At 40.7% G+C, this 57671-nt stretch carries 45 protein-coding genes and 4 tRNA genes (1 of these 49 running past the window's edge); 23 read left to right on the forward strand and 26 right to left on the reverse strand.

The window, feature by feature from the left end:
- The 8 genes from P20311_RS00675 to murB all read right to left on the reverse strand — a co-directional run.
- A partial coding sequence (locus P20311_RS00675) for a GTP-binding protein (RefSeq protein WP_036984549.1) occupies positions 1-354 on the reverse strand: 354 nt, incomplete at its 3' end.
- A 136-nt stretch (positions 355-490) separates the two neighbouring features.
- Positions 491-566 (reverse strand) — tRNA-Thr (locus P20311_RS00680).
- A 10-nt stretch (positions 567-576) separates the two neighbouring features.
- Positions 577-651: transfer RNA gene (locus P20311_RS00685), tRNA-Gly, on the reverse strand.
- Positions 652-697: 46 nt separating this feature from the next.
- Positions 698-782, reverse strand: a tRNA-Tyr gene (locus P20311_RS00690).
- A 41-nt stretch (positions 783-823) separates the two neighbouring features.
- Positions 824-899: transfer RNA gene (locus P20311_RS00695), tRNA-Thr, on the reverse strand.
- A gap of 126 nt (positions 900-1025) precedes the next feature.
- Positions 1026-1724 carry a type III pantothenate kinase gene (locus P20311_RS00700; protein ID WP_008108502.1) on the reverse strand — a complete coding sequence of 233 codons (699 nt, stop codon included), beginning with the start codon at positions 1722-1724 and terminating at the stop codon, positions 1026-1028.
- Positions 1721-2713 carry a bifunctional biotin--[acetyl-CoA-carboxylase] ligase/biotin operon repressor BirA gene (gene birA / locus P20311_RS00705; RefSeq protein ID WP_008108504.1) on the reverse strand — a complete coding sequence of 331 codons (993 nt, stop codon included), beginning with the start codon at positions 2711-2713 and terminating at the stop codon, positions 1721-1723. Before birA ends, P20311_RS00700 begins: the two co-directional genes overlap by 4 nt.
- A complete protein-coding gene (gene murB / locus P20311_RS00710; protein WP_036984569.1) occupies positions 2710-3720 on the reverse strand; it encodes a UDP-N-acetylmuramate dehydrogenase in 1011 nt (336 codons plus the stop codon). The genes birA and murB overlap by 4 nt, the downstream gene beginning before the upstream one ends.
- 143 nt (positions 3721-3863) lie before the next feature.
- Here murB and P20311_RS00715 point away from each other — a divergent pair, with 143 nt between their 5' ends.
- Positions 3864-5705, forward strand: coding sequence for a M1 family metallopeptidase (locus P20311_RS00715; protein WP_008108511.1), 1842 nt, complete (start codon positions 3864-3866; stop codon positions 5703-5705).
- 57 nt (positions 5706-5762) lie between these two features.
- Here the strand turns inward: P20311_RS00715 and P20311_RS00720 are convergent, their stop codons facing one another.
- Positions 5763-6365: a DUF2057 domain-containing protein gene (locus P20311_RS00720; RefSeq protein WP_008108512.1), complete on the reverse strand. Its 603-nt coding sequence runs from the start codon at positions 6363-6365 to the stop codon at positions 5763-5765.
- Positions 6366-6457: 92 nt separating this feature from the next.
- On the opposite strand from P20311_RS00720, the gene P20311_RS00725 reads away from it, so the two are divergent.
- The 3 genes from P20311_RS00725 to P20311_RS00735 all read left to right on the forward strand — a co-directional run bounded on the left by P20311_RS00725 (position 6458) and on the right by P20311_RS00735 (position 9934).
- Positions 6458-6829 carry a histidine triad nucleotide-binding protein gene (locus P20311_RS00725; RefSeq protein ID WP_008108514.1) on the forward strand — a complete coding sequence of 124 codons (372 nt, stop codon included), beginning with the start codon at positions 6458-6460 and terminating at the stop codon, positions 6827-6829.
- A gap of 211 nt (positions 6830-7040) precedes the next feature.
- On the forward strand, positions 7041-7697 hold the full coding sequence (locus P20311_RS00730) for a response regulator transcription factor (protein ID WP_008108518.1): 657 nt from the start codon (positions 7041-7043) through the stop codon (positions 7695-7697).
- A gap of 80 nt (positions 7698-7777) precedes the next feature.
- Positions 7778-9934: a response regulator gene (locus P20311_RS00735; protein WP_008108520.1), complete on the forward strand. Its 2157-nt coding sequence runs from the start codon at positions 7778-7780 to the stop codon at positions 9932-9934.
- A gap of 66 nt (positions 9935-10000) precedes the next feature.
- On the opposite strand, the gene P20311_RS00740 is transcribed toward P20311_RS00735, so the two are convergent.
- From P20311_RS00740 to P20311_RS00750, 3 genes are read right to left on the reverse strand one after another with little or no spacing between them, the layout of a single operon-like run.
- Positions 10001-11425, reverse strand: a complete 1425-nt coding sequence (locus P20311_RS00740) for a mannose-1-phosphate guanylyltransferase/mannose-6-phosphate isomerase (RefSeq protein ID WP_008108521.1) — start codon at positions 11423-11425, stop codon at positions 10001-10003.
- 58 nt (positions 11426-11483) lie between these two features.
- On the reverse strand, positions 11484-12257 hold the full coding sequence (locus tag P20311_RS00745; protein ID WP_008108524.1) for an amidohydrolase: 774 nt from the start codon (positions 12255-12257) through the stop codon (positions 11484-11486).
- Positions 12245-13387 carry a methionine aminotransferase gene (locus P20311_RS00750; RefSeq protein ID WP_008108525.1) on the reverse strand — a complete coding sequence of 381 codons (1143 nt, stop codon included), beginning with the start codon at positions 13385-13387 and terminating at the stop codon, positions 12245-12247. The genes P20311_RS00745 and P20311_RS00750 overlap by 13 nt, the downstream gene beginning before the upstream one ends.
- Positions 13388-13494: 107 nt before the next feature.
- Between P20311_RS00750 and P20311_RS00755 the strand changes: the two genes are divergently transcribed.
- From P20311_RS00755 to P20311_RS00765, 3 genes are read left to right on the forward strand one after another with little or no spacing between them, the layout of a single operon-like run.
- Positions 13495-14112, forward strand: coding sequence for a methylthioribulose 1-phosphate dehydratase (locus tag P20311_RS00755; protein ID WP_008108527.1), 618 nt, complete (start codon positions 13495-13497; stop codon positions 14110-14112).
- Complete coding sequence (gene mtnC, locus P20311_RS00760) at positions 14109-14795, forward strand: acireductone synthase (RefSeq protein ID WP_008108529.1); 687 nt, start codon at positions 14109-14111, stop codon at positions 14793-14795. The genes P20311_RS00755 and mtnC overlap by 4 nt, the downstream gene beginning before the upstream one ends.
- Positions 14792-15334 carry an acireductone dioxygenase gene (locus P20311_RS00765; RefSeq protein ID WP_008108531.1) on the forward strand — a complete coding sequence of 181 codons (543 nt, stop codon included), beginning with the start codon at positions 14792-14794 and terminating at the stop codon, positions 15332-15334. Before mtnC ends, P20311_RS00765 begins: the two co-directional genes overlap by 4 nt.
- Positions 15335-15397: 63 nt before the next feature.
- On the opposite strand, the gene mtnA is transcribed toward P20311_RS00765, so the two are convergent.
- Positions 15398-16423: an S-methyl-5-thioribose-1-phosphate isomerase gene (gene mtnA, locus P20311_RS00770; RefSeq protein WP_008108533.1), complete on the reverse strand. Its 1026-nt coding sequence runs from the start codon at positions 16421-16423 to the stop codon at positions 15398-15400.
- 130 nt (positions 16424-16553) lie between these two features.
- On the opposite strand from mtnA, the gene mtnK reads away from it, so the two are divergent.
- Complete coding sequence (gene mtnK, locus P20311_RS00775; protein ID WP_024602242.1) at positions 16554-17771, forward strand: S-methyl-5-thioribose kinase; 1218 nt, start codon at positions 16554-16556, stop codon at positions 17769-17771.
- Positions 17772-17840: 69 nt separating this feature from the next.
- On the opposite strand, the gene P20311_RS00780 is transcribed toward mtnK, so the two are convergent.
- Complete coding sequence (locus P20311_RS00780; RefSeq protein ID WP_008108536.1) at positions 17841-19322, reverse strand: FMN-binding glutamate synthase family protein; 1482 nt, start codon at positions 19320-19322, stop codon at positions 17841-17843.
- Positions 19323-19399: 77 nt separating this feature from the next.
- Positions 19400-21178 carry a DUF885 family protein gene (locus P20311_RS00785; protein ID WP_008108538.1) on the reverse strand — a complete coding sequence of 593 codons (1779 nt, stop codon included), beginning with the start codon at positions 21176-21178 and terminating at the stop codon, positions 19400-19402.
- Positions 21179-21785: 607 nt separating this feature from the next.
- Here P20311_RS00785 and P20311_RS00790 point away from each other — a divergent pair.
- The 12 genes from P20311_RS00790 to P20311_RS00845 all read left to right on the forward strand — a co-directional run bounded on the left by P20311_RS00790 (position 21786) and on the right by P20311_RS00845 (position 34332).
- Positions 21786-22742: a diguanylate cyclase domain-containing protein gene (locus P20311_RS00790; RefSeq protein WP_024602244.1), complete on the forward strand. Its 957-nt coding sequence runs from the start codon at positions 21786-21788 to the stop codon at positions 22740-22742.
- 108 nt (positions 22743-22850) lie between these two features.
- Positions 22851-23606 carry a bifunctional demethylmenaquinone methyltransferase/2-methoxy-6-polyprenyl-1,4-benzoquinol methylase UbiE gene (gene ubiE, locus P20311_RS00795; RefSeq protein ID WP_008108541.1) on the forward strand — a complete coding sequence of 252 codons (756 nt, stop codon included), beginning with the start codon at positions 22851-22853 and terminating at the stop codon, positions 23604-23606.
- Positions 23607-23618: 12 nt separating this feature from the next.
- Entirely contained in the window at positions 23619-24278 is a 660-nt protein-coding gene (locus P20311_RS00800) for an SCP2 domain-containing protein (protein ID WP_008108543.1), read from the forward strand.
- 17 nt (positions 24279-24295) lie between these two features.
- Complete coding sequence (ubiB, locus tag P20311_RS00805; RefSeq protein WP_008108545.1) at positions 24296-25897, forward strand: ubiquinone biosynthesis regulatory protein kinase UbiB; 1602 nt, start codon at positions 24296-24298, stop codon at positions 25895-25897.
- Positions 25898-25976: 79 nt separating this feature from the next.
- A complete protein-coding gene (gene tatA / locus P20311_RS00810; protein ID WP_008108546.1) occupies positions 25977-26237 on the forward strand; it encodes a Sec-independent protein translocase subunit TatA in 261 nt (86 codons plus the stop codon).
- 5 nt (positions 26238-26242) lie between these two features.
- Complete coding sequence (gene tatB / locus P20311_RS00815; RefSeq protein ID WP_008108547.1) at positions 26243-26575, forward strand: Sec-independent protein translocase protein TatB; 333 nt, start codon at positions 26243-26245, stop codon at positions 26573-26575.
- Between the two features lie 47 nt (positions 26576-26622).
- Complete coding sequence (gene tatC / locus P20311_RS00820) at positions 26623-27363, forward strand: twin-arginine translocase subunit TatC (protein ID WP_008108549.1); 741 nt, start codon at positions 26623-26625, stop codon at positions 27361-27363.
- Position 27364: 1 nt separating this feature from the next.
- Positions 27365-27874 carry a hypothetical protein gene (locus P20311_RS00825; protein ID WP_008108551.1) on the forward strand — a complete coding sequence of 170 codons (510 nt, stop codon included), beginning with the start codon at positions 27365-27367 and terminating at the stop codon, positions 27872-27874.
- The gene (locus P20311_RS00830) at positions 27874-28659 is read left to right on the forward strand and encodes a TatD family hydrolase (protein WP_008108554.1); all 786 of its coding nucleotides are present in this window, start codon (positions 27874-27876) and stop codon (positions 28657-28659) included. Before P20311_RS00825 ends, P20311_RS00830 begins: the two co-directional genes overlap by 1 nt.
- The gene (locus P20311_RS00835; protein WP_008108556.1) at positions 28659-30518 is read left to right on the forward strand and encodes a diguanylate cyclase; all 1860 of its coding nucleotides are present in this window, start codon (positions 28659-28661) and stop codon (positions 30516-30518) included. Before P20311_RS00830 ends, P20311_RS00835 begins: the two co-directional genes overlap by 1 nt.
- A 12-nt stretch (positions 30519-30530) precedes the next feature.
- The gene (gene hemB, locus P20311_RS00840) at positions 30531-31538 is read left to right on the forward strand and encodes a porphobilinogen synthase (protein WP_008108557.1); all 1008 of its coding nucleotides are present in this window, start codon (positions 30531-30533) and stop codon (positions 31536-31538) included.
- Between the two features lie 136 nt (positions 31539-31674).
- On the forward strand, positions 31675-34332 hold the full coding sequence (locus P20311_RS00845) for an ExeM/NucH family extracellular endonuclease (RefSeq protein ID WP_008108559.1): 2658 nt from the start codon (positions 31675-31677) through the stop codon (positions 34330-34332).
- 230 nt (positions 34333-34562) lie between these two features.
- Here P20311_RS00845 and fusA read toward each other — a convergent pair whose 3' ends face one another.
- The 6 genes from fusA to P20311_RS00875 all read right to left on the reverse strand — a co-directional run bounded on the left by fusA (position 34563) and on the right by P20311_RS00875 (position 41551).
- On the reverse strand, positions 34563-36647 hold the full coding sequence (gene fusA / locus P20311_RS00850; RefSeq protein WP_008108561.1) for an elongation factor G: 2085 nt from the start codon (positions 36645-36647) through the stop codon (positions 34563-34565).
- A 256-nt stretch (positions 36648-36903) separates the two neighbouring features.
- A complete protein-coding gene (locus tag P20311_RS00855; protein WP_008108563.1) occupies positions 36904-37563 on the reverse strand; it encodes a 3-oxoacid CoA-transferase subunit B in 660 nt (219 codons plus the stop codon).
- A gap of 13 nt (positions 37564-37576) precedes the next feature.
- Positions 37577-38284, reverse strand: coding sequence for a CoA transferase subunit A (locus P20311_RS00860; protein WP_008108565.1), 708 nt, complete (start codon positions 38282-38284; stop codon positions 37577-37579).
- A gap of 8 nt (positions 38285-38292) precedes the next feature.
- The gene (locus tag P20311_RS00865) at positions 38293-39054 is read right to left on the reverse strand and encodes a 3-hydroxybutyrate dehydrogenase (protein ID WP_008108567.1); all 762 of its coding nucleotides are present in this window, start codon (positions 39052-39054) and stop codon (positions 38293-38295) included.
- A gap of 4 nt (positions 39055-39058) precedes the next feature.
- Entirely contained in the window at positions 39059-40240 is a 1182-nt protein-coding gene (locus P20311_RS00870) for a homoserine O-acetyltransferase (protein ID WP_008108569.1), read from the reverse strand.
- A gap of 9 nt (positions 40241-40249) precedes the next feature.
- The gene (locus tag P20311_RS00875) at positions 40250-41551 is read right to left on the reverse strand and encodes a GntP family permease (RefSeq protein ID WP_008108572.1); all 1302 of its coding nucleotides are present in this window, start codon (positions 41549-41551) and stop codon (positions 40250-40252) included.
- Positions 41552-41808: 257 nt separating this feature from the next.
- Between P20311_RS00875 and P20311_RS00880 the strand changes: the two genes are divergently transcribed.
- Both P20311_RS00880 and P20311_RS00885 read left to right on the forward strand, forming a co-directional pair.
- Positions 41809-44097 (forward strand): TonB-dependent receptor, encoded by a 2289-nt coding sequence (locus P20311_RS00880; protein WP_008108574.1) that lies wholly within the window; start codon positions 41809-41811, stop codon positions 44095-44097.
- Between the two features lie 366 nt (positions 44098-44463).
- Entirely contained in the window at positions 44464-45126 is a 663-nt protein-coding gene (locus tag P20311_RS00885) for a response regulator transcription factor (RefSeq protein ID WP_008108576.1), read from the forward strand.
- 23 nt (positions 45127-45149) lie between these two features.
- On the opposite strand, the gene P20311_RS00890 is transcribed toward P20311_RS00885, so the two are convergent.
- Both P20311_RS00890 and ylqF read right to left on the reverse strand, forming a co-directional pair.
- Positions 45150-48602 (reverse strand): PAS domain-containing hybrid sensor histidine kinase/response regulator, encoded by a 3453-nt coding sequence (locus P20311_RS00890; protein WP_008108578.1) that lies wholly within the window; start codon positions 48600-48602, stop codon positions 45150-45152.
- A gap of 427 nt (positions 48603-49029) precedes the next feature.
- Positions 49030-49983 (reverse strand): ribosome biogenesis GTPase YlqF, encoded by a 954-nt coding sequence (gene ylqF / locus P20311_RS00895; protein ID WP_008108581.1) that lies wholly within the window; start codon positions 49981-49983, stop codon positions 49030-49032.
- A gap of 216 nt (positions 49984-50199) precedes the next feature.
- On the opposite strand from ylqF, the gene P20311_RS00900 reads away from it, so the two are divergent.
- The gene (locus P20311_RS00900) at positions 50200-51663 is read left to right on the forward strand and encodes a hypothetical protein (RefSeq protein ID WP_008108583.1); all 1464 of its coding nucleotides are present in this window, start codon (positions 50200-50202) and stop codon (positions 51661-51663) included.
- A 216-nt stretch (positions 51664-51879) separates the two neighbouring features.
- Here the strand turns inward: P20311_RS00900 and P20311_RS00905 are convergent, their stop codons facing one another.
- From P20311_RS00905 to P20311_RS00915, 3 genes are all read right to left on the reverse strand, one after another.
- Positions 51880-52635: a hypothetical protein gene (locus tag P20311_RS00905; protein ID WP_008108585.1), complete on the reverse strand. Its 756-nt coding sequence runs from the start codon at positions 52633-52635 to the stop codon at positions 51880-51882.
- Entirely contained in the window at positions 52635-55160 is a 2526-nt protein-coding gene (locus tag P20311_RS00910) for an N-6 DNA methylase (RefSeq protein WP_008108587.1), read from the reverse strand. Before P20311_RS00910 ends, P20311_RS00905 begins: the two co-directional genes overlap by 1 nt.
- 146 nt (positions 55161-55306) lie before the next feature.
- A protein-coding gene (locus tag P20311_RS00915) for an HsdR family type I site-specific deoxyribonuclease (RefSeq protein WP_008108591.1) crosses the window boundary here: on the reverse strand, positions 55307-57671 show its 3' portion. The gene runs 788 nt beyond the window's last position; the window shows 2365 of its 3153 coding nt (coding positions 789-3153); the start codon falls outside the window, past its right edge; the stop codon is at positions 55307-55309.

Raw genomic sequence — 57671 nt, forward strand, 5'->3', positions numbered from 1 at the left:
CTCACGAGTTTGTGGCATAGGACCGTCAGTCGCAGCTACGACTAAGATAGCGCCATCCATTTGAGCAGCACCAGTGATCATGTTTTTAACATAATCGGCGTGTCCAGGACAATCTACGTGTGCGTAGTGACGAGTTGGTGTATCGTACTCAACGTGTGAAGTTGAGATTGTGATACCACGCTCGCGCTCTTCTGGAGCGTTATCGATTGATGCGAAATCTTTAGCAACACCGCCGTATACTTTTGCAAGTACGTTAGTGATTGCTGCTGTTAATGTCGTTTTACCGTGGTCAACGTGGCCGATTGTACCTACGTTTACGTGCGGTTTTACGCGTTCAAACTTTGCTTTTGCCATGACGGAACCTATCAGTTTTGTGTATCTAGATTACATATGAAAATAATCCACCATAGGTAGATTAAGTTAATTTTTTCAAATTTCAAATAGTTTTTTTCTGACAGATAAAGGAAGTGTTTAAGGAGATTCGATTGACTGGTGCTGATAGGCAGATTTGAACTGCCGACCTCACCCTTACCAAGGGTGCGCTCTACCAACTGAGCTATATCAGCATCATCAAATTGGAGCGGGCAGCGGGAATCGAACCCGCATCATCAGCTTGGAAGGCTGAGGTAATAGCCATTATACGATGCCCGCTTTAAGGAACCTGTTCTTAAACTACCTCTAACCGTCTAGAATAAAGTGGTGGAGGGAGCTGGATTCGAACCAGCGAAGGCTGAGCCGTCAGATTTACAGTCTGATCCCTTTGGCCGCTCGGGAACCCCTCCACGATAATTCTTTATACTAAGCACTTCCGGTAAAAGGAAAGTGGTGCCGACTAACCGAGTCGAACGGTTGACCTACTGATTACAAGTCAGTTGCTCTACCAGCTGAGCTAAGTCGGCACTGCTTTAGTACGGGGCGAGATTCTAGAGTAAGGTTTATTGGGATGCAACCAAAAAATTAAAAAAAATGTGATTTTATTCTTCAAACGCTCACTATTCGCGCAAAAAGCGGTTTTTTTGTTGCTTTTAACTCTTTTTAGCCAACTCATACCAGTAATTTAAGCCTTTCATTACTAGCATTGGGTCGAAAATACTCTGTGGAAAATGCCCTTGTAATAGCTGACCATAACCACCAGCAAAAATTAAAAGGCAATTTTTTGTATTTAAATGCCGCTTTGCTTGCTCAATTGCGCCAATAGTTGCCACTAATGCACCATTTTTTAATCCATTAGGGGTGTTTTTGCCAAGCTCATTAGCAAATGGCGTATTTGCATCATCAAATACGCGCTGGGTATTTTGAGTAAGTGATCGGGTCATTAAATCAAGCCCTGGTAATATCCAACCACCTAAGTGCTGCCCATCATTATTAAGGACGTCTATAGTCGTTGCCGTGCCGGCATCAACAACAATTGCAGCCGTATTAGGGTAAAGCGTATAACCACTAATAAGTGCTAACCACCTATCTATGCCCAAATTACCGACTTGCTGATACGCACAATGCAACGTACTGAGTTCACGACTAACCGATGCTTCAAAGCAATCAATGTTATGTGTTTGAGCTTGCTCTAATAGCTGTTTGAGTAATTCACTACGACCCACACAAGCGTAAACAACAACCGTGATTTGCTGCCATGGGATATTATTAATATCGCACGGCTGTATTTGCTCGTTTTGCCACAATACGGCTTTGAGTGAGGTATTACCTACATCAATGAGTAATCTCATGCTTGCGCCTTTCTTAATGAAATCTCACCGCCATAATAACTTTTCACTTCACCGTCTTGGCGAATACGTACACCACCGTGCGCATCTATACCTTCACAAATGCCACACCAACTTCGATGTCCGGTATTAAGCTCTACCTGCTGACCAGCAAATGCATTTAATGCATTCCATTGTTGATACATAGTTTGTAAGCCATTCTCACGATATTGCGCTAAGCGTTGCTCTAAACAATAAGTTAATGAAGCTACTAGTTGATTTTTATCTAGCTGCTGGGTGTGCTGACTTAAATCAGTCCATGCTTGGTCAATGTGCTGACTGGCACTTTCTGGCATATTTAAATTAATACCAATTCCTATCACCAACTGACACGGTCCTTGTGGCTGCCCGTCTAACTCGACCAAGACACCTGCGAGTTTTTGTTTGTTTATATAAATGTCGTTTGGCCATTTAAGCTCTACTTCAATATCATAAAGTGCTTTTATCGCATCATACACAGCTAAACCAACAGCAATCGATACGCCCATAGCGGCTTGTAAGCCATCGTCTAAGCGCCAAAAATAACTGTAGTATAAGTTAGCACCAAAGGGTGATTGCCATACTCGGCCTCGACGCCCCCGCCCTGCTTGCTGCATTTCGGCTACAATCACGGTGCCCGATTCGAGCGCTGCTTTAGCTTGAATACGGCGCATTAACTCGCTGTTGGTTGAGTCAATCAGTGGTTGCACTTCAATATTCGCGGTATTTTGCCCTAACTCAGCATAAAGCTGTTGTATGATTTGCTGATTAAGTAACCCTACATGGTTATTTAAGCTATAGCCTTTACCTGTTACTTTAAATACATCTAAGCCCATAGCTTGTAAGCTTTGAATATGCTTACTTACCGCCGCGCGACTTATTCCTAATTCATTACCCAGTGCTTGCCCAGAGACAAACCCGCCTTTATTGAGCGCATTTAAAATGGCCAACTTATTACCGTCAGGTGCCTTCATGCTGATTGCTCCAAAGAGATATGGCATTCATTGTACTGATCAATCAATCGCACTTCGTGCTCTAAGCTTATGTTGTAACGTGTTAAAACAATATCCTGAATGTGGGCAATCATATTAATTAAATCATCCCCTGTACTATTACCATGATTAACCAGCACCAGCGCTTGCTGTTGATGCACTTCAATCCCCGCAATTTTATATCCCTTTAATCCCGCTTGCTCTATTAACCACCCTGCAGCCACTTTATGGTGACCGGCACTATGTGGGTAGTGAGGCACCTCAGGGTATTTAGCAATTAACTGCGCTAAGTCACTATTGGTGATAATAGGGTTCTTAAAAAAGCTGCCCGCATTAGCCAGTTTATAAGGGTTTGGGAGTTTGCTATTACGCGTTTGTATCACTTGCGCGCACACTTGCTGTGGAGTTGGATTTTTTAATTGCTGCAGCGGTCCATAGCTGAGCACTGGTTGCCATTTTTTGGGCAACTTAAAATGCACTTGGGTGATCACTGCTTTATTTTTTAGCGCGTGTTTAAATACCGATTCACGATAAGCAAAATGACATTGTTGATTAGTTAAAGATTTAAAGCTGCCGCTATCAATAGCAAAATAATCAACAGCTTCTATAAACTGTGCTATTTCTACGCCATAGGCACCAATATTTTGCACTGGTGCAGCGCCGACAGTACCGGGTATGAGCGCTAGGTTTTCAAACCCTGCAATACCTTGCTCCAGCAAGTAGGTCACTAATTGATGCCAATTTTCACCGCCCGCCACACTAACTAAAAAGTCATCCGAGCGCTCAGTGATAGTAATGCCTTGGGTTGCCATTTTAATGACCGTGCCTGCATAGTCATTTAAAAAAATAGTATTACTGCCCTCACCCAACAAGCAAAAAGGGACTTTAAAGCACTGGCTTTTAAGCTGCGCTGAGTCGGTAATTTCAACGAAATTTTGGCATTGGCTACTTAATGCAAATGTATGTAGGGGTTGTAATGAGTGCGGCACAAAGCCCTCTGAAGGTAGCAATAATTAATTGCTCTAGTTTAACTCATCGTCGCAAATTGCGCATCTGCTTGTAAAAATTGTTCAACCCACTGCAGCAATCATGATATAAAACCTGCACTTTTTTATTTGTACTCAAGGTAATTATGAAAATCACACCTCTTTTTTTAAGCCTCGCTATGGCAGGTATGTGCTCGCAAGCAATGGCCAGCGCTATTGATCAAAATTCCTATGCCAACCTTGATGATGTTATCACCACACATTTAAACCTTGATTTAGACATCGACTTTGCCGACAAGCAATTAGAAGGTTTTGTTGAGCATACGCTGCAGTGGCAAAACGCCAGTAGCAAAAAGCTAGTACTTGATACCCGTGACCTTGATATTGATAAAGTCATGTATCAAACAGCAAATGGCAATTGGCACAAAGCTAGCTTTAACCTTGCTAACCGCGACGATGTTAAAGGCTCAAAACTAACGATTACTTTTAAAAACCAAGCTGAAAAAGTCCGTATTTACTACAACAGTCGCCCAGAAGCGTCGGGCTTACAGTGGTTAACGCCAGAGCAAACAGCCAGCAAAACGCACCCGTTTATGTATAGCCAATCGCAAGCGATTCATGCACGTAGTTGGATACCAGTGCAAGACACCCCAGCAATGCGCGTGACTTATTCTGCACGTATTCATACCCCTGAAGATATTCGTGCGGTAATGAGCGCCGATAATAAAGATGCCCTTTATAAAGATGGTGATTATCAGTTCACTATGCCGCAAGCAATTTCACCTTACTTAATTGCCATTGGTGCGGGTAACCTAGAATTTAAAGCGATGTCTAAGCAAACCGGTATTTTTGCAGAGCCGACTATTTTAGATGCCTCAGTTGCTGAGTTTGATGACACCCAAGCGATGATCGACAAAACCAATGCCATGTACGGCGACTATGCATGGGGTCGTTATGACTTACTTATGCTACCACCTAGCTTTCCGTTTGGCGGCATGGAAAACCCACGTTTATCATTTATCACCCCAACCGTTGTTGCCGGCGATAAAAGCTTAGTTAACCTGATTGCGCATGAGCTTGCACACTCTTGGTCTGGTAACTTAGTGACTAACGCCACATGGGAAGATTTATGGTTAAACGAAGGATTTACCTCTTACGTTGAAAACCGCATTATGGAAGAAGTATTTGGTCGTGACCGTGCTGTTATGGAGCAAGCACTTGATGCAGCAGGGCTACGTGCGCAACTTAAAACCATTGATGCACCAGATACGCGCCTTAACTTAAAGCTTAATGGTCGCGATCCAGATGATGCGTTTAGCTCAGTGCCTTACACAAAAGGTCAGCTATTTTTAATCTACCTAGAAGAAAAATACGGCCGTGATAAGTTTGATGACTTTGTTAAAACCTACTTTAATGAGTTTGCATTTAAATCGCTAACCACCGCGCAATTTGTTACGTACATCAAAGCTAACTTAATTGAAAAGTACCCTGGCGTAGTGAGCATGGATAAAGTGAACGAGTGGATTTTTCAGCCTGGTTTACCAAGTGATGCACCTAATCCAACCTCAGACGCATTCGATAAAGTAGATACAGCTTCTACAGCATGGTTAAAAGGGGATACAACTGCCGCACAATTACCAACTGCAAATTGGACTGTGCATGAGTGGCTACACTTTTTAAATAACCTACCACGCGATTTAAGCATTGAAAAAATGACTGAATTAGACGGCGAGTTTAACTTAACCCAATCAACCAACGCAGAACGTGCGTTTGCATGGTACATGCTAGCAGTAGGTAATGGTTACCAACCGATTTACCCTGCGCTTGATAAGCATTTATCGGGTATTGGTCGTCGTAAGCTTATCGTGCCGCTTTATAAAGCGCTTATTACCAATGGTAAAAAAGACTGGGCACAAAGCGTATACTTAAAAGCGCGTCCGGGTTATCACCCACTGGCACAAGGTACTATTGACGCATTATTTAAATAACAAATAGCGTTACCAATAAACTAAAAAGGGCCAATTTGGCCCTTTTTTAATGCTTAGTTATTTTGTTACTTTATCTAAAAAAGCCTGTCGTTCAGCGAGCGTTGCTTGTTGCCACCAAAAGTCGAGCATATGTGCAGCGCTTGGCATGCCTTTGCCATTAATTGGCGCAATCGGCTTAATGGGACGACTTGGTTTTTGTGGGCCAGCAGGTGTTTCTGAGGTTTGCTGATTAAACTGTGCGCTTTGTAGTTGTCGTTCAGCTATCACATTTAATGGCTCAGCTAAGGTACTACCTTTTGCTTTTAAGCTCACTTGTGGTGCCTCAGCAAATACCTTAGCTGCCACCGCATTTTCAGCACGATTAAATACTAAGGTGTAATCTTTACCTGCTTCAACGGTTACATTCACCCAAAAAGGCTCCGACTCAATCACTTCGTGATCGTCATAGCCTAAATCATATAAATCTGTGTATTTAAGCTTTAACTGATAAGTGCCCGGTGCTAATTCAACATCATCAACACGACTAAAAATCGAACTTTCAATGATTCGTTCACCCACTTGTAAAGGAACAAACTCCTCAGGAAAGTGAATGTTTTCTGCCAAACTCGATGCACTCACCAAGAGCGCCGCTACACTGCTTAATAATATTGATTTACGCATAATTACTCCTTTAGTTGATTTCAGTTTGACACTGCTGGCAAAATTTGTCATTAGTGACATACATATTAATCGAACAAATTAGAGTCATCATTATGAGTCAAGAGACTATTTTTACTAAAATTATTAATCGTGAAATTCCTGCTGACATTATTTACGAAGACGACCACACGCTTGCATTTAAAGATATTAATCCTCAAGCACCTTTTCATGCGTTGATCATTCCTAAACAAGCCATTGCCACGATTAATGATGTCACTGAGGAAAACTCACATCTTGTTGGTCATCTATATGTGGTAGCGGCTAAGCTTGCCAAACAACTTAATTTTAGCGATGACGGCTACCGCGTGGTGATGAACTGCAATGAACACGGTGGACAAACCGTTTACCATATTCATTTGCATATGCTGGCGGGAAAAGAAATGGGCTGGCCTCCGTATCAAAACACTAAAAAAGTTGCCCTTTAGTCACCCATTAAATCCTGTATCTTAAAAAATACATTAAAAATACGGCGTTTTTCTTATATACCAAAAAAACAATTACTTATTTGCAACATTTTATGTTTAAATAATTGGAAATCGCACCTTTTCTCCAGTGAAATTGTTATTCCCTAATACAAAAGGTGTGCAGGGATCGTGGTAAGATTAATTAGCCAGCTTTATAAAAGAGTAAAAAAACATGAGCAGTTCAGCCTTTTTGTTGTTAGACGAAGAACCAATTAACACTATTGGTATTAACGTTTTAGAGCCTTTGTTAAAAACACAGGGCCTTGACGTAACTACGGGTACAAATATTTTAGATGTTCCGGTAGGTACTCGCTTATTGTTCATTGAAACATCAAGTAAAGACGCGTGGACTAAGCTAAAAGAACAACTCGTTAATTTGCGTATCAAATGCGATATTGTGTTGTTTAATTTAGATGAAAACCCAGAGCTTGCTAATCGTGCATTACTCAGTGGTATTCGCGGTGTATTTTACACCACCGATAATGCTGATGTACTCATGAAAGGGATTCGTTTACTACTTGAAGATCAGCTTTGGTATCGTCGTGATATTATGTGTAATGCGCTTAACCGCATGCTGCAATTTAATAAAGACGCACTACACAAGCTAACCGATGGTGATATTGAGCCAATCAAACTCACTAAACGTGAAAAAGCAATTATCTCGTTAATGAGTAATGGTTCTAAAAATAAAGAAATTGCTGAAGAGTTAAGCATTAGCCCACACACGGTTAAGACTCATTTATACAGTGCATTTAGAAAAACTAAATGTCGTAACCGTATTGAACTACTCTCTTGGGCACAACAAAATATTCCTGACGAGATTCGTTAAGGCTTATTTTAATAAATTCAATACAGGCACTTTAGGTGCCTGTTTTTATATCTTCTTTAAAAATCGCTGTTGGGGTCTTAATGCTCGACTCATTTACGCTTTATTTTGCCAGTATCGCTGTCATGACAGTGATGACGTTACTAAATTTTTTAACTTGGCGTACCAACAAGCATGTCCCCGGCACGTTACTTTATATCTCCTACCCTTTACTACTATTAGCCGCCATTGTGGGCTTTGCGCTCATAGGTAAAATCCCTGAAAAGCTTGCCATTACCTTTGCTAATAGCATGATGTTTTTAGCGTCCATTGTGCATTGCTTATCGCTGAGTCAGTTTTTAAATTATCGTGGTCGTGGTTTTAAATTTGTTTGCCTATTTACCGCTGCCAGCGCTTTATTGCTTGTTTACTTCACTTTTTTTCAGCCATCTATGCGCTCACGGGTTTATATTTCTGACTTTCAACATATTGTAGAAGCCGCTTTTTTACTATTTGTTTTTTTTAAATATGCGCGAAAACCTTATCCTAATGCCAGTATTGTTTACATTATTATTTTAACCTTGGTTGCAGCCAGTTTTATCACTCGAACTATTTTTATGGATCGCGTTGCACAACAAGATGCCATATTAAACCCATGGTTTAACTCATTATTATTTTTAAACAGTGTGATTGCCCCTATGTTTTATGCTGCTGGCATGGCGCTATTGTGCAATGAGCGCAGGGAATTACGACTTAATAAACTCACCGAAAAAGCACACAAGGACTTAGAGATTCGCGGGCTCTTTTTATCCACTATAAGCCATGAAATACGCACCCCATTAAACGGCATTTTAGGCAGCGCACAACTGGTGTTAAACCAAACTAGCGACAGCCGTAATAAAGCTTATTGCGAAGCCATTATTAACTCAGCAGAGTCACTCAACTTACTAGTAGATAAAGTGCTGGAATACGCAAGCTTAGATCAGCATGACGAAGCCTTGTACGAAGAGGATATAGAGTTCAAAACTTGGCTACAAAACTTATGCCTGCTGTTAAGCCCTTTGGCCGAACAAAAACAGCTTAAATTTGAGCTTGCCTGTAACATCCCCGATAAAGCCTGTTATTACTGCGACCAACAAAAGCTCAGACAAATCATTATTAATCTTGTGGGTAATGCAATTAAATTTACCGACACTGGCACAGTAAAAGTGCAAATAGATTTAATTAATGAAACTCAGCTCGATCATACCCTTAAAGTAAGCGTACTCGATTCAGGCCCAGGTATTGAAAAAGATGAAATTGACTATTTAACTGAGCCCTACATCCAAAGCAGTGCCGGTAAGGAAAAAGGCGGAACAGGGCTTGGGCTAGCTATAACCAGTCGTTTACTCGATAAAATTAATAGCCAGCTAGAAATTACCAGTGAGCTGGGAGTGGGTAGCGTATTTAGCTTTAACATGACGCTAGCCATAGGTGAACTTAGCCTTGTAGAGCAGCGCCATCAAAGTAAGGATTATTTAACCGGACTTGATGTGTTACTTGTTGAAGATTTAGATTTAAACCAAAAAATAGCTGTTGAATTTATGGCTGACGACGAGCATAAAATTAAGCTCGCTAAAGATGGCAAAAGTGCGATTGAGTTGATGAAAAAATATCACTTTGATGTGGTGTTACTTGATATGAACTTACCCGACTTAACAGGGCAGCAAGTGCTAAAAACACTCAAACGAGTGGAGCATAAAAATCAGCGAACTCCAGTGCTGGCCTTTACCGCCAGTTTGAGCCCTGATGAAATAAAAGAATACTTAGCACTGGGTATTAAAGACATTGTTGGCAAGCCATTAAAGCAAGAAAAACTACGCCAAGCATTGAGTGATTCACAGTCAACACAAACCGCTAGCATTGCCGTCGAGCTGGTTGATACGTTATACGATGAAACTGCCACAGAAACCCTAACAAGCTCTTTTAGTATTGATGAAGTATCTTCTATTTATAATGAGTTTATCCTATCTGCGCGTAACAAACTGAGCCGTTGCCAAGCTTTATTAGAGCAAGACCCCGAGCAATGCATTAAGTTATTACATCGCCAAGCCAGCACCGCAATGCAACTTGGCTTTAATAGCTATGGACTGGCTCTTAAAAAAATTGAGCGACGCCTGCTAGATAAAAAACCATTAAATAACTCGTTAAATGAAGCCAGCACACGGTGGCAACACAGTTTAGAGGCGTATTTAAAGTATGTACGCCAAGGGCTAGGGTAATACGGCTACGGACTATCAAGCTTCACGACAGTAACAAATGATCAAGCATATTTACTATTTATACTGTTATTTTCTACCGTATACATCGTCAAATCGCTCAATATCGCTTTCATCCAATATGGCACCCGTTTGTACTTCAATAACAATTAACGGCTCGGGCTGATTATTAGCTAAGCTGTGCAGTTGTTTTGCACCAATATAACAAGATTGGTCGTGAGTCAGCGTCAAGCTTTGCTGGTCAATACATATATCTGCAGTACCTGAGACAACCACCCAATGCTCGGCACGGTGCTGATGACGCTGGGTTGAGAGCCTAGCCCCACTTTTTACGGTAATTTTTTTAACCTTAAAGCCGATACTTTCTACTAGCGTACGATAATTTCCCCAAGGGCGGTAAACCACCTGATGATGCGCCAGTTTGTTGTTATGTGTTGATGCCAGTTGCTTGAGCAATAACGGGAGGGCATCAAGCGCATTTTGATCAGCAATTAAAGTGGCGTCGTGGGTATGAATAATTGCTAAATCGCTTACTCCTAACGTCGCTATTGTGTGTCTATCTTCGCTAATAACTAAGTTGTTACCACTGTTTTGGGCGATATGTTCTTGGTGTGGGCTATTACCTTGTGGCTCTTTTTTACTTAGCGTTGCCAGTGCAGAAAAACTGCCCACATCGCTCCACTTTAACGCAACGGGCATTACCACCACATTATTACTGCGCTCTAAAATAGCGTAGTCAATCGAGTCACTTGGGCAAGATTCAAGTGCATGAGTATTTGCTCTTGTAAACGCTAAGTCTTGTTTAAAATCAGTGGCACTAGCAACACTTTTAGCTATTTTTGGCGCAAAGCGTTCCAGCTCTTTTAGATATGCAGCGGGAGTAAATAAAAACATGCCACTGTTCCAACTATAACCGCCCTCAGTTAAATAGGTTGATGCAGTTGCTAAATCAGGTTTTTCTTTAAACTGGTCTACCTCAAAGCAAGCAGTACCTATAATTGCTGTGCCCTGTTTGATATAGCCATAACCGGTATGCGGCTCTGTTGGCGTAATTGAAAATGTAACTAATTTACCTTGCTCAGCCAGTGTCACCGCATCAGATAACTGAGCAGTTAATGGCGTAAAATCTTCAATATAATGATCGGCAGGCATCACCAACAAAGGACCTGTAATATTATTTTTTAATGCATAGTGCGCGGCAAGGGCAATGGCTGGTGCGGTATTTTTGCCTTCTGGCTCAAGTACTATGGCATGGGGCTTTGCAAATGCTGCCTGCTGCGCGGCAATAAATCGATGCTGCTCATTACAGACCAAAATAGCGGGATTAAAGCCCTCAGTTGCAACACGCACTAACGTGCTTTGCAATAACGACTGCTGGTTTTTATTATCAAGCAAAGATAAAAACTGCTTTGGCATTGCTTGGCGCGACAGCGGCCAAAGCCGTGTGCCAATACCGCCAGCTAAAATTACCGGTGTAATAAGGGTTGTATTCATAAAGCCGCCAATAAAAATATCAGCGGCTATTTTAGCACTTTATCGGCTGGGCGCTAATTTATACCAATGTAAAAGCATCGGCATCTAAATGTGCTGGAAATTTAGCTCTAAACTCATCAAGCGGCGCTTTATTTAACGTGATTGTTAGTAGTGCTTGCTGGTCGTCATTCGCTTTAATCAGTGGCTCACCTTTAAAGTCATACACTGCAGTTCCACCACTGTGGGCAATACCATTGCCATCTTCACCAACCCGGTTTACGCCAACCACGTAGCATAGGTTTTCCATTGCTCGTGCCATTAATAAAGTGTCCCATACATTGCGCCTTGCTGCTGGCCAATTGGCAATATTTATCATCACGTCGTAGTCATTGTTATTGCGCTGAAACACCGGAAACCGTAAGTCGTAGCATACTTGTGGCAATATTTTAAACCCATTGAGTTCAAACACTTCACGCGCTTGTCCTGCCACTACAAACTCGCCTTCGTTACCTAAACAAAATAAGTGCCGTTTATCGTAGTAGCTCACTTCTCCATTTGGTTGTACCCAGTAAAACCGATTCGCTTTTTTACTTCCTTGGGTTACCAATACTGAGCCTGCAATTACCGCATTATAGTGCTTCGCCTGTGCCTTGAGCCAACTCAGTACTGAGCCATTTTCAGCGTCGCCACAGTCAAGGTTAACCGCAAATCCAGTGGCAAAGGTTTCAGGAAGTACAATTAAATCAGGTTGATTGGTGACGTTAGCAAGCTGTTTTTCAAACATAGCTAAATTGGCTTTTTTATCGAGCCAATGCAGCGAGCTTTGTAATAATGCTAAGGTTAAAGTTGACATAAAATATGTGCTGCCTCTATTAAGGTTTGATCATTTTTAGCAAAACATAAACGAATAACTTTATCATTGCTTGGTTGCTGATAAAACACGCTCAGTGGAATGGCTACAACGCCTGCTTGTTCTGCTAACCATTGGCAAAATTCTACGTCATTTAAGTCAGATACATCACTGTAATCAAGCAGTAAAAAGTAGGTGCCTTCACTTGGTAAAATGCTAAAGCGGCTATCTTGTAGAGCATTACTGAGCACATCGTGTTTTTGTTGATAAAACTCACTTAGCGCATCCACATGCTCACCTTGCTGTTCTAACATATCGGCTAATGCATGTTGTGCAGGCGTAAAGCTTGAAAAAGTAACATACTGATGAATCTTTCGAAATTCTTCGCATAAATCAGTAGGCGCAATACAGTAGCCCATTTTCCAACCGGTGCTATGAAAGGTTTTACCAAAGCTTGAGATCACAAAGCTGCGAGCAAACAATTCCTCATCTCGTAACACACTTAAATGTGGTTGCTTATCAAAAGTAATATGCTCGTATACTTCATCACTTATCAGGTATAAATCATGCTCGATGACTAAGGCTTTTAGAGCATTAATATCGTGCTGTTTTAACGTTTTACCACTTGGGTTATGTGGAGTGTTGATAATAATAGCCCGCGTTTTGCTATTAATAGCCGCAGCCACCGTTTGCCAGTCAATTACATAACTCGGAGCATGCAGAGCAATATTAACTGACTTACCACCGGCCAATTCAATCGCTGGCTGGTATGAGTCATAAGCGGGGTCAAATACAATGACTTCATCACCTTCGCGCACTAGCGCTTGAATTGCAACAAACAGCGCCTCGGTTGCCCCTGAGGTTACAGTTACTTGCTGCGCGGCATCTATTTCAACCGCATATTTTCGTTTTGCTAACTGGGCAATTTGTTGCTGCAGGCGCGGTACACCAGATGAAGGTGAATATTGATTAACTCCTTCAAGCACATAATGATTAAGCTGTTTTTTAAGTAGCTCAGGCGCATCAAACTCAGGAAAACCCTGCGATAAATTAATCGCTTCGAATTGATTTGCTAAAGCAGTCATTTGACTAAAAATACTGGTGCCTAAATTTGGCAATTTACTTTCAAACACTGGTTACCCTTAATGATGGTTTTACGCCCAAAGCGATGCTATCATTGCTTAAAACAGAAGTATAGCCGTCTAAAACAAATAGCTTTATGCTCATTAGTGAGGAATGTATGCAAAACAATACCGCTATTTCAGAACTTATTGAAGCCGGAAAATGGGTCAGTCAAAAAGGTTGGGTACCCGCAACAGGTGGAAACTTTTCAGCTCGCACCAGTACGGGCTTTGTAGTCACAGCCAGTGGCCAGGACAAAGGCGCGTTAATGCCTGAGCATTTTCTACAATTAAATCATTTAGGTGAGCGTGTTGCAGGGGCAATAAAACCCTCAGCCGAAACACAACTGCATTTGAGCTTGTATCAACTTATTCCTGACGCGCAATATGTTTTGCATACTCACTCGGTAGCGGCAACTGTACTTTCAAATATTATTCAACGCCATCAGCTTGAACTAATCGGCTACGAGATGCAAAAAGCGCTCAGCGGTATTACATCGCACTTAGAATCACTGGCCATCCCTATTTTCGATAACGATCAAGATATAGACCGTTTAAGCCTACTTGTGAGCGACCATCACTTACACTCACCAATTAAGCATGCCGTATTGATCAGAGGTCATGGTTTATATGCTGTTGGCCGTAACATTGATGAAGTTCGCCGCCATTTAGAGGCATTAGAGTTTTTATTTAGTTGCGAGCTAGAACGCTTAAAAATAACAGGAACCGCACTATGATCAAAGCATTGCTAACTGATATTGAAGGCACTATTACGCGTATTTCGTTTGTAAAAGATGTGCTATTTCCTTATGCCGCACAACAACTGCCTGCATTTGTGCGCGGTCACACAGAACAGCCTGAAGTAGCAGAACAAATTAGCGCTGTAAAAGCTGAAATTAACGAGCCTAATGCCGATATCGACACCGTTATTAGCACTTTACTTACTTGGATTGAAGAAGATAAAAAAATAACGCCACTTAAGCAATTACAAGGTTTAATTTGGCAAACAGGCTATGAAAACGGTGATTTTACTGGTCACTTATACCCAGATGCTTATCAATTTTTACAACAACAAAAGCAAGCTGGCCAACAGTTATACGTTTATTCGTCGGGCTCTGTGAAAGCACAGCATTTAATTTTTCAGTATTCTGACTTTGGCGATATTCGCTCACTATTTAGTGATTACTTTGATACCAAAGTAGGCGCTAAACAAGCGCCAAGCGCCTATGAAAACATAATAACGCAATTGCCTTTTAACCCAGACGAAGTATTGTTTTTAAGTGATGTAGTTGCAGAGCTTGATGCTGCAAAAACCACTGGGCTTAAAACTTTACATTTAATTCGCGATGGGCAAGAAAGCTCATCAAAGCACAACTACATTAACGATTTTAGCCAATTTAAAGCGGAGCATTTAGCATGAGCCAACTCACTATTTTTGCAGATTCTGACGCCAATAATGCACTGCTGACCAGTAGCGACGTTCAACGTATTACCGCTGAACTTGCTAAGGTTAATGTGCGTTTTGAGCAATGGCAGGCAAATACCGAGATTACTGAAAGCACCAGCAATGATGATATTTTAACTGCCTACAACGGCGATATTGAACGCTTAAAACAGCAAGGCGGCTATCAAACTGTTGACGTTATATCGCTGGTTAAAGGCAACCCTGATGCTGCAGAATTGCGCAAAAAATTTTTATTTGAACACACTCACAGCGAAGACGAAGTACGCTTTTTTGTCAAAGGCCAAGGGTTATTTTGCTTACACATTGGCAGTAAAGTGTACCAAGTACTTTGTCAACAAGGCGATTTGATCTCAGTACCTAAGCTTACCCCTCATTGGTTTGATATGGGTAGCGACCCAGAATTTACCGCTATTCGTCTATTTAACAATACAGAAGGTTGGGTAGCACAAAGCACGGAATCACCGATTGCAGAGCAATTTCCATTATTACCGTAATTTAATCATTCAAAACCCTGGTCCACACTAATAAACATAACGTGGACCAAACGCATCGCAAAATTACTTCAGCTTTAAAAGCACGCCACTTTCTACCTGACTCTGGTTATAAACACCGGTATCTAACACCCACCCAGTAACCAAGTTTGCGGGTGTTACGTCAAATGCGGGGTTATATACATTAGCATTAGTGGGAGCCCACAATGCCTCGCCAAAACTACCACTAACACCACGCACTTCTTGTGGATTACGTTGCTCTATTTCTATATCGCTACCTTGGGCAGTCTTTACATCAAGCGTAGTAACCGGTGCCACCACATAAAATGGAATATTATGAAAATGCGCAAGCACCGCTAAATTATAAGTACCGACTTTATTGGCAAAGTCGCCATTAGCAGCAATACGATCAGCCCCTACAACAATTTTATCTACCTTACCTGCAGCCATTAAACTGGCCGCCATGTTATCGCAAATTAGCGTGTAAGGTATTTGCCAACGCTCCAATTCAAACGCGGTCAAACGCCCGCCTTGCAGTAAGGGGCGTGTTTCATCCACCCACACATGAACATTGCCATGGACTTGTTGTGCTTTATAAATAACACCCAATGCCGTACCTATGCCCGCAGTGGCTAAAGCGCCGGTATTACAGTGAGTTAATATATTGTCGCCGCTATTTATTAGCTCGGCACCACGTGTTGCCATACGCTCACATAGCTCAATGTCTTCAATAAATAACTGCTCAGTCGTTGCAACAATACTGGCAACATAATCAGTTTGTTTAAGCGCTTGGCGCAACGCCGCCATACAATGCATTAAGTTAACCGCTGTTGGGCGAGTGGCTTCTAGCTCATTTATGGCGGTTGCAAGCGCGTCTCTAGTCATACCTTGCTCAGCTAAATAAGCAATTAATAAACTGGCCCCTAAGCCTATAAGTGGCGCACCACGCACTTTTAAGCTGATGATCAGCTCTTTCATTGTCTCTACAGTGTGGCATTCATGCCACACTTGCTGATGAGGAAGCAAATATTGATCAAGTACGCTCAGCGTACTATTTTCATATTTTAAACTGCTTGCGATTAAATTTTGCATAAGGCTCAAAAGATTAGAAGTGCGTAGGGTTATTTTACACCACTTTGAAGAACTCTCAAGTTAGACTTATAGACATCTAAACATTTAAAGGTATAGAATGCTTAAATGCATCTTTATTGAGAATAAAACCATGACTAACTATGTTGCTTTTAATGCACAGCACGCTATTAATTACATCAATTCGTTAATTGAATCTAATCAATACGACTTTTTTAAGCCGGGGCAAGCGCTTACCGCTTATGAGTTTGGTGACGGTAATCTCAACTTAGTATTTAGAATTACGGATGAGCAAAACAACAGTATTATATTAAAGCAAGCTTTACCGTATGCGCGTTGTGTAGGTGAGTCGTGGCCATTAACACTTGATAGAGCACGCATAGAGGCAGAAGTTTTACTTAATCATGGGGCTATTTGCCCTGCGCATACGGTTACTGTTTTACATTACAATAAAGACTTAGCTCTGACCATTTTAGAAGATTTAGGTGATTTACAAATTTTGCGAACAGCGCAAAATAATGCTGAACAATTTCCAAACCTTTCTCACCACGTAGCTGTGTATTTAAGCCAAACGGGCTTTTATAACTCTGACTTTTATTTATTAGCGCAAGATAAAAAAGCACGTATTAGCCAATTTACTAACCCTGAATTGTGCCAAATTACTGAAGATTTATTTTTTAGCGATCCGTACACAGAGCATGAACGCAACAACTATCCGGCACAATTACAAACTGAAGTTGAGGCTATTCGTAAAAACGGGGCATTAAAACTTGAAGTAGCAAAGCTAAAAGCTAACTTTTTATCGAACCCACAAACCTTGTTGCATGGCGATATGCACAGCGGAAGTATTTTTGTTAATCAAACTACCACTAAAATGATCGACCCTGAGTTTGGCTTTTTTGGCCCTATTGGCTTTGATATTGGATCTTTTATCGGTAACTTACTACTAAATTACTGTGCTCAGCACGGTCGCATTGACGACTTTGTAGCACGTCGTAATTATCAAACCCATTTATTAAGTACATTGGTTGAATGCTACGCCACATTTGAACAACAGTGGTTTGAGCTCATAAATAAGCAAACAACTGATGAGACACTTAAAGCTTCAGGCTACGCAGAGTATTTTATGAAACATGTTTTACAAGATGCTATTGGCTACTGTGGCATAGAGCTAATTAGACGCACTATAGGCCTTGCTAATGTAATTGATATAGAAGGCATTACCGATGAGGCCGCACGGTTAAACGTACAAAAACAAACATTAGCACTGGGTGAGCAATTGATTTTAAATGCCCACACTTGCGATACTAAAGACGCGTTTTTCAGCTTGCTAATAAGCCATTTAAATTAGAGTCTGTTTGACCCTAAACTAAGTCTTTATTTTATTAAAAAAGGCGCTTTAAGCGCCTTTAAGCTATATCTAATGATAGTGTTCGTACATTTTATCTAGTGGCTCAGAAAGACCACTTTCTTGCACTATACGCACATGTTTGCGTTTTAATTCGCGAGCACTGGTAACGCCACAAGAATGTGCAATAAGCCCCGCACCGTAATGAATGTATTTATTATAATTTGCGACCCGCTGCGCTTTATCTTCAACATTCAAGCCCCGTTGTAAACGTTCATTATGCGTAGTAATTCCTGTGGGGCAGGTATCTTTATTACATTGCATAGCCTGAATGCAGCCTAGTGCAAACATATGTCCACGTGCAGACACAACAAAGTCGGCACCCAGTGCTAATGCCCACGCAACTTTTGAGGGCACAATTAATTTGCCAGAGACAATAATTTTAACTCGCTCTCTAAGGCCATGCTTTTTTAGTAACTGAAAAACTAAAGGAAGACTTTCTTTTAGCGGTAACCCCACCGAATCGAGTAAAGACTGAGGTGCAGCGCCGGTACCACCATCAGCACTATCAATGGTAATGAAGTCGGGTGCAGACTCAATACCACGATGATTTATCTCGGCAAATAAACTTTCTAACCAAGTATGTTCACCAATTACCGCTTTAAAGCCTGTCGGTTTACCGGTTGTACTTCTTATCGTGGTGAGCATGTCTAAAATATCGTTTGGATTTTTTATTTCTGGGTGCCCATTTGGGCTAATTGAATCCTGCCCCTCAGGTATGCCTCTTATTTTAGCAATTTCAGCATTCACTTTTCGCCCAGGTAACATACCGCCTTTACCTGGCTTGGCACCTTGGCTCATTTTCAGCTCAAACATTTTAACTGCAGGGTGTGCAGCAACTGCTTTTAGTTTTTCTGTGCTTAAATTTCCATGCTCGTCGCGTACACCATATTTAGCCGTACCAATTTGAAACACGATATCGGCACCACCTTCTAAGTGATACGGACTAAGTCCGCCTTCCCCCGTGTTCATCCAACAACCGGCTAATTTTGCCCCCTTTGAGAGTGCACGTACAGCAGGACTGGATAACGCGCCAAAGCTCATGCCCGATATATTAAATAACGAATTTGTGGTGTAAGGAAATTTACAATAAGGCCCAAGCGTTACGTTGCTAGGCGCTAGGGCTTCTTCATCTAAGGTAGGAAATGCGCAGTTCATAAACATTACGGTGCCTGTCGTTTCTAAGCTTTGGGTTGAACCAAAAGCAGCCGTATGATCAACATCTTTAGCAGCCCGATATACCCAACTGCGTTCGGCGCGATTAAAGGGCATTTCTTCACGGTCGAGAGCAAAAAAATACTGACGGAAAAACTCACCTTGGCGCTCAAAAAAGTACCGAAAACGTCCAATTACCGGATAATTACGCCTAATAGCATGCTTTGTTTGGGTAACATCTCGAACATAAAAAATAGCAATTAATATAACCAGCAATCCAAATACAACAATAAATAAGCTGGCAAACACATCGATACTGAACATTATAAATTGACTCATTACTTATCCTTAAATGCTAAAAAAGCGTGATGTCATTAAATAACACCACGCTTTTATAGTTTCAAAATAATGCGCTATTAGCTATCTGTTTTTGCTAATTCTGCTTGTATATACAAACGTATTTGCTGCTCAAGCACCGACAAAGGCACTGAACCATGGCGCAATATTTGATGATGAAACTCACGAATATCAAACTGCTGACCTAATGCTTGCTCGGCCTCTGCACGCAGACGTTTAATTGTTAACTCACCAATTTTGTATGACAACGCTTGTGCAGGCCATGAAATATAACGATCGGTTTCTGTTTTTACATTGTGTAATGAAAGCGCCGTATTATCGGCCATAAAATTCATTGCACGCTCACGACTCCAGCCGTACATGTGCATACCCGTATCAACCACTAAACGTGTAGCACGCCACATTTCGTAGGTTAAACGACCAAAGTTGCTGTACGGGTCTTGATAAAAACCCGCTTCAACGCCTAAGTACTCTGAATACAATCCCCAGCCCTCACCAAACGCTGATAAATACGCATCACGGCGATAGCTAGGTAAACTTTCAAGTTCTGCATTGAGTGAAATTTGTAAATGATGACCCGGCACCGCTTCGTGCAAAGTTAACGCTTCTAAAGCATAGAGTGGTCGTTTATCTAAAGCGTACGTGTTCACCCAATAAAAGCCGGCTTGATCATCACGGCTCGAACCTGAATAGCGCCCAGTAGTGTACTTAGGAGCAATATTGGCAGGCACCGGCGCTACGCCATAAGGTTTGCGCGGTAAGGTATGAAATAATTTAGGCAACTGCGCATCCATTTTTTTTGCAATATACGCGGCCTCTTTTAATAATTGCTCAGGCGTTGTGGCGTAAAACTGCGGATCTGTTCGTAAAAAGTAGATAAATTCTGCAAACGTGCCTTTAAAACCTACTTCTTTAATAACCGCTTCCATTTCACTACGAATGCGCGCAACCTCCGCTAAACCCAGCTCATGTAATTCTTTTGGGGTCATTTGTGTGGTGGTGTAATATTTAGCACGATTTGCATAAAAGGCCTCACCATTCGGTGTTGACGAAATACCAATATCACTGCGCGCGCCAGGTAAGTATTCAGTATTAAAAAAAGTTAAGTAATCTTTATAGGCTTTAATAACTTGGCCACTGATAGTGGCTTTAGCCTGTTGTTGCAAATCTGCAAATTCACTATCACTTAAACCCGCGGTATTGTTTAAAAACGGCTTGTAAAATTCAGACTGTGTTACATCGTCAACAATGTAGGCAGTAATCGAGTCTTGGTAGCCAATTAATACCGCTTTGGGTTGAGTTAAACCAACTTCTAATCCTTTACGCATCCAACCTATGTTTTGCTCAAAAAAGCGCGGCACTTGTTGTAATCGCTTTAAGTAGTTTTGATAATCTTGAGCAGTTTTATAATCAGAGCTATTAACAATAAACGATAAGCTTGAATGAAAGCCATATTCTGACGTTAAAGGCATGTAGTGCGTATTAAATACATATTCATCAACACTATTTTGCACTTGCGCTCGAATAATACTGTAGTTAATTTGGTTTTCATCACTGAGCTTACTTATATCTATGGCATCTAAATCTGCTAATAGCTGGGTGTTTTTTTGATATTGCTGCGCTAAAAATTCAGCTGACAAATTAGGTAATAAGTAGCCATCAACTCCTTCGGGGTTACTATACGGGCTAATATTTTGGCGATGCTGTACGATATTCTCAGCCGCTTGCGTAAATTGTTGATCCGCATTAATTGCGGTGAGCTGACACGCGCTTAGTGAGCACACTAAAGTGACACTTAATAAGGAAAGACGCATTTGTTTTGAAAGAGATAAATTCATAGTGATTGATCTTAGTAATATTACAGATGTGATAAACCTATCGTAGCCTAGATAAATAGCAAATAGATATACGACCAACTGCGCAAAATATACGCCCGTGAGACATTGTATTAACTTAAGTTAATACAAAACTATAAATAACTAGGGTCTGTTTATCTTTCGAGGTTAAATTTGCAGCAGTGTGTTTGGCTTCTAGGCAAGGCAGAGCCTATGTAGTGTGGTTACTCCCCATAAGTAGGCGATAACGCAGCATAGATGCCAAACTTGCGCTGCCCAAAGGGTTCTGCCTAGAGGTGATTAACTCTTTGTTACTCGCTTTTTACTTAGCCCACTAGGTTACAAATCTCGCGCCGCGATTAAATCACCTCTAGATTGAACAAGTTTTAATCCTGAAAGGTCAATAGGCCCTAGAGTAATTGCTCAGAAAAACAACGGTTATTGAAATTATAGTCCTATTTTAGCCAACTCCGACTCATTTTACTTTTAAATAACGGATATAATGATTATTGTATCGTTGCTTGGAAGCAAATTGCCTCATTGGACGAGTTTTATAAATCAGCATTTATGCGTATTTGGTTGGTAATTGCAAATGATGTTCCATGACTCCATGGCTATAGCACAAGAAAAAATGACAAAAGTATGTATGTTTTTAGAGCATCATGTTTTGCCTCCTACCCCCTTAAATTTTCAAGTTGTGTATACATACATTAGTAAAATCCATTTTGCGCTTAACAATGCTATTGATGATGCCATAGATGTAAATCAAAATATTGATGAGCTATTTATTGAGCAACTCTATTTTGAATATTTAAATCAGGGTCATAAAACCGAAGTAGCAATGATTGAAAACGTCAATGGCGTGATCAATTCACTATCGCGAAATGCACAGCAAACAGAAAAAAAACTTAACGATTTTGCAGGCCATGTTAATGACTGCTTGCATTCTTTAGATGAAAATAATATTGCTAACAGCCGCCTCGCTTTAGAAAGGTTAAATGAGCAAACACAGTTACTTCTCTCACAACAAGCACAATTTAAACAAGAACTTAGCCAGGCAAAAAAACTACACGAAGCCACTAAAAAACAACTTAATACCTTGCGCAAACAACATGTGATTGACCCACAAACAGGCTTATACAAACGCCATTATTTAACTAAGCAAACACAATTATGGCTAAAACAAGATAAGTCAATTTCAGCAATTGCCATTCAAATTGATAATTTAGAGCATTTTATTAATAACTTTGGTGATGCCATTGGAGAAGTGATTTTAAATAAAGTAGCTAAGCAAGTTCAAAAGTATGTTTCACAAAGTGGCTTAGCCGGGCGCTCTGCAAAAGACCAATTTATCGTTCTACTTGCTAACATTGAGCCAGAAACTGCTAAGCTGATTGCAGAAAAAGTAATAACTGGAGTTGAAAAACTACGCTTTATAAGTTCAAAAAGCGATCTAAAACTCCCTCCCATTTCTCTCTCATTAGGGATTACGGAACAACAAGGCGACTTTAACCAACTAGTTAAAAGTGCCTCAAACGCGGCGTTTAAATCACGCGCATCTCAATAACCCAGTACACTGTTCAAACAATAAAATTAACTGATAAATCATATTCAAATTGCACCCTTGGTGCACAATCAAGTACACTAGTCTTTATTACCACGATAGAGATTAATCATGAACGAGAACCCTGAAAAGACCACGCATTTTGGCTATAAAACTGTTGCCGAAACCGAAAAAGCTTCTATGGTTGCTGATGTATTTCATTCTGTTGCGACAAAGTACGATGTTATGAATGATCTCATGTCTTTTGGTATTCATCGTTTATGGAAACGTCAAACAATTGCCAGCTCAGGTATTCGTAAAGGTCATCATGTATTAGATTTAGCCGGCGGTACTGGCGATTTAACTGCAAAGTTTAGCCAGCTTGTTGGCGAAACCGGTCAGGTTGTTTTAGGTGATATAAACTCTTCAATGTTAAAAGTAGGCCGCGAAAAGCTGCATAACTTAGGCCTTGTAGGCAACATTGATTACGTACAAATGAATGCCGAAGCCTTACCTTTCCCTGATAATAGTTTTGATTTAATTACGATTGCTTTTGGCTTACGTAATGTCACCGACCAAAATAAAGCATTGCGCTCTATGTACCGCATTTTAAAGCCAGGTGGTCGTTTACTCATTCTTGAGTTTTCAAAACCAGAGCAAGAGCTTCTCAGCAAGGCGTATGACTTTTACTCTTTCAACATTTTACCTACTATGGGTAAACTAGTTGCTAACGACAGTGAATCATACCAATACTTAGCAGAGTCAATTCGTATGCATCCAGATCAAGAAACCCTTAAAGCGATGATGGTGGAAGCAGGATTTGAGCAAGCGACTTATCAAAATCTAACTGGTGGCATTGTTGCCCTGCATCGTGGATTTAAATACTAAGGTTAGTAATTTATGGCGCTTGAAGAACACAGTAAAGAACAACCGGCTGCAGGCAGTTTTTTTATGCTACCGAGCTTTGTACTTTCGCTTATTGAGCAAGTATTAAATCAAGCGCTTAAACTCGATCCGAGCTTACTCGATAAACTAAAAACGGTAGAGCATCAGCGCTTATTAGTTGAGGTTAGAGACTGGCAGCAAAAAATAGCCATTACTTATGCCAATCAGCAGCTACATCTTTACACTGCATTCGAACATGCTGACGCTGATTGTATGATCAGCGCCAATATAGATACGTTGTTAGCACTGAAAAACCCAGCCATGCTGACTCAACTTATTCGCCAAGATAAGCTTGATTTACAAGGCGATTTAAATATAGCTCAACACTATAGTTCAGCCTTTTCAAGTGTAGAGATTGATTGGCCAGAGCAACTAGCAAAGCATATTGGCGACGCGCCTGCACAACAGCTTTATTTGCACTTGCAGTCGCTTAAGCAGCAGGGTAAAAAAGCAAAGTCTCAGCTCGATAATACTTTTATTAGTGTGTGCCAAGACGAACTGGCAATCACCATTCACCCATTAGAGCTTGAGCAATTTAAACAACAAAATAGAGCACTAAAAAGCCAAGTTGCCGCCATTGAGCAACGTATTAACGCCCTAATTAAAGCCCTTTAACGCGCTAAGGATTTTTTGTGTCAACTGCCCGACTGTATTACATAACTAAAACCCTGCTTAGCTTCGGACTTGATGAGCTTGTACCCAAACATAAAGTACCTTGGTTTGCTAAACTTGCTCGTGGCAGTTTGTTTTGGTTGCGCAACCAACACAAAGATAAACCTCCTGGCTTAAGACTTCGTTTAGCACTACAACAACTTGGCCCTGTGTGGATAAAGTTTGGCCAAATGCTTTCAACTCGGCGCGATTTACTGCCTCATGATATCGCCTTGGAATTAGCCTTTTTACAAGATCAGGTAGAACCGTTCGAAGGTGAACTAGCCCAGAGAATCATCGAAAAAGCATTAGAAATAGATGATATTAGCCAGCTATTTAGCGAATTTTCACAAATACCTTTGGCATCGGCCTCAATTGCTCAAGTGCATACTGCTACTCTTGTTGATCCTCAAGGTGAATCGCAAGATGTTGTTATTAAAGTTATTCGCCCTAATATTGAGCAACAAATCAACGCTGACTTAGCACTAATGGAAAAATTGGCTAAGGTTGTCGGTAAGTTAATTAACGAAGCCAAGCGATTACGCCCAGTGGAAGTGGTTAAAGAGTATAAAAAAACATTGCTCGATGAGCTCGACTTAATGCGTGAGGGCGCTAATGGCATTCAATTAAAGCGTAACTTTGAAGGTTCAGAATCGTTATACATTCCAACAGTATATAGTGATTATAGCCGCAGTAATGTACTGGTTATGGAGCGTATTTACGGTATTCCGGTTTCGGACACTGAAGCGTTGATGGCACAAAACACCAACATGAAGTTATTAGCAGAACGCGGAGTAGAAGTGTTTTTTACTCAAGTATTCCGCGATAGTTTTTTTCATGCAGATATGCACCCTGGTAATATTTTTGTGTCACGCGAAAACCCGCATAATCCTAAATATATTGGTATAGATTGCGGTATTGTTGGAACTCTTAACAAAGAAGATAAACGCTATTTAGCTGAAAATTTCATTGCCTTTTTTAACCGCGACTACCGCCAAGTAGCACAGCTACATGTTGATTCAGGCTGGGTACCACCTGATACCAGCATTGAAGAGTTTGAATTTGCTATTCGCACCGTGTGCGAGCCTATTTTTAATAAACCACTGGCTGAAATATCATTTGGTCATGTATTGGTTAACTTATTTAATACCGCACGTCGTTTTAATATGCAGGTTCAACCGCAACTCGTATTATTACAAAAAACCTTGCTGTATGTTGAGGGCTTAGGTCGTCAGCTATACCCACAACTGGACTTGTGGAAAACAGCAAAACCATTTTTAGAAGACTGGGTTAAACAACAAGTGGGCCCGCTGTCTGTGCTAAAGCAAATGTATGCAAACTTACCGTTTTGGGCAGAAAAAATGCCTGAACTACCCGATTTAATTTATCAAAATTTAAAGCGAGCACCACACTCTCACGCACCTGAAATTAAGGTTTCACATAAACCATTGGTTTTAGGACTGTTTAGTAGTGCTGCGATGATTGTCTCAGCTTTATTTTATTTACAACACAACTTAATCGCTGCTGGCGTTGTCTTAAGCTGTGCTGTTATTGGCTTTATAGCGGCTTGGCGCCGCGCATAAACTAAGTGCTATTTGCCACTTTAGGCGTATAATCAGCACTTAACCTTATTATTTTATGGCTTAAAAGCAGGAGAAAACCATGGGTTTTGGTGGTATTAGTATTTGGCAATTATTAATTGTACTTGCAATCATTGTACTTTTATTTGGTACAAAAAAACTACGCGGTATGGGTGGTGATTTAGGTGGCGCAGTTAAAGGCTTTAAAAAAGCTATGTCTGATGACCAAAATGCTGAAAAACAAGCTAGCGAAGATAAAACTGAACAGATCCAAAAATCATCAGAATCAACACCAATCGATTCAAGTACAACTAGCAAAACTAAAGATAACGACAAGGTTTAACTAGCATGGGAATGTGGGAGCTTGTTGTGGTATTTATTGTCGGTTTGGTAGTACTAGGGCCGGAACGCTTACCTGTTGCTATTAGAACCGTAAGCCGCTGGGTTAAAACAGCCAAAGCAATGGCTAACTCAGTAAAAGCTGAAGTGAGTGAAGAGCTTCGTGTAAACGAGCTACATGAAAACCTAAAAAAAGCAGAGCAACAAGGTCTTAAAGATTTAAGCCCTGACCTACAACACTCTGTTTCTGAGCTGCAACAAGCAGCGCAATCAGTTACTCACAGCTATAAAAAAAATCAAAGCCAAGCCACTAATAACCAAGCAACAGATGACTCTAAATAATTATGGCACTCTCTTTTTTCATGCGCTTAATGCAGGTATAGAAAACAATGACTGAAGAAGTAAAATCAGGATTTGTCGCTCATTTAATCGAGTTGCGTGACCGGTTGATAAAATCGCTATTGAGTATTTTAGTGATATTTATTGGTTTGGTTTACTTTGCAAACGATATTTATACGTTTGTAGCTGCTCCTCTAGTCGCTCATTTACCTAGTACTGCCACTATGATAGCAACGGATGTCACTGCGCCATTTTTTGCTCCCTTTAAACTAACGTTGTTTGTTGCTTTATTTGCGGCCATCCCTTGGATTTTACATCAAATTTGGGGATTTATAGCCCCAGGTTTATATCAGCACGAAAAGAAAATGCTGATGCCAATATTAGCTTCCAGTATTTTCTTATTTTATGGTGGCATTGCTTTTTGCTACTTTGTAGTACTGCCAATTATTTTAGGGTTTTTCACCAGTGCAGGTCCTCAAATGATGACCCTAGCCCCAGATATCAGTAGCTATTTAGGCTTTGTGCTCAAGCTATTTTTTGCTTTTGGCATTGCATTTGAAATTCCAGTGGCGATTATGTTGCTCTGTTGGAGCGGTGCAACAACCACACAAAGCCTAAAAGAAAAGCGCCCTTATATAGTGGTCGGCGTATTTGTAGTGGCGATGTTTTTAACGCCACCAGACGTTTTATCACAAACTCTATTAGCACTCCCTATGCTGCTGTTATTTGAGCTTGGCTTAATTTTAGCGAAATTTTATACCGCAAAACCACAACAAGAATCTGAGGAATAATATGAATAAGCATTTACTTTCTTTACTCGCTTTAGCAAGTGTACCGGTTTTAGCCGCAACTCCTATCAATGAACAAGCGTTGCAAGCCTGTAGTTTTATTGAAAACGACTTTAATCGTTTACTCTGCTACGACAACACCATTGCCGGAAAGTCATTAACACAACCAGCACAAAGCCAGCTAAGCAAATCGGCACAAACAAATGTAAAAGCTGAGGCTCCCGCTGCAACAGCGCCTGTGGCCACTAAAGCAAAAGAGTTTGGTTTAGAGCATAAAGAAATTGCGGAAAATGGTGAAGAGTCTATTACGTCAATGATTTCATCTGTTAAAAAAGCACCTTATGGTGAGCTAATCATTACCTTAGAAAATAACCAGCAATGGCGTCAAATTGGTTCAGATAGCTTAAGATTAGACGAAGGCGATACTGTTATTATTAGCCGTGGCGTATTCAACTCTTTTTTACTTAAAAAAGCAGATCAAAACCGTTCAATTCGTGTAAAACGTACTCAGTAATGCAATACACGTTAATTGATGCTGGCGTAAATTTAACTAATCATCAATTTGATGGTCAGCATCAAGAGGTGCTCGCCAGAGCAAAAGATGCGGGCGTAAACCAGATGCTGATTATTGGCTGTGATATAACCTCCAGTGAAGAATCATTAGCACTTGCTGCGCACTATAATCAATATGCTACCGCTGGTATTCACCCTCATGACGCTAAAACAGCAACCCCTGAGCTTGAGCAACAACTTACTCAGCTCGCTCAAAATGAGCAGGTTATTGCCGTAGGTGAATGCGGACTAGATTACAATCGCGACTTTTCCCCTAGAGATATACAACGTGCTGTTTTGCGTCGTCAGCTCGCATTAGCTGAAAAACTCAACTTGCCTGTTTATTTGCATGAACGTGATGCCAGTGAGGATATGCTCACTATTTTAAAAGAATTTACTGTTCGCGGTGTACTGCACTGCTTTACAGGTAATGCACAAGCACTCTCAGGTTACTTAAACTTAGGACTTTATATTGGTATTACCGGCTGGGTATGTGACGAACGACGTGGCGAGGAGTTACAGCAACTTATACCGAGTATTCCTATTGAACGTTTATTAATAGAAACCGATTCGCCATTTTTAATTCCTCGTACTGTTAAACCAAAGCCAAAATCAAGACGAAACGAGCCAGCATTGCTGCATTATGTGTGTGACACGCTTGCTCAGCTTTATGGCATTCCGGCATCTGAAGTGGCAAAACATACTCGTGAAAACTTTAATCGCTTATTTGGATTAGAGAAAAAGTAATGCGAACCTTTTGCGCTTTGCTGGTATTCATTTTGGTGTTTTATGCATCCTGTTTCCCTGCAAGTGCAATCGAGATAAATAGCGAATTTAATTCAAAAAAAATAGAGTCTATTCATTATTCGTTTACTCCTACCTCATTAGAAGATGCACGACAAAGCAATTTACAAGAATGGCTGCTACTTAATGATAAGCCACTTAATTTAGGTCTTGAGTCTCGCCCTGTATGGATTCAATTTAAGATTAAAAATCAGTTAGCGCAGCCGCTAACGCCCTTACTATCACTAGACAACCCTCTTTTAAACGATGTTTACTTTGCTCATTTTATGGAGGATAAGCTACTCACATCAACTCATATTGGTGATACGCATGCACTTTCACAAAGAGTGATAGCGAGCGAGTCTTTGCTAGTCAAGTTAACTCTTCCCGCTAACAGTGAAACTACGGTGTACCTTAAAGTTAATAATGATGCAGGTATCGGGCTGCGCGTCCCCTTAACACTGTGGCAGCAAGACTCACTATTGGCCTATAAAAGTATGGTGAATTTACTTTATGGATTATTAATTGGCTTTGTTTTTTCTTTAGCAGTGAGTAGTCTGGTCTTATTCGCATTTTCCCGAAAGCATTACTTTGCTTATGCCGGTGTGATTACGCTGATGCTCAGCTTATTTTTAGCTTACTTAGGCGGGTTTGGATTTCGTTATGCGCCCTCCAGCATAGCAAACCTCCAACAGTTAGTGCTGCCTATTTTGCTGATGCTGATCACGGTATCGTTTCTTCCTTTACAACGCCATGTTTGCACAGCTATTGAGTCTAACTTAGTAAAAGGGCAAACAATAATCACCGCACTATACGCATTAATTATTATACTTATTTGGTTACTCCCCACTCCCAGCGTAGCTTTATTTGCTATTTTAAGCATCCCTGTCATTTTAAGTTATCATGTTGCCACAACATTATTTTATCTGCGTAAAAATCCCACGAGTCCCAATAAATCTCTACTCATGGCACTTGGGTTCTTTTTAATTGTGGTCATTCATTTTGCCATTGCATTAACCGGCCTTTATACAGTGACTCGAGCTAGCTTAATGATAACCTTTGCAGCGTCCCTAGGTTGCTCATTTTGTTTAAGTTATACCGTCATAAAGTTATTTATATTACAACGCGATGAGCAAGTAACAGCGCAGCAAGCATTAATTGCACAAAACGCTGCACAAGATGCGCTATTAAATGAGCGGATTGAATTACAAGAGCGCACCCGCCAAGAGCTTGAAAGCCAAGTAGATGAACGCACCTTTGAGTTACAAGTAACACTGAGGGAATTAGAAGATAAAAACCGCGAACTTGAACAACTCAATATGGAAGATGCGCTAACTGGCATTAAAAATAGGCGCTTTTTCGATAAAAAACTAATTATGGAAATTCGTCGTTCGCGCCGCGAACAAACGCCATTAAGTATTATTATGCTAGATATCGACAAATTTAAATCAATTAACGATAAATATGGTCACTTAACCGGCGATCAAGTCATCAGAGCGGTGTCTGATACCATTAAACAACAGCTTAAGCGCCCACTTGATGAAGTAGCGCGTTATGGTGGTGAAGAGTTTGTCATTTTGCTACCTAATACTGATAACCAAGGTGCAATGAACATTGCAGAGCAAACACGCCTGGCAATAGAAAATAAGACTGTGAATGTAGCAGGCACTATTATTGAGTTTACTATTAGTGCCGGTGTTTATACTCAAATTGCCGATGATACCCATAACCCTGAACTATTTACTGATTATGCCGATAAGGCACTCTATTTAGCAAAACAACATGGCCGCAATCAAGTGGTTAATTTTTCAATCCCACAGTAGGAGCGTATACTTATGGCCCAATCTGGACTAGACCTTTTCCCATATACTCGCATGCGTAGAATGCGCCGTAATGATTTCTCTCGTCGCCTTATGGCTGAAAATCAGCTGAGTGTTAATGATCTTATTTATCCTGTTTTTGTTCTTGAAGGTAAAAATCGTCGTGAAAGCATTGAATCTATGCCTGGTATCGAACGTTTATCGATTGATCTGCTGCTTGAAGAAGCCAAAGAGTTAGTTGATTTAGGTGTGCCTGCGCTCGCTATTTTTCCTGTTACCCCAGCAGATAAAAAATCTCTACTCGCTGAAGAAGCCTATAACGATGACGGCTTGGCACAAAGAACTGTACGCGCATTAAAAGAAACCTTCCCAGAGCTTGGCGTGATCACCGATGTTGCACTTGACCCATTCACAGTGCATGGTCAAGACGGCATTATTGATGATGCAGGTTATGTGATTAACGACGTCACTACCGAAATTTTAGTTAAGCAGGCGCTATCACATGCACATGCAGGTGCTGATGTTGTTGCCCCATCAGACATGATGGATGGGCGTATTGGTGCAATTCGTGAAGCTCTTGAAGCCGATGGTTTTATTCATACTCGCATTATGGCCTATTCAGCAAAATATGCGTCAAGCTACTATGGTCCATTTAGAGATGCCGTAGGATCTGCGGGTAACTTAAAAGGCGCTGACAAAAAAACGTATCAAATGGATCCTGCCAACTCTGATGAAGCAATTCGTGAAGTCGCACTTGACCTTCAAGAAGGCGCCGATATGGTCATGGTTAAGCCAGGTATGCCTTATTTAGATATTGTACGTCGCGTTAAAGATGAGTTTGGTGTACCAACATTTGCTTATCAAGTAAGTGGCGAATACGCGATGCATAAAGCCGCTATTGATAATGGCTGGCTGAGCGAAGAAGCAACCATAATGGAATCTTTATTAGCATTTAAGCGTGCTGGTGCAGACGGCATTCTGACTTACTTTGCTAAGCAAGCTGCTCGCTATCTAAATAAGTGATAAAAGTATATTGATATAAAAGGGCTTTATTGCCCTTTTTTATATTTATATTATTAACATTCTGTATTCTATTTGTAATCATTTTTCCTTACACTAAGCGTCCCATTTGGGAAACAAATACACGGGAAAAATAATAATGTTAAAAACAAAAATAACGCCATTGGCGCTTGTATTAGCAAGCCTAAGTGCACCCGCTACCGCTAACCTCGTTATATCTGAGTACGTAGAAGGCAGTAGCTATAATAAAGCAGTAGAACTATTTAATAATTCGACAACTCCTTTGTCATTAGATGGCTATACCCTCAGTCTCTATTCAAATGGCAATACAGAGGCAAATAATACCTTCGATTTAACTGGCGAACTTGCTGCAAACAGCACCTACGTTATTGTTAATGGTAATGCCTCAGCAGAGCTAAAAGAAAAAGCTGACCAACTCAGCGCAGTAACAAACTTTAATGGCGATGATGCACTAGTATTGACTCAAGGCTCAGTAATTATTGACAGCTTTGGCCAACGTGGCGTAGACCCTGGTTCATTTTGGTCTGAAGGTGGTGTACAAACACAAAATAAAACATTGCGCCGCAAAGAAACTGAGTTAAACGGACGTAGTGACGCAGATGGCAGTTTTAATCCAAGCGAACAATGGCTGCAATTTGAGCAAGATGACTTTAGTGATTTAGGCATATTTGCAGGAAATTCTTCACCTAATCCAGATCCTGAACCAGAGCCAGAAGATCCTTTATTATGTGGCGCTGATAAAACATTAATTAGCAGCATTCAAGGCGAAGGCGCAAGCAGCCCATTGGTTAACACTGTGGTTGAATTTGAAGGCGTTGTGACGGCTGATTTCCAAGCAGATGACCAGCTCAAAGGCTTTTTTGTTAGCTCACTTCGTTATGATGAGGATGCAAACCCACTTACTTCTGAAGGGGTATTTGTTTATTTTACCAATACTGATGTTAATGTTGGCGACCATGTTCGCGTGCAAGGTACTGTTGAAGAATACTTTGATGCCACCCAAATTGGCAATGTAAGTCAAGTTGCTATTTGTGATACTGGTCTTTCAGCTTACCCGACTAAAATCACTTTACCCGTTACCGAGCCCAGTGAATTAGAGGCGTTTGAAGGTATGCTGGTTACCTTAGAGCAGCCACTTATTGTTACTAACAATTATGGTTTAGGTCGCTATGGAGAACTAGAACTTGCCACTGAACGTTTATATCAAGGTACTCAAGTTGCACTTCCTGGCGCAGCTGCGAATGCAGTTGAAGCGCAAAATCTAACTAAAAAAATACTCCTCGATGATGGTTCAACTCGCCAAAATCGCGATCCTATCGCTTATCCTGTTCCAGGGTTATCAGCAGAGAATACCCTGCGTACTGGCGATACAGTAAATTCTGTAACAGGTGCGCTAGCTTACAGCTTTAGTACTTATCGCATTCACCCAACGGTAACACCCCAGTTTGTAGCAACCAATCCACGCACTGATGCACCAGAATTAAATCCTGACGCTGATTTACGTGTAGCAAGCTTTAACGTACTTAATTACTTTAATGGTGATGGTCAAGGTGGCGGTTTTCCAACTAGCCGTGGTGCTGATTCAGAAGCTGAGTTAATTCGTCAACAGGCAAAACTGGTCAGTGCTATCAGTGCTATGCAAGCGGATGTCATTGGCTTAATGGAAATTGAAAATGATGGCTTTGGCGAATTTAGTGCTGTTGCAAGCTTGGTAAATGCACTTAATGACGCCGATAGTCAAAATCAATATGCATTCGTAGATTTTGGTGTTGATCAAGTAGGCACCGATGCTATCACTACCGCGCTTATTTACCGTGCTGATAAAGTGCAGCAAGTGGGTAATGCAGCAATCACAACCGACGCGCCTTTCGATTACAGCAACCGTGCACCAATTGCACAAAGCTTTAAGTCTATAGAAACAGAGGAAGTGTTTACTGTTGCCGTAGCTCACCTAAAGTCTAAAGGTGGTTGTAGAAGTGCAACTGGTGGCAACGCTGATCAAAATGACGGCCAAGCATGTTGGAATGAAATTCGAACAACTGGTGCAAATGCATTTGCTGATTGGCTAAATAGCAAACCAACAGGGGTTGATGATGAAGATATTATTCTTGTTGGCGACATGAACGCGTATGCAATGGAAGATCCTATCCGTGCATTTGCTGATAAAGGCCTAAAAAATGTGGTTGCTGAGCTAGATGGCAACACCTTGGGTTATTCTTATAGCTTTTCTGGCCGAGCGGGTAGTTTAGATCATGCCCTAGCAAGTCCGAGTTTATTAAGTAAAGTAGTGAGCGCCAGTGATTGGCATATTAATGCCGATGAGCCTATCTCCCTTGATTATAATGTTGAGTTTAAATCTGACGTTCAACAATCAAGTTTGTATGCTCAAGGCCCTTACAGAGCCTCAGATCATGACCCTGTTATTGTCGATATCCGCTCAACCGTAATTGCACCACCAGAGCCTGAAGTGCTCACCGGTGAAATTGATAATATTCGCGGCTGGTTTTGGTGGAAAAACTACCGCATTGATATCCCTGAAGGTTATGACGAACTCACCATTAGCCTAGACGGTGGATGGGGCGATGCAAATTTATTTGTTAGTCATAAAAGAAGCCCTACTTTGTTTAAAAATGATTGTGCATCTATAAGCAGAGGAAACGCAGAAAATTGTACATTTACCAACCCAAAAGAAGGTAAATGGAAAGTCCGCGTTAATGGCTTTTTACCCTTTAGTAATGTAAAACTCACTTATAAAGCAATCAAGTACGTAGATTAATATTCATTGCTATCAACATAAAAAAGCCGCACTAGCGGCTTTTTTAATATAAACAATGAAAATACTTGTTTTAAATGAGAAGTTTTTAACGCAGCTAGCGTCTGATTTAACCCCTAAAAATGATTAAGTCTTATTGCGGGTTGGTATTAATAGTATTCACCTGTTTTCAAACTTCAGACAATAAAAAACCCGCAACACGTGCGGGTTTTTTTAAAGAGTTAAAGTGCTAATTACTTAGCAGCATTTTTCTCTTTTTCTGCAGCGATTACAGTGTCAGCTACGTTTTGTGGACATGGTGCGTAGTGTGAGAACTCCATAGAGAACTGACCACGACCAGATGTCATTGTACGTAGTGAACCGATGTAACCAAACATTTCTGATAACGGTACGTCTGCTTTGATGCGAACGCCAGTTAAACCAGCTTCTTGATTGCTAAGCATACCACGACGACGGTTAAGGTCGCCGATTACGTCACCTACGTGATCTTCTGGCGTGAACACATCAACTTTCATGATTGGCTCAAGAAGTTGTGCACCCGCTTTAGGGATCGATTGACGGAAAGCGCCTTTAGCAGCGATTTCGAAAGCAATTGCAGATGAATCCACGGCGTGGAAGCCACCGTCGAAAAGTTCAACTTCAACGTCAAGTACTGGGAAGCCAGCTAGAACACCAGTGCCCATCATTGATTTGAAGCCCTTCTCAACTGCAGGCCAGAATTCTTTAGGTACGTTACCACCAACAACTGATGATTTAAACGTGAAGCCTGAACCCACTTCGCCTGGCTTGATGCGGTAATCAATTTTACCGAACTGACCAGAACCACCTGATTGTTTCTTATGCGTGTAGCTATCTTCGATTTCACGAGTGATAGTTTCACGATAAGCAACCTGTGGTTGACCAACGATAAGGTCTACACCGTAAGTACGCTTAAGGATATCTACTTTGATATCTAAGTGAAGCTCACCCATCCCTTTAAGGATAGTTTCGCCTGAATCTTCATCAGTCTCAACTTGGAAAGATGGATCTTCTGCAACCATTTTACCGATAGCGACACCCATTTTCTCATTACCGCCTTTATCTTTAGGCTGTACAGCAATCGAGATTACTGGAGTTGGGAATACCATTGGCTCAAGTGTTACTGGGTTCTTAGGATCACAAAGAGTGTGACCAGTTTGCACGTTCTTCATACCAACGATAGCGATGATATCGCCCGCTTGTGCTGAAGTAAGCTCTTTACGATCATCTGCTTGCATCTCAACCATACGGCCAACACGCTCAGTTTTACCCGTAAATGCATTAAGGATAGTGTCACCCTTGTTAAGCTTACCAGAGTAGATACGTACGAATGTTAATGCACCAAAACGGTCATCCATGATTTTGAATGCTAACGCTTTGAAAGGCTCGTCTGCAGATACAATTGCATGCTCGCCGTTTTCGTTACCTTCTTCATCCATAAGAGGTTGAGGATCAACTTCTGTAGGAGCAGGTAAGTAGTCAACAACAGCATCAAGGATTAATTGCATGCCTTTGTTTTTGAATGCAGAACCACAGTATGTAGGGAAGAACGCAAGGTCACGAGTACCTTTACGGATACAACGCTTGATATCTTCAACTGAAGGCATTTCACCTTCCATGTACGCTTCCATTAGGTCATCGTCTTGCTCTACAGCAGTTTCAACTAGGAACTCATGGTACTCATCAGTTTTTTCTACCATGTCAGCTGGAACGTCAACAATTGAGTAGTTTTCAGGAAGACCTGTCTCATCCCAAACATATGCTTGTTTGTTTAAAACGTCTACAACACCTACGAATTCGTCTTCAATACCAATTGGTAAAGTCATAACTAATGGAGTAGCACCAAGTACTTTTTGTACTTGCTCAGTTACACGGTAAAAATCAGCACCCATACGGTCTAATTTGTTTACGAAAATAATACGTGCAACGCCTGACTCATTTGCATAGCGCCAGTTAGTTTCTGATTGTGGCTCAACACCACCAGAACCACAGAATACACCCACACCGCCATCTAGTACTTTAAGTGAACGGTAAACTTCAACTGTGAAGTCAACGTGTCCAGGAGTATCGATAACGTTAAAACGGTGATCTTTCCAGAAACAGCTTACTGCCGCAGACTGGATAGTAATACCGCGCTCAGCTTCTTGCTCCATGAAATCGGTAGTAGACTCACCATCATGTGTCTCACCGCTTTTGTGGATTGTACCTGTAAGCTTTAGGATACGCTCAGTAGTTGTGGTTTTACCCGCATCAACGTGCGCGAAAATACCAATGTTTCTGTACTTCGATAAATCTGCCATTAATTTTACTCTTAATAAAGTCGATAAATTATTCGGCGGGAGTATAACATCACTTAAAGCGAACATCACCATAGAAGTCGCTTAAAATGCAATCAATTTATAAAAAACTTGCTTTAAAGATATTTTGAGGTATGAATGAGACCTGTTTTAAACTGCTTAAGTCTTTATAAGCCTTATTGTTAGGTATTAAAAGCACAATCGGATGATGACATGAAGCAAACACAATTATTTTGCTCCATGTAAATCGTTAGTAATATTACTCAAAACTCATGGTTTTGACCTTATCGCTAATTACTAAATTACCCGCAGTTTTGGCTTTGATTTCATCAACACTCACCCCTGGTGCGCATTCTAACAAATGAAAAGCACCGTCTTTAATTTCTAACAAAGCCAAATCCGTAATTACCTTATTGATACAGGCAACACCAGTTAGTGGCAGGCTGCACTCACTTAATAGTTTTGACTCACCATGCTTGTTTGCATGGGTCATAGTGCAAATAATATTTTTTGCCCCAGCCACTAAATCCATCGCTCCGCCCATACCTTTAACCAGCTTATTGGGGATCATCCAACTAGCAATGTTGCCATTTTGATCCACTTCAAAAGCACCTAAAACAGTTAAATCAACATGCCCACCGCGGATCATGGCAAAGCTTTCTGCAGAATTAAAAATAGCGGCACCCGTAGCTGCAGTTACCGTTTCTTTCCCCGCGTTGATCATATCCGCATCCACTGAGTCAGCGTGTGGATATGGGCCCATGCCCAATAAGCCATTTTCCGATTGCAGCATAACTTCAATGCCTTTAGGCACATAGTTTGCCACCAGCGTTGGAATACCAATCCCTAAATTAACGTAATACCCATCTTCGAGTTCCATCGCGACACGTTTAGCGATTTGTTCACGTGTTAATGCCATAACTATGTGCTCCTTAAAGCTTTGCCGGTTGCGTTGTGATTTTTTCAATCCGCTTTTCAAATTCACCTTTAATAACACGGTCAATATAAATACCGGGCGTATGAATTTGGCTTGGTTCAAGCTCACCTGGCTCAACAATTTCTTCAACTTCGAGCACGGTTATTTTACCTGCGGTTGCGGCCATTGGATTAAAGTTCATCGCTGTATGACGATAAATACAATTTCCATAACGATCCGCTTTCCACGCTTTCACAATAGCAAAATCACCGGTAATACTCGGCTCAAGTAAATAATCACGGCCGTTAATATTACGTGTTTCTTTGCCTTCGGCAACGGGCGTACCTACACCTGTTGCCGTATAAAAGGCAGGAATGCCCGCACCACCAGCACGCATTTTTTCAGCTAATGTTCCTTGTGGCGTCAATTCAACATCTAACTCACCATTCAGTAACTGCTGCTCAAATAACCCATTTTCGCCCACATACGAGGCAATCATTTTACTAATTTGCTTGTCTTCAAGTAACAACCCTAATCCAAAGCCATCAACACCACAGTTATTCGATACTAAGGTTAAGTCTCGGGTGCCTTGGCGCTTAATCTGTGCAATTAATCCCTCAGGAATGCCACATAAACCAAAACCACCAGCAATAATAGTCATCCCGTCTTCAAGCCCTGCCATTGCTTCACTGTAGCTTGTTACTACTTTATCAAAACCTGCCATAATAACCCCTATTGTGCTGTCCAGCCGCCATCAATGGCGATCGCTTGAGCGGTAATATTTCGTGCGGCATCTGCCATTAAAAATGTCACGGTATGGTATATTTCATCAAGCCCTATAAACGCCTTTTTTGGCATAGGTGCTAACATTATCGTGTCGATTACTTGCTGCTCTGAAATGCCATGCTCTTTTGCCTGCGACACAATTTGCTGTTCAACTAAAGGCGTTTTCACATAAGCGGGGCAAACGGTATTTATAGTGATATTGGCATTCCCTGTTTCAAGCGCCATGGTTTTTGTGAAGCCAATTAAGCCATGCTTTGCTGCAATATAAGCAGACTTATATTTAGAAGCCACCATAGCGTGAATAGAACCAATATTAATGATTCGACCAAAGTTTTGCTCACGCATACGCGGCAATACCGCTTTACTCATCATTGCTGGGCCTACCAACATCACTTGCTGTAAAAGCAGCCACTTATCTGCAGGAAAGTCTTCTAATTTAGCTACATGCTGTATCCCTGCATTATTAATTAATACATCAACAGGTTGCGTAAAGGTGCTAAAAAAGTCTTCAATCGCTTGGCTATCAGCCACATTAAGTGCGTAACCATGAGCGTTACCGCCCTGATTAACTATTTTTTGCGCTGCTTGTTGAGCCTGTTGCTCATTAAGGTCTGTAACAATAATAGTATGCCCTGCTCGCGCTAACTGCTCGGCAATATAAAATCCTATTCCACTTGCCGCACCGGTGATTAATACGTTTTGACTCATACTGCTATTCCTCTAAAAACTCACTGATCAACTGTGCTTTAGGCAAGATTGAAAAAATGCCATCCAAATGTCCCCAACCGCCTTCAATTTCAGAAAACTGAACGTCTTTTCCTAGCGTCTTCATTGACTCATATACAGTACGCATATTTTCAGGGCGTAACAGCAGGTCGTTAGTTGCGGGAAGTAACAATGTCTTCGCTGTCACTTTTTTTAATGCTGTGCTTAGGTCTTGCTCCATACCGGCAGTAAATAGTTGCGATGCCCGTACTAAATACAGCACATGGTTTGCATCTTGAGTTTTAGCACGCGCCATAGCACGCTGTGCCAGTGTTTGGCTAAGCTTAGGCAAAGTGCGAATATCTTTAAGTGCACCATCATCATGCACATTAAAATCAGCAAAACTGGCGTTGTAAATAATAGGATGCATAGCATCTTGGGTAATATTAAGCATGGTAGCAGCGAGTCCATCTAATGGGCGCTCCTTGCCATAGTAATTACCTTGCTGCCAATTTTTATCTAAACGAATGGGTAGTGCCCATTTTTCTAACGCAGCCACAGTCCATGCATCCATAGTCGCGGCACCAATAACATGAATGAGGCGTTCAACCTGCTCTGGATAGCGCGTCGCCCACTCTAGCGCCTGAAAAGACCCCATAGATGCGCCCATCACGGCATGTAATTTAGTAATACCTAAGCTCTCTACTAGGCGTTTTTGTACGTTAACAAAATCGGTAATAGTGACTACTGGAAAGTCCAAACCGTATGGCTTACCTGTTGCTGGGTTAATTGATGCTGGACCCGTAGTAATTACGTTTGGGTCATGCCAATTTGCGTTTACTAAGGTGTCTGAACTGATCACAAAATACTTGTTAGTATCTATGGCTTTTCCTGGGCCAATTAATGCATCCCAATAGCCAGCTACCGCGTCATCAGCTGCATATTTACCTGCTGCATGAGAGGTTCCTGAAAAGTAATGAGTGATCAGAATTACATTATCTTTGGCCTTATTAAGCTCACCATAGCTTTCCCAACCAATATCAACCTGCTGCAACGTTGTACCCGAGACGGTGGTAAAGTTTTCTGTGGTGAAATGTTGCTTTTCTACTAGTAACGGCTCTGCTTTATCAGCACCAAATACTGTACTACTAAATAAAACCAGCAATCCTATTATTAATATTGTTTTCATTGCGATTCCTTAAAAAGTGATAAATAAGCTTAGTGCAAGTGCGACCCCAACCAATGGAATAATCACGGTCAGTGCAGCTAATGGCCAATAAGCGCGTTGATGTGTTTCTTTACAAATGGCACGTATGGTTGTAACTACATAGCCATTGTGTGGCAGGCTATCTAATGCACCAGAACTAATAGCAACCACTCGATGTAATTGCTCTGGATTAACCCCCATGTCCAAATATCCAGGAGCCACAAGGGGTAATGCAATCGCTTGCCCGCCCGATGCAGACCCCGTTAATCCAGCAATGACGCTCACGGCAACAGCAGCCCCCACCAGCTCATTACCTGGCATATGAGTCATAGCGTCAACAGCAGCAATAAACGCCGGTGATACTTTAGCTACTGCGCCAAACCCGACTACAGCAGCAGTGTTACCTATTGCCACTAATGCACCAGTTGTACCCATATTGATAGCATTTCCCATGTTATGAAAATACTTATAATTAATGACCACAATACTTAAAACACCGCCAAGCAACGCCACAATTAGCGCGGTTTGCTGTAAAACATCATGCAACATAAATGATAAGAGTAGCACCACCAGCAAAGGAATTACGCCGGTGATTGGGTGGGGGCGTTCACGCTCTAAAATAACCGGATCATCGTCTCTGGCATCAAAGCGTTCACCTTTGGCAACCGCCTTTTTAATCATTTTATTTAGCCAAAAGTAGCCGACTGTCGCCATAAAAATGGCCACCACTAAGCTTACCTCCCATGCAGCATAAGGTGAGGTACCTAAATGCTTTACCGGGATCCAATTTTGAATTTCAGGCGAGCCCGCAGAGGTCATAGTGAATGTCACTGAGCCAAACGCTAATGTTGCGGGTATAAAGCGCCGCGGCAAATCGGCGTCTTTAAATAAACTGAGCGCCATCGGGTAAACCGAAAACGCCACAATAAATACACTGACTCCGCCATAAGTCAGCACGGCACAAGCAATCACCACAGCCAGTACGGCATGTTTCATGCCTAGTTTGCCAACAATGTAACTGGCTACGCTGTCTGCTGCGCCTGTATCTTCCATAAATTTACCGAACAACGAGCCCAGTAAAAACATAAAAAACCATGCACTTAAAAACCCAGCAAAGCCATCCATATACGCGTTAATAAAGTTACTGTCGGCAGTCACTGGGAATATAGCCATCCCGCTAGTTAACGCGACCAACAGCGCACAGATTGGCGCGGCAATAAATAAATTGACCCCACGCAAAGTTAAAATTATCAGCAGTATTAAACCGCCTAACAGCCCTATCATGCTCAGCATAGACATTCCTATAATTATTGTTATTACCCAGATGAGGTGACATCGCAGTAAGTACCTTTAAGTGTTACGGTTAATATTAAATAAAGACATAACACTAAGGTACTACACGTTTTAAATTTGGCTTAAAACCAATATAAGTCAAGGTGTTAAAAACATATAGCACTATGGTACTAATTCATTTTTTAACACTATCTTCTACAGTGAATACAGGTGACATGAGCAAAAACATAATTAACTAATAACAACAGGAACACACCATGATAAAGCTCAAACAAAGTATCACACCGGTCACATTAGCCGTTTCACTCGCCTTATTTAGTGCCAACAGCATCAGTGCTGAACAAGCCGTAGTCGCCAAAAAAGGTGAATTAGAACGCATTGAAGTAACCGCTCGTAAAACCGTTGAAAACTTACAAGAAGTTCCGGTCGCCGTGACTTCAATCGGTGCACAAGAATTAGCAGAAAACGGCATTAGCGTGATGACCGAGGTACAGCAGTTTTCGCCCAACACCACGCTACAATCAAGCCGAGGTACTAACTCTACCATCACTGCGTTTATTCGCGGTGTAGGTCAACAAGACCCGCTTTGGGGTTATGAACCCGGTGTAGGTATTTACATTGATGACGTATATATCGCCCGCCCGCAAGGTGCCGTACTCGACTTATTAGATGTACAACAAATTGAAGTGTTACGCGGTCCGCAAGGTACCCTGTATGGCAAAAACACCATTGGTGGTGCAGTAAAATATGTCACCAAAGAAATGAGCGGTGATGCAACGCTAAATATTCAAGGCACCGTAGGCAGCTACAGTCAAAAAGATTTAAAAGTCACTGGTCAACTGCCGCTTATTGATGAAAAACTCTATGTGGGTTTTGGTTTTGCCACACTCAATAGAGATGGCTATGGTGAATTTTTAACGTCAGCGCTTGATAATCAAGACCGCGAAAACTACAACAAAGATGTTACCGCTGCACGGGTTACGCTAGAGTACACCCCAACCGATGACTTATTCTTTCGCTTCGCGTGGGATAAAACCGATGATGACTCTAACGCCAAAGGCGGGTATCGCTTACTTCCAAGCATATTAACGAATGCACCTGTGCCAGATAGCGTGTATGACTCTTATACTAGTTTACCTACATGGAACAAAGTAGAGCTTGAAGGTATGAGCTTAACTGCTCGCTGGGATATGAGTGCAAACACCAGTATTAAATACGTTGCAGCAACAAGAGAAAGCTATTCACCAACCAATATCGACTTTGATAATACCTCTTTGCCTATTTTTGATGTTCCAGCCATTTATGACGATGAACAAACCACTCACGAGTTACAATTAAATCATAGCGGTGATAACTATAAGCTGGTATCAGGGCTTTATTATTATGATGGTGAGTCATGTGGGCAGTTTGAAGCTGTACTGGGTGTGCTTGGTCAAAGCTTAGGGGCGCCTGGCCTTACCCGTGAAGTGAGTGGCTGTAGTAACTCAACTAGTAAAGCAGCATACATACAAGGAAGCTATGACTTTGATGATAAATGGTCAATGACCCTTGGCGCGCGCTATACCAAAGACAGCAAAGAAGCGATTGTAAATAATGGTCTTATTTTTGACATTGTTTACCCTGAATCAGGCTGGGTTCCGGGCTATGTTCGCCCTGAGGGGCAATTAGTGCCTACTGTACTTGATGACAGTGAAGACTGGTCACGTTTTACGCCTCGTGCGGGTGTGGAATACCAATACAATAACGACATTATGTTTTTTGCTAGTTACTCACAAGGCTTTAAATCGGGCACATTTAACCCGCGCGCAAGTGGTCCAGAAAAAGCTGCAAATCCTGAAATTGTTGACTCATTCGAGTTAGGTATGAAAAGCGAATGGAATGATAATTTACGCGCAAACTTAACCGTATTCACACTTGATCATAAAGACCGCCAGTATATTTCGGTATTACCCGGTGACAGTGCTGCCGATTTAAATCAGCGTTTAGGCAATATTGGCGAATCTAAGTCTGATGGCGTTGAATTAGAACTTAGCTATGTTGCAAGCGATGCCCTAACCTTTGACGCGTCAATTGGTTACATCGACAGTAGTTTTGAAAACGTGATTGATACCAATCCAGATACCGGTGAAATATTTGATAAATCAGACCGTTTTAGTGTTTCAAACACCCCAGATCTAACTTTCAACTTGGGCGCTACTTATCGTTTATACACAGAAATGGGCGACTTCGTTATGAACGGTAATTACTATCACCGTGGTGATTACGCACTGTTCGAAGAAGACAGCTTACTGACTCAAGATGCCTACGGTATTCTCAATATGGGCGTAACGTGGTACAGCACTGATGGCCATTGGACCGCAGGTATTTATGGTAAAAACCTAACCGATGAAGAATACATGATTGGCGGTTACCAGTTCGTAGCTCCTGATCCTTCAGATCCAACTAACATCAGCAAATATACGCCAGGCCTTGGTGGCGATAATACCTTAATTGGTTATTACGGCGACCCTCGCACAATATCACTCACTGTGGGCTATCGTTTTTAAAATTTAATATCACTAGGGCCTGTTGACCTTTGCGAATTGAAATTTGTTCAAACTAGGGGCTGTTTTAATCGCGGCGCGAGGTTTGTAACCTAGTGGGCTAAGTAAAAACCGAGCAACAAAGAGTAAATCGCCCCTCGGAAGAACCCGAAGGGCAGCGCCTGTTTGGCATTGATGCTGCGTTATCGCCTATTTATGTGGAGTAACCACATGACATAGGCTCTACCTTGCCTAAATATCAAACAGACTGCTGCAAATTCAACCTTGAAAGGTGAACAGGCCCTAGGGTTTGTCTGTTTATCCCCACAGACAAACCTTGTTTCACATCACAAAATCACATATAACTTAATGCATTGGAGACTATTTGAAATGGCTTGTGCTGTGAATACCATAATTGCTGATGACCATCCTTTATTCAGAAGTGCGCTACGTCAAGCGGCAGCGACTTCTGTACCAGAACAATATATAAAAGAAACCAGTGATATCGACGGGTTATTTAGTTTATTAAAATCGCACCCTGAGATAGAGCTGATATTTTTAGATTTAACCATTCCAGGCGCCAATGGTTTACAAGCGCTCTCGCAACTAAGAAATCAATACCCTGATATATTAATTATTATGGTATCGGCTAATGAAACCCCCACGATTATAAAGCAAGCCATGAGCTTAGGTGCTGCTGGGTATATTCCAAAGTCATCATCCCTTGATGTGATCAGTGAAGCCATTGAACATGTACTTAATGGCGACTCTTGGTTGCCACCAGATGTTGATTTAACTGATGTAATCGTTAACGACGAGCAAAGTAGCTTTGCCCGCAACCTTGAAAAACTCACACCACAGCAATACCGTGTACTCGCTATGATTGCTGATGGACTACTCAATAAACAAATTGCCTTTGAAATGTCGATTCAAGAAACCACCATAAAACAACATGTCTCGGCCATTTTGCGTAAACTCAATGTGTATAACCGCACCCAAGCAGGCATTTTATTTAACCAGTTATCACAAGTGGGTAAATTAGAAACCAGTTAAAAAAGTTTTTAATCAGCTTTGAATTAAGTAAGCCGCTTTATCATTCGCTTTAAAGCAGGCGCTTTAAGCGGTTTATAAAGTAACGGATAGCCAGCATCAAGCACACGCTCACGAATTTGCTCATCATGGTTTGCAGTATTAACAATGGCGGGCAATGTCATTAGTCCTGCTTGTTCAATGACCTCCAGTCCCGTTACACCATCATCCAACTGATAATCAACAATCAGTAACTGTGGCAGCTCATGCGCTGCTTTTAGTTGCTCAAGCTCTATTAAGTTAGTGGCGGTAGCAATTTCACAGCCCCAGTTTTCAAGCAATTGTTTAAGTGCTTCAAGTACATTGCGATCGTTATCTACAAGCCAAATAGTTAACAGGCCCAGCTCTGTTTCAAGATTAGCAGTTCGGTTTGGCTCGGGCTGAGTTTTTAAACTAGGAGTACATGGCATGGTCAATGTAAATTGCGTGCCTTTATTTAGTTGCGACCCCATTACTAACGGGATCTCGAGTAGGTCACAAATTCGTTTGGTGATCGACAACCCTAAACCAAGCCCTTCAGCATTGGGTTTCTCACCTAATTGCTTAAATTCCTGATAAATACTGTGTTGATCCTTGGTGGCAATACCAATGCCCGTATCTTCAATAATAAACGATAGCTGTTGTTGATCTTCAAGCAGCACTTTTAAGCGCACTTCACCGTACTCGGTGTAGCGAATCGCATTACTTAATAAATTTCGTAGTACACGTTTAAGCAAGGCTTTGTCAGTGTGAATTCGCGCTTCACACGATTCAACAACAAAGCTGAGACCTTTTTCTTGAGCAAGCGCTAAGTAATCATTACGCAATGGCTCTATTAAACTACTCACATTAAACTCCGTTAGCTGCACTTTAAACGAGCCTGAGTCGAGTTTGGTTAGCTCCAAAATACTTGAAAGTAACTCTTCTGCACTGCCTAATGAATTTTTAATATTCATGGCTAGCTCTTTAAGCTCTGTATCTTGGGCTTTTTCGTTCATTAGTGAGCAAAACAAACTTGCTGCATTAAACGGTTGTAATAAATCATGACTCGCCGCAGCAAAAAAACGTGTTTTACTTACCGTGGCTTGCTCAGCTTGCTGCTTTGCCTTAGAAAGCGCATGGTTTGCTTGGGTTAGTGCTGCAGTGCGTGTTGCCACTTTTTCTTCAAGGCTAACATTCGCTTCGGTGAGTGCTTTTTGTTGTTTAACAAACTCACTAATATCTGTGTAAGTTGTTACAAACCCGCCACCAGGCAAAGGGTTACCTTGCATTTCAAAAACCCGCCCATCGTTATGAGCACGCTGATATTTATAAGCACTGCCTTGCTTTAAATAAGCTAAACGCTTATCAACCTCAGTATTAATATTTTCACCACGAAATAAGCCACGTTCAGCGTTAAAGCGAATAATATCGGCAACGGGTCGACCTATATATAAAGCACTATCAGGGTAATTAAACATGTGCTTGTAGCCCTGATTCCAAGCCACTAAACGCAGTTCACTATCAACAACGCTAATACCTTGCTGAATATTTTCGATTGTAGATTGTAGTAAGTCGCGGTTAAATTTGAGCACTTGGCTAGCTTCATCAACAAACTCGGCAACTTGCTCTAGAGGCTGACGCTGCTCACTTTTCGCTACATCTAAAATTAACCGTGCTGATGCACCACCAATAACCGCCGACATTTCACGCTCAACTAATAGCTCAAGATCAGCATTAGCGACACGTTTCCATAGGCTTTTGTCATGCGGGAAATACTGCTGCACTAAAGACTGGCTCGCGTCTTTTTCTGCAAAACGCTGTAATAATGCCCCTAGGTCTTCATAATTGAGTGGCTGCAATGTGGTGTTTAATCGCGAGTCGTTTAATTGAGATATAAACTTATTACTTTGTAGACGCTCAGCAAGCGTTGCACGGCTAAATAGTGGCACAAGCAAATACACTAACGTATTGACTCCTAAAGACAATAGTAATGATTGGCTAATACTTTCTAAACCCAATGAAAACAAATCGGTGGGAGCTAACCACGTAATGTGCCACGGCCCTTCAACTAACCAACTGCTTTGGCTACCTAAGCCACTGGCCAAGTTCGGCAGTAACAAAGTGTACCCCCAAATAACAAAGCCGCTTAAAATCCCAAGCTGAGCACCGCGACATGATGCGTGTCGCCACCACAAACCAATAATCATCGCAGGGGCAAATTGTGCCACCAAGGTAAACGACATTAACCCAACACTGGCTAGCGTGGTGGTTTCTGCAAGCACTCTATGAGTGAAATAGCTTAGTAATAATATCAGCACAATCACTATTTTACGCGCATGCAGCAAGTGGTTTTTATCTAGTCCTCGACTACTAGACGTTAACTGTGAGCGACGCAAAATAAACTGATTAATAAAATCATTAGTGATCATCACTGACAATACAATTGACGAAACAATTACCATACTGGTAGCCGCCGAAAAGCCACCTAAAAAGGCAAGCAAGGTAACTCCGCCATTATCTGCCGCCATTGGCAACGCTAATACAAAGGTATCTTGACCTACACTATTGTCGTTAAAGTAAACCAACCCCGCATAAGCAATGGGTAATATAAATATGTTAATGGCTAATAAATAAAGCGGAAATAACCAACGAGCGGTAACCAGCTCATTATTATTGTTATTTTCAATAAAGCTCATATGGAACTGGCGCGGCAAGCATAGCGTTGCCAGTACCCCTAAAAAAGTATGGGCAACATATACATATGCAGGGCTTTGAGTTGCCGCAACTTGATTGGGTATATTTAGCGCTAATGCTTGCTCGTAAAGTGCTACTGGGCTATCAAATAAAGCAAAACAGACATATAAACCAACCCCAATAAAGGCCAGTAACTTTACTATTGATTCAAAGGCAATACTGGCGATTAGCCCAGGATTATGCTCGCTGGGTTTAAGCCTTCTGGCACCAAATAAAATCGCAAATAAAGCCAGCAATAAAGTGATGTAAAACGTACTATCAGCCCACACTTGGTTACTTTGAGTGGGGGCTCGGTCGGTGAGTAAATTAATACTTTGTGCGGTCGCACTAAGTTGTAAAGAAATATACGGTACAATTGCTATCACTGAAATAAGTGAGATCAGCCCTGACAGACTTGACGACTGCCCATATCGCGTAGCAATAAAATCAGCCAATGACGTGAGTTTTTGTTGTCGACAAATATGTGCGATACGGCAATATAATTGCCAACCAAAAATAAATAATATAATAGTGCCCGCATAGGTTGGCGCTAACCACCAGCCATTACTCGCGGCTTGCGCGGTAGTGCCATAAAAGGCCCATGAGGTGCAATATACACCCAATGATAGGCCATAAATCATGCCCTTAAATGGCAACACCTTACGCCTATCGGCCCACCCTGCAACTGCAAATAATATCCCTAGATACACCACTGCAATAAGGCTAATAAACCAAATAGAAAACATATTTTTGTTCTTGTTATTATTTTTATAATACTTAACTTAGCATAAGGGGAATTGCAGCGAAAATCAGCCCTTACTTTAGTGCTATAAATGAACAAAAAGATAAAATGAGAATCATTTGCATTAAGATGTTGACAGCCACTCAAATCTAACTGATAATCACTATCAACAAGAAGGCGGTACATTGCTTCTTGTGACGGAAAATTCATGTGTTTCTCGACCCTGAAACAAACGTGTGGCGCACGTTAACAGCTATGGAAACCTGTTATAAACCACAACGCCCCTTGCTGTTTATGACCTGTTTCCGCCCTACTCATTTACTTGCTACATTGCTCATATCGGTGACGGTAGATATGAAACTAAAAAAGCCCTTACGGGCTTTTTTTATGTCTGTAATTTAATGCGTAAGGCTTTACCTACGCTTTAAAAATTAACGGCGGTTTTTTCGTGCACGTGCTCGGCGTTGTTTTTTCTCTTCTTCTTTGGCTTGCTTTTTAGCCTCTGCAGCAGCGCGTAATCCAGCCACCATTATTTCTTCCTCTTCACGCATGGCAGGTGTTTCCATAGTGATACGGCCAATAATACCATCTCGTAATTCATTAATTAGAATTTCTGACATTTTATACGTATCGATTTGGTTACCACCGCGAATACAGCCGCGTTTTTTACCCGCCATTTCAACAAACTCCCAATCACTTTCTGGTAGCTCATCTAACTTATAACGTGCCTTTAAAAGCTCAGGATAAGCATGCAATAAATACTCAGCGGTGTAACTTGCTACTTCTTCGTACTCAATAGCGGTATCACGTATCGCACCGGTTGCGCCTAAACGATAACCTGAGTTTTCGTTTTCTACTTTTGGCCACAGCATCCCTGGCGTATCGTAAAGCATAATACCATCATCAAGTTTAATACGTTGCTGCGCCTTGGTTACTGCAGGCTCGTTACCTGTTTTAGCCACTATACGCCCAGCAAGCACATTAATGAGTGTTGATTTACCTACGTTAGGAATACCCATGATCATGGCTTTAATTTGCTTATCGGCACCGACTTTATGTGGCACTAACTTTTTACATAGCTCATTAATACGATGCACTTCAGCCGCTTTATCGTTACCAAATGCAATCGCTTTTACGCCATTTTCTTGCTCAAAATAGTCTTTCCAGGTTTGCGTCATTTTAGGATCAGCTAAATCGGCTTTATTGAGAATTTTGATGACCGGCTTACCTTCACGCAGGGTAGCCACCATCGGGTTTTCGCTACTGTAAGGAATGCGCGCATCTAGCACTTCAATGATCACATCCATTTGTGGCATTATTTCTTTAATTTCATTTCGGGCTTTATTCATGTGCCCAGGGAACCACTGTATTCCTGTTCTACTCATTTGATTTATATAACCTTTAATTAAAGCCCGCAGCCTATGGGTACTAATGTGGGTACTAAAAGTAAAACTATGCTTTTGTACTTTTCGTAATAATAAGTAAGTTTACTACAGAAGAGAGGCTTAATGCTTCTAAAAATAAAAAGAGTAAAAAAACCAACGTAATCTATGTACTATAAGTTATGCAATTACTTTCAATCATAATAGAAGGAACTTAATATGACGCTTATAGCCTCTATAAAAGATCACCCTAGCTACAAAAAATACTCCGTAAGTTGGACTAATGATGTATCTCCTGCCTTCTTTAAGTTATTGGAACTTTATAATCAGAAGAGTTTAGATATATATTTTCGCGATCATACATCTAATAAATGGGAAGTCTGTGTAGGCAGAAGAGAACATAATGCTGGTCGCGCTATTGGAATTTATGTTGCTTTTAGATTCACCAGTAGCGGTATTGAGTATAAGTTTAATTACAACATCAGTTCTTTAGTTCTATCGTCCGTTAGGGGTAAGCTTACGGAAAAGACAATTTCTGAGCTTAACGAGCTAGAACTTTTAAGTCATTTTGTAACTGAATACAATATCTCCCGCTTACCGCATATCCCTACTGATTACACTAATACAGAAACACCGCATCTTGATAGTTTTTTCAGTGCAATGATTGCTTCATGCCAAATTGATCGTAATGATTGGTACATAGGTTATCAAAAAATTGTTAGCACTGTATTAAGCGCTAAAAACGAAACCGATATAAGCGATCAGCTATTACGGGATCTTTGGTATAGTCGAGACAATTATATCTCAAGCTTAAAGCAGGGAGCATTATCTAAAGAGGAATTTGAATTATCTAAAAGTACTTTAAAAAATATTACTAAAAAAATAATTAATAGCCAATCTTTAGTCACTTACCAAGAATGTGTAGAAGACTTACAAAAGCTGAAAGACGATGGTAAAGTAAAATACTTACATAAAGCACTACTCAATCGTGTTTTTGCGGTCGCTGCTCCTCAACATTTTTCCACTACTGTTACCAAAGATGCATTTGAATATATATGCTCATATTTTACCCAAAAGTGGGGGTTTAAATATAAATATTCAAACTGGTTCAGCGCTAATATTAAGCTAAAAGAATTCATACGCAATAATTTAAACCATGAATATGATGAGTTACTTATTAATATAGTACTCTGGGTAATTTACGAAGAAAAACATTTAAATACTCTAGCATCGAAAGAAGAAGATTTAACACTAAAAACAGCTATGAGAAAGCAGATTGAATCTATTGAGATTCAATATCGAGAAGCTGAATTAGAGGGACAATTTATTCAGTGGTTACATAACTCAGAATATAGTCACAATACGATCGCAAATCAAAACGAAGACTTAGCCCGCGCCCATATTCGTGATGTGGTTTTAAAAAATACAGAAACGAACGCAAACATTGTTGCTGAGCTAAAATTTAAATCAAATGCCAAAGAGGATATTGAAGCCGCGATAGGACAGTTACTTCGATATGCTTTATATCCAAACACGGAAGATTGTAGTGAAATATGGGTTGTTGGTGGTAATTATCCACTCACTGACGACTTAACATGGTTCAATGAAATTAAAAAACACGTAAGCTTAAAATTGAAATATTTCTATAAAGATCGGCAAAGTAATCAGTTCTTCGAAGTATAAACTAAGTAAGTTAATCTGATATTCAAAGCCTAGCCAAAAGCACGGCATAAAAGGGAAGCATCACGCTTCCCTTGAAAGTAATGCTAAGCTAAGCTGCCTGCCGTGCTTTTGAGTTTACCAGTATTCTGCTCGAGCTAGTTCAAGGGTTATGTCTGAATTCATTAAAATCCCCCTTACCTTATCCCTAGGCCCTATTAATATTAGTACTCTTGGTGGTTAACTTCTTTCATACTTACTTGAAATCATGCTAATAAAAGGTAGCTCATACATTTCATTTTCATTTAGCGCTAGCCAATCTTCAACCAGCTCTTCAATAGCATCCCCATCAAATTGAAACGCTTTATCAAATTGAGTGCGAAGAGAACTTGCAAGCTCTAATCTCGCATCCTTTAGCCTTTGACTATTTAAATTCAACCTTACTATTTGGCTCTCTCCAAGCTCTGTTGATATGTTTTGCCTTCTACAAGCTTCTGCATTAAGACTAATAGAGCCATCAGCACCATTAAATAAGAATATTGGATCTCTATTATTCAACTCTGTTGGTTTTATAATTAGGCCTTCAGGATCTATTTCTCCTTTTTTCTGACCACATGTGAGTCTTCCCTTATTTCTCCTGTTAGCGCCAGTTCTAAAATCAATGTCATACTGCTCGGTGAAATGTACTACCTGAGCCGTACCCCCTAAACAACCAGGGTATAAGTTATCCCAATTTATAGCCCAATTAGGTTTTCCAGCTCCAAAATCAGAATTATTATTTCCCTTCTTCGGATGAAAGTGCTCTATCTGATAATCAGTTTTAGCTATTAGTTTATGCTCACAATAAACGCATAAGCCTGCCGTTTTTTTAATTGCTGTAACCTTCAACGCATTATTAACATCTGAATCACTCTTTAATTGATTCCATGTTGCATTTGGGTTGGCTAAGCGGAACTCTTTGAGTCGTTCAGGCTCTGGAATATTTTTAATAGACATTACTGACTCTTTCTAGACTTCATCCAGTTAACGCGTTTTATCGCTAAATCAGCCTCTACTAACATCGGCTCAGTCCCATCTGTTAATTTTGAAAGTTCTTCTCTTAAAACTAAAGCTTCCCGATCCTCTCCTTTACCTAGCTCAATTAAATCAAAATATTCTTTAAGCTTTCTTGATACATCGGTAACCGGCCTAGAGTTAACATGTAAAATCTGTTTCATTACACGACTATTTTCACCACCAAAAGGAGAGTTTACAGTTTCAGCAAATGATGATGAATTTGATACAACTCGAATACTCTCACCTCTGACTGTAGTAAGTACTTGAGGGCTGTGTGTTGTAACAACAAACTGTATATTTGGGAATAACTTAGTTATGTCTTCTAATACAACCTGCTGCCAACGGGGATGAAGATGAAGCTCAATCTCATCTATCAAAACTACTCCAACTACAGACAATGGAGCTTTAGAGTTTGGATTTAATAGATAGGCTCTTCTAACAAGATCAATTGTGAGAGCAACCATATTGCGATAGCCTTCGCTCAACTGCTCTAAACCTAGAGAAATATTTTCGCCGCTTTCATTCTCCCAAGTAACAACAACATCATTAATTGATTTGTCAAAAGTGACATTTTGAACTCTATTAACTATTTCTCGTACTGCTCTTGCTACTAATACCTTAGCTGGGTGAATAATGTCGTGGTTCTTCTTTTTATCTCTAAGCTTTAGCTCATCTACTTCAATTTTTGTAAACCAGTTTTTTAAAGACCCATAATTAATTTTCGCCTCAAGCGCAGAGTCATACCCTTCACTTCTTTGAAGTTCTTCAAAAGGGCTAATAGATACTTTATTGCCAGTGTTTGATAGTGTTCGATTCGTTCCGTAATAAGCAATAAGAGGATACTCTGTATCTGTATTTACTATTTGTTTTGCAAAATCAGATAGGGCTTGAGTACCTATTTTTGCCTGTGTACTTTTTTCTGTGCCTCTAGTTACTAAATCCCAACTAAGGCTAGAATTCGTGTCTATCGATATACGGGAAAAATCAGCTACACCATCAATACCTACATGAATATCTGATTTTCGTATCAGCCTTCCTTTAGCCTCGGGCATTGCAGTTAAAAATGGGCCTAAGCCACATGCAATAGCCTCTAAAATTGAAGTTTTCCCAGCTCCATTCTCACCAACCAAAACTGTTAATGCTCCATGAAGTGGCACAGTGAAATCTTTGTACCCTCTAAAGTTAGTTAGCTTCACTTTACTAACCTTTATTGTCTTATCTACATATAAGCTAGGGTTAAGATTAAAGTTATTTCTAGCTAGTTTTTCACGAGTTACTGTATTGCTAAAACGCCCATCTGAAACGGTAGCATCAAAAATTTTAGCTATATTTTCATCAGAAAGTAAATTTCTACCTCTGTGAGGTTCGTAGAACAAAGAAGCATCGACAAAGCGAACTGACTTTGTATTTTTTTGAGGGGCCATGTCAAAAATTAATAAGACTGTCGGTATGTTAGTCGAGTAGTGAATAGCTTTAGGTAGCAAAATAATAGTATCAACTACATTCTTATCTATAAGAAACTCTCGAATTCTGGCTTCGGAACCAACTCGAGTTAATGAACTTAAAGACATACCTATAATTAATTTAGTTTTACTACCTAATGATGGAAACATCGAGAGGGTAGTCAACCAATCGGACCTAGTCATAGGAAGCTCTTCAGTTAAAAACAGCCATTCGTTTGAACCACCTTTATATATAGCTTCCCTCGTAGAGCTCGGTATTTTCAAGCCAAACGGCGGAAATGAAACTATTAAATCGTATAGCTCACTTTTGTATTTTGGATGGCTAATGGAGTCTTCTAAAAAATCTGTTCCATATATTCCTTTTAATATTCGTGTAACGACTAATTGGAAATATATATCTGTGCTAACTTCTTGAGTGTCTATTTGAACCTTTCCATTAGTAGCTTCATAGAATGAAAAAGCAGTGCTCCCAGCCCCCGCAAAAGGGTCACAAACTGATCTTGGAGAATATTGCATACCCAAAGTAGTTACTAATTTATTTATATCCTTTGGAGTATAAAATTCACTTCCTGATCTCATTTCGTTTTCTGCAAAGAGTCTATTTAGCTCATCCAATGTTTGCTTAACAATGTATTTGTCTCTATTGACTCCATTACTTTGAGCGAGTAACTTTACTAAGTCGCCTTCAATTCGATTATTCTTACGTAAAATATCTATTGTAAACTCGCTAGCTATATACCCTAACTCTCGCTGAAAAAGTCCTAACTCAGTGCAGGTGAGTACAAGCTCATCTATATATTGCCCAATAGCATCAAATGAATAGAACCTTGGTACGTTAAAGTGCTGCCCACTGTTGTCTTGCATATACCGAATGAATAGCACCATATAAGCAAGTGAACGGTAGCTTGCTATTGGCGCTGATCCTCGAATATATTCAAGTAACCTCCATATTTCTTTTGCCTGCTTTCTAGCTAGGCTATTAATTTCATTGTGGGTTTGCATCAGCCATATCCCTAAAAATATTCATGTACTCTATTAGCAAAATTAGTTTGTTTAAAGCTAACCAAATAGCTTTATTCTATTATCTTGACCGTATGCTTCCTTGCTTACTATAAATATTACGGCCCTAAAACTCCGAAGTTAAAAACTCACTCTTCTAAAATAAAGCCTTGTAGATGCTTATCTACTTTTATTCTTAATTTAAAAGGAGGAATAGCACTACCTTCTATACTCTCAAAGTATGCTTTAGCTTTATCAATATCAACTGTCGCTTTTAAGTTATCAAATCGGCCAAATTGGTTTATGTTTTTCTCATTAATTACACTGCTCATTAGCTCAATTAAAAGCGATTTATCAACACCTAAAGCATCAACCAAAGCATTAATTTTGGCGTTTTCTACGTTGTTTTGATAATCGTTTATGTAATCTCTAAAGCTATGACCATCTACTAACTTAGCATCACCGCGCTGTAAGTCGTGCAAAAACAACTTAGCGTACTTTTGCTCGTTTTGAGTGAGCGATGAAAACGACTTATGTAGTTCGTTAAGTGTAAGCTCAACACTTGCCTTATCATGCCCTTGATTCAGTTCTTTTAAATATTTATCAAAGCGACTGTTCATATAGTCGGTGTCGATTTTACCGGTATCAATTTCCGTTAAATAACCGCTAATATCAAAAGGTACTTCACCGCCACCAGCGCCGCCACCATCACTTGAACCAGCAAGCTCTTTATAACGAAGTACTAGGGCCAGGTAAGTTTGTTCGTCTATCGCTAGCGTTACTTCACGCTCATTATTGTCACCAAATGTGTGGGTAAGCTCTTCCCAGTGTAAGCCCTGCACTTTTGCTGCCTCTAAGTGCTGGTTAAAGGTTTTAAATAAATCTGCAAACTTAGCGCAGGCTTCAAGATCTTCGGGTAGCTTTTCAAAATTTTCAATGCCAGCACTTTCAAATAGATCTGTAATATCTGCTGCTATTGTATTCATAGCTTCAAGATTACTTTCTAAGCGGTCAACAAATAAGCCTATAGGGCGATCACCCGAATAGAGTTTAACTGCATCATTAATGTGCTGTTCCATGGTGTGAGGATAGCGATAGTAACGAATAATACCGTGTGGCTTGTCTGGCCCAAATAAGCGGTTAGTGCGCGAGAAGGCTTGAATAATATTTTGATATTTAATCACTTTGTCTAAATACAAGGTATTAAGCCATTTAGAGTCAAAGCCTGTCAGCATTTGATCTACTACTATAAGTAAATCTAACTGTTTTTCTGGCTCTGTGTGTATACGCTCATAAGGCTTTTTATGGGCAAGACGTGCGGCTAAATCTTTTTTAAACTTACCATGTTTTGCAAAATCAAAATCTTGTCCATAACGTGCATTATAATCAGCCATAATCTCATCTAAGCCATCACCTTTAAAGGTCGGCCCACGATCGCCGCTACCGTCATTATCAATATTTGGGTCAAACAAGGCAGATATTTTAAGTTCTGGTTTTACCGCTTTTAACCGGCGGTAGTAGTCAATGGCTTCAGCAATGCTGTTAGTGGCTAAAATGGCATGAAATTTATTAGCCTGGCTTAGCACATCCCATTTATCTAAAATGTCGCTTACCACTTTTTCTTGGTGGGCATCTTTTAAGTATTGGCTTTTAGGCACGTAGTCTTCAATACCTTTATGGTATTTACCCGTTGCATCTTTTTTGCCTGCCATTGGCACATCATTTATAAAGTGGTTAAACTTTTTCTTTTTAGCTGGGCTGCTCATAGCATCAGCCACCGAGTCTGCTTTTGCCTGGGCTAAAGCCACCTCTTTTTTTATGTCGCTATCTTTAAAAGTAGATACTTTATAAGGGTCAAAGCCTAATACGTTGCCGTCACGTATTCCATCAGCAATACTGTAGCGATGTAATTCATTACCAAATACGGTGCTGGTGGTATTGCCGCTTTTTTCATTCTCTTCTTGAATCGGTGTACCCGTAAAACCAAAAAACAATGCACTGGGAAAAGTACGCTTAATGGTAATCAACATATCACCAAAAGTTGAGCGATGCGCTTCATCAATAATAAACACTAAACGTTTAGCTTGTATTATTTCAATATCGGCAGAGTTAGTCGCTGTACCTTCATCATCAACCGCTTCAAAAATATTACTCATTTTTTGAATAGAGCTAACTATTAGCGTTTCAGCCGGATCAGTACTTTTTAACTTAGAGATTAATACACCCGTATTCTCTGTTGCTTGTACATCTTCCCCGTCACCAGCAAAGTTACGATACTCTGCGAGTGATTGAGTACCTAACTCAATTCTGTCCATTAAAAATATAACTTTGTCGGCATCTTTAGATTGCGAGATTAACTGTGCAGACTTAAAACTAGTCATGGTTTTACCTGAGCCTGTGGTATGCCATATATACCCCCCTAGGCGCTCGGTATTCGAGCTTATTTGCTTCCAATTAGTTTTAGCTACTTTATCGGATATCGCATTAGCAGCGTAATACTGATAACTACGCATT

The sequence above is a fragment of the Pseudoalteromonas sp. BSi20311 genome (assembly GCF_000239875.1).
In the GTDB taxonomy this organism is placed as follows: Bacteria; Pseudomonadota; Gammaproteobacteria; order Enterobacterales; family Alteromonadaceae; genus Pseudoalteromonas.

Excerpts from the sequence above, each read along its gene's own strand:
- P20311_RS00880 (WP_008108574.1), top strand. The coding sequence starts at position 41,809 with ATGATAAAGCTCAAACAAAGTATCACACCGGTCACATTAGCCGTTTCA.
- birA (WP_008108504.1), bottom strand. The coding sequence starts at position 2,713 with ATGAAGGCACCTGACGGTAATAAGTTGGCCATTTTAAATGCGCTCAAT.
- P20311_RS00700 (WP_008108502.1), bottom strand. The coding sequence starts at position 1,724 with ATGAGATTACTCATTGATGTAGGTAATACCTCACTCAAAGCCGTATTG.
- P20311_RS00790 (WP_024602244.1), top strand. The coding sequence starts at position 21,786 with ATGGCTATAGCACAAGAAAAAATGACAAAAGTATGTATGTTTTTAGAG.
- P20311_RS00725 (WP_008108514.1), top strand. The coding sequence starts at position 6,458 with ATGAGTCAAGAGACTATTTTTACTAAAATTATTAATCGTGAAATTCCT.
- P20311_RS00845 (WP_008108559.1), top strand. The coding sequence starts at position 31,675 with ATGTTAAAAACAAAAATAACGCCATTGGCGCTTGTATTAGCAAGCCTA.
- P20311_RS00755 (WP_008108527.1), top strand. The coding sequence starts at position 13,495 with ATGCAAAACAATACCGCTATTTCAGAACTTATTGAAGCCGGAAAATGG.
- P20311_RS00855 (WP_008108563.1), bottom strand. The coding sequence starts at position 37,563 with ATGGCATTAACACGTGAACAAATCGCTAAACGTGTCGCGATGGAACTC.
- P20311_RS00900 (WP_008108583.1), top strand. The coding sequence starts at position 50,200 with ATGACGCTTATAGCCTCTATAAAAGATCACCCTAGCTACAAAAAATAC.
- ubiE (WP_008108541.1), top strand. The coding sequence starts at position 22,851 with ATGAACGAGAACCCTGAAAAGACCACGCATTTTGGCTATAAAACTGTT.
- P20311_RS00800 (WP_008108543.1), top strand. The coding sequence starts at position 23,619 with ATGGCGCTTGAAGAACACAGTAAAGAACAACCGGCTGCAGGCAGTTTT.
- mtnA (WP_008108533.1), bottom strand. The coding sequence starts at position 16,423 with ATGCAAAATTTAATCGCAAGCAGTTTAAAATATGAAAATAGTACGCTG.
- P20311_RS00835 (WP_008108556.1), top strand. The coding sequence starts at position 28,659 with ATGCGAACCTTTTGCGCTTTGCTGGTATTCATTTTGGTGTTTTATGCA.
- fusA (WP_008108561.1), bottom strand. The coding sequence starts at position 36,647 with ATGGCAGATTTATCGAAGTACAGAAACATTGGTATTTTCGCGCACGTT.
- P20311_RS00905 (WP_008108585.1), bottom strand. The coding sequence starts at position 52,635 with ATGTCTATTAAAAATATTCCAGAGCCTGAACGACTCAAAGAGTTCCGC.
- P20311_RS00825 (WP_008108551.1), top strand. The coding sequence starts at position 27,365 with ATGAATAAGCATTTACTTTCTTTACTCGCTTTAGCAAGTGTACCGGTT.
- mtnK (WP_024602242.1), top strand. The coding sequence starts at position 16,554 with ATGACTAACTATGTTGCTTTTAATGCACAGCACGCTATTAATTACATC.
- P20311_RS00890 (WP_008108578.1), bottom strand. The coding sequence starts at position 48,602 with ATGTTTTCTATTTGGTTTATTAGCCTTATTGCAGTGGTGTATCTAGGG.
- hemB (WP_008108557.1), top strand. The coding sequence starts at position 30,531 with ATGGCCCAATCTGGACTAGACCTTTTCCCATATACTCGCATGCGTAGA.
- P20311_RS00885 (WP_008108576.1), top strand. The coding sequence starts at position 44,464 with ATGGCTTGTGCTGTGAATACCATAATTGCTGATGACCATCCTTTATTC.
- P20311_RS00830 (WP_008108554.1), top strand. The coding sequence starts at position 27,874 with ATGCAATACACGTTAATTGATGCTGGCGTAAATTTAACTAATCATCAA.
- P20311_RS00765 (WP_008108531.1), top strand. The coding sequence starts at position 14,792 with ATGAGCCAACTCACTATTTTTGCAGATTCTGACGCCAATAATGCACTG.
- P20311_RS00785 (WP_008108538.1), bottom strand. The coding sequence starts at position 21,178 with ATGAATTTATCTCTTTCAAAACAAATGCGTCTTTCCTTATTAAGTGTC.
- tatA (WP_008108546.1), top strand. The coding sequence starts at position 25,977 with ATGGGTTTTGGTGGTATTAGTATTTGGCAATTATTAATTGTACTTGCA.
- P20311_RS00875 (WP_008108572.1), bottom strand. The coding sequence starts at position 41,551 with ATGCTGAGCATGATAGGGCTGTTAGGCGGTTTAATACTGCTGATAATT.
- P20311_RS00865 (WP_008108567.1), bottom strand. The coding sequence starts at position 39,054 with ATGAGTCAAAACGTATTAATCACCGGTGCGGCAAGTGGAATAGGATTT.
- P20311_RS00720 (WP_008108512.1), bottom strand. The coding sequence starts at position 6,365 with ATGCGTAAATCAATATTATTAAGCAGTGTAGCGGCGCTCTTGGTGAGT.
- P20311_RS00860 (WP_008108565.1), bottom strand. The coding sequence starts at position 38,284 with ATGGCAGGTTTTGATAAAGTAGTAACAAGCTACAGTGAAGCAATGGCA.
- ylqF (WP_008108581.1), bottom strand. The coding sequence starts at position 49,983 with ATGAGTAGAACAGGAATACAGTGGTTCCCTGGGCACATGAATAAAGCC.
- tatC (WP_008108549.1), top strand. The coding sequence starts at position 26,623 with ATGACTGAAGAAGTAAAATCAGGATTTGTCGCTCATTTAATCGAGTTG.
- P20311_RS00910 (WP_008108587.1), bottom strand. The coding sequence starts at position 55,160 with ATGCAAACCCACAATGAAATTAATAGCCTAGCTAGAAAGCAGGCAAAA.
- P20311_RS00730 (WP_008108518.1), top strand. The coding sequence starts at position 7,041 with ATGAGCAGTTCAGCCTTTTTGTTGTTAGACGAAGAACCAATTAACACT.
- P20311_RS00745 (WP_008108524.1), bottom strand. The coding sequence starts at position 12,257 with ATGTCAACTTTAACCTTAGCATTATTACAAAGCTCGCTGCATTGGCTC.
- P20311_RS00715 (WP_008108511.1), top strand. The coding sequence starts at position 3,864 with ATGAAAATCACACCTCTTTTTTTAAGCCTCGCTATGGCAGGTATGTGC.
- mtnC (WP_008108529.1), top strand. The coding sequence starts at position 14,109 with ATGATCAAAGCATTGCTAACTGATATTGAAGGCACTATTACGCGTATT.
- P20311_RS00870 (WP_008108569.1), bottom strand. The coding sequence starts at position 40,240 with ATGAAAACAATATTAATAATAGGATTGCTGGTTTTATTTAGTAGTACA.
- P20311_RS00740 (WP_008108521.1), bottom strand. The coding sequence starts at position 11,425 with ATGAATACAACCCTTATTACACCGGTAATTTTAGCTGGCGGTATTGGC.
- P20311_RS00735 (WP_008108520.1), top strand. The coding sequence starts at position 7,778 with ATGCTCGACTCATTTACGCTTTATTTTGCCAGTATCGCTGTCATGACA.
- tatB (WP_008108547.1), top strand. The coding sequence starts at position 26,243 with ATGGGAATGTGGGAGCTTGTTGTGGTATTTATTGTCGGTTTGGTAGTA.
- P20311_RS00780 (WP_008108536.1), bottom strand. The coding sequence starts at position 19,322 with ATGAGTCAATTTATAATGTTCAGTATCGATGTGTTTGCCAGCTTATTT.